At 72.7% G+C, this 55438-nt stretch carries 58 protein-coding genes and 1 pseudogene (2 of these 59 cut by a window edge); 29 read left to right on the plus strand and 30 right to left on the minus strand.

Annotated features, from left to right (window positions below; all coding sequences use genetic code 11):
• Positions 1-65, minus strand: the 5' end (the start) of a protein-coding gene (locus tag IE172_RS05500; RefSeq protein WP_190095906.1) for an inorganic phosphate transporter. Its footprint begins 1180 nt before the window's first position; only the first 65 of its 1245 coding nucleotides appear in the window; its start codon is at positions 63-65; the stop codon falls past the left edge of the window.
• Positions 66-219: 154 nt separating this feature from the next.
• Here IE172_RS05500 and IE172_RS05505 point away from each other — a divergent pair, with 154 nt between their 5' ends.
• The 3 genes from IE172_RS05505 (at position 220) to IE172_RS05515 (ending at position 3798) form a co-directional block, all read left to right on the plus strand.
• Entirely contained in the window at positions 220-933 is a 714-nt protein-coding gene (locus tag IE172_RS05505) for a class II aldolase/adducin family protein (protein WP_190095907.1), read from the plus strand.
• 165 nt (positions 934-1098) lie between these two features.
• Positions 1099-2226 (plus strand): alpha/beta hydrolase, encoded by a 1128-nt coding sequence (locus IE172_RS05510; RefSeq protein ID WP_190095908.1) that lies wholly within the window; start codon positions 1099-1101, stop codon positions 2224-2226.
• A 147-nt stretch (positions 2227-2373) separates the two neighbouring features.
• A complete protein-coding gene (locus IE172_RS05515) occupies positions 2374-3798 on the plus strand; it encodes a hypothetical protein (RefSeq protein WP_190095909.1) in 1425 nt (474 codons plus the stop codon).
• Between the two features lie 89 nt (positions 3799-3887).
• Here IE172_RS05515 and IE172_RS05520 read toward each other — a convergent pair whose 3' ends face one another.
• On the minus strand, positions 3888-4301 hold the full coding sequence (locus IE172_RS05520) for a VOC family protein (RefSeq protein WP_190095910.1): 414 nt from the start codon (positions 4299-4301) through the stop codon (positions 3888-3890).
• A 213-nt stretch (positions 4302-4514) separates the two neighbouring features.
• Between IE172_RS05520 and abc-f the strand changes: the two genes are divergently transcribed.
• The 3 genes from abc-f to IE172_RS05535 all read left to right on the plus strand — a co-directional run bounded on the left by abc-f (position 4515) and on the right by IE172_RS05535 (position 7607).
• Complete coding sequence (gene abc-f, locus IE172_RS05525) at positions 4515-6113, plus strand: ribosomal protection-like ABC-F family protein (RefSeq protein WP_190095911.1); 1599 nt, start codon at positions 4515-4517, stop codon at positions 6111-6113.
• 364 nt (positions 6114-6477) lie between these two features.
• Positions 6478-6699 carry a helix-turn-helix domain-containing protein gene (locus IE172_RS05530; protein ID WP_229885776.1) on the plus strand — a complete coding sequence of 74 codons (222 nt, stop codon included), beginning with the start codon at positions 6478-6480 and terminating at the stop codon, positions 6697-6699.
• A 104-nt stretch (positions 6700-6803) separates the two neighbouring features.
• The gene (locus IE172_RS05535; protein ID WP_190095913.1) at positions 6804-7607 is read left to right on the plus strand and encodes an enoyl-CoA hydratase/isomerase family protein; all 804 of its coding nucleotides are present in this window, start codon (positions 6804-6806) and stop codon (positions 7605-7607) included.
• Positions 7608-7714: 107 nt separating this feature from the next.
• Here the strand turns inward: IE172_RS05535 and IE172_RS05540 are convergent, their stop codons facing one another.
• Complete coding sequence (locus IE172_RS05540; RefSeq protein WP_190095914.1) at positions 7715-8446, minus strand: nucleopolyhedrovirus P10 family protein; 732 nt, start codon at positions 8444-8446, stop codon at positions 7715-7717.
• Between the two features lie 86 nt (positions 8447-8532).
• Here IE172_RS05540 and IE172_RS05545 point away from each other — a divergent pair, with 86 nt between their 5' ends.
• From IE172_RS05545 to amaP, 5 genes are read left to right on the plus strand one after another with little or no spacing between them, the layout of a single operon-like run.
• On the plus strand, positions 8533-9030 hold the full coding sequence (locus IE172_RS05545; RefSeq protein WP_190095915.1) for an Asp23/Gls24 family envelope stress response protein: 498 nt from the start codon (positions 8533-8535) through the stop codon (positions 9028-9030).
• A gap of 25 nt (positions 9031-9055) precedes the next feature.
• Positions 9056-9241 carry a hypothetical protein gene (locus IE172_RS05550; RefSeq protein WP_189555134.1) on the plus strand — a complete coding sequence of 62 codons (186 nt, stop codon included), beginning with the start codon at positions 9056-9058 and terminating at the stop codon, positions 9239-9241.
• The gene (locus IE172_RS05555; RefSeq protein ID WP_190095916.1) at positions 9238-9627 is read left to right on the plus strand and encodes a hypothetical protein; all 390 of its coding nucleotides are present in this window, start codon (positions 9238-9240) and stop codon (positions 9625-9627) included. The genes IE172_RS05550 and IE172_RS05555 overlap by 4 nt, the downstream gene beginning before the upstream one ends.
• Complete coding sequence (locus IE172_RS05560; protein WP_229885778.1) at positions 9624-10253, plus strand: DUF6286 domain-containing protein; 630 nt, start codon at positions 9624-9626, stop codon at positions 10251-10253. The genes IE172_RS05555 and IE172_RS05560 overlap by 4 nt, the downstream gene beginning before the upstream one ends.
• A gap of 2 nt (positions 10254-10255) precedes the next feature.
• On the plus strand, positions 10256-10834 hold the full coding sequence (gene amaP / locus IE172_RS05565) for an alkaline shock response membrane anchor protein AmaP (RefSeq protein ID WP_190095917.1): 579 nt from the start codon (positions 10256-10258) through the stop codon (positions 10832-10834).
• A gap of 25 nt (positions 10835-10859) precedes the next feature.
• Here amaP and IE172_RS05570 read toward each other — a convergent pair whose 3' ends face one another.
• The 12 genes from IE172_RS05570 to IE172_RS05625 all read right to left on the minus strand — a co-directional run bounded on the left by IE172_RS05570 (position 10860) and on the right by IE172_RS05625 (position 23178).
• Entirely contained in the window at positions 10860-11615 is a 756-nt protein-coding gene (locus IE172_RS05570; protein WP_190095918.1) for an SDR family oxidoreductase, read from the minus strand.
• Positions 11616-11619: 4 nt separating this feature from the next.
• Positions 11620-13401 (minus strand): glycoside hydrolase family 15 protein, encoded by a 1782-nt coding sequence (locus IE172_RS05575; protein WP_190095919.1) that lies wholly within the window; start codon positions 13399-13401, stop codon positions 11620-11622.
• A 34-nt stretch (positions 13402-13435) separates the two neighbouring features.
• Positions 13436-13801, minus strand: a complete 366-nt coding sequence (locus IE172_RS05580) for a hypothetical protein (protein ID WP_190095920.1) — start codon at positions 13799-13801, stop codon at positions 13436-13438.
• Complete coding sequence (locus tag IE172_RS05585) at positions 13798-14415, minus strand: sigma-70 family RNA polymerase sigma factor (RefSeq protein WP_190095921.1); 618 nt, start codon at positions 14413-14415, stop codon at positions 13798-13800. The genes IE172_RS05580 and IE172_RS05585 overlap by 4 nt, the downstream gene beginning before the upstream one ends.
• Positions 14412-15020: an SLC5/6 family protein gene (locus tag IE172_RS05590; RefSeq protein WP_190095922.1), complete on the minus strand. Its 609-nt coding sequence runs from the start codon at positions 15018-15020 to the stop codon at positions 14412-14414. The genes IE172_RS05585 and IE172_RS05590 overlap by 4 nt, the downstream gene beginning before the upstream one ends.
• 131 nt (positions 15021-15151) lie before the next feature.
• Complete coding sequence (locus IE172_RS05595) at positions 15152-15946, minus strand: SURF1 family cytochrome oxidase biogenesis protein (protein WP_190095923.1); 795 nt, start codon at positions 15944-15946, stop codon at positions 15152-15154.
• 51 nt (positions 15947-15997) lie between these two features.
• Complete coding sequence (locus IE172_RS05600) at positions 15998-16231, minus strand: metallothionein (RefSeq protein WP_145870071.1); 234 nt, start codon at positions 16229-16231, stop codon at positions 15998-16000.
• A 97-nt stretch (positions 16232-16328) separates the two neighbouring features.
• Positions 16329-17312 (minus strand): DEDDh family exonuclease, encoded by a 984-nt coding sequence (locus tag IE172_RS05605; RefSeq protein ID WP_190095924.1) that lies wholly within the window; start codon positions 17310-17312, stop codon positions 16329-16331.
• Between the two features lie 126 nt (positions 17313-17438).
• Positions 17439-18437, minus strand: coding sequence for a CopD family protein (locus IE172_RS05610; RefSeq protein WP_190095925.1), 999 nt, complete (start codon positions 18435-18437; stop codon positions 17439-17441).
• 130 nt (positions 18438-18567) lie between these two features.
• Positions 18568-19956, minus strand: a complete 1389-nt coding sequence (locus IE172_RS05615; protein ID WP_190095926.1) for a CoA transferase — start codon at positions 19954-19956, stop codon at positions 18568-18570.
• Positions 19957-20060: 104 nt separating this feature from the next.
• The gene (locus tag IE172_RS05620) at positions 20061-21593 is read right to left on the minus strand and encodes a S8 family serine peptidase (RefSeq protein ID WP_190095927.1); all 1533 of its coding nucleotides are present in this window, start codon (positions 21591-21593) and stop codon (positions 20061-20063) included.
• Between the two features lie 55 nt (positions 21594-21648).
• A complete protein-coding gene (locus tag IE172_RS05625) occupies positions 21649-23178 on the minus strand; it encodes a S8 family peptidase (RefSeq protein ID WP_190095928.1) in 1530 nt (509 codons plus the stop codon).
• 266 nt (positions 23179-23444) lie between these two features.
• Between IE172_RS05625 and IE172_RS05630 the strand changes: the two genes are divergently transcribed.
• From IE172_RS05630 to moaA, 3 genes are all read left to right on the plus strand, one after another.
• A complete protein-coding gene (locus IE172_RS05630; protein ID WP_190095929.1) occupies positions 23445-23801 on the plus strand; it encodes a DUF485 domain-containing protein in 357 nt (118 codons plus the stop codon).
• The gene (locus IE172_RS05635; protein ID WP_190095930.1) at positions 23798-25426 is read left to right on the plus strand and encodes a monocarboxylic acid transporter; all 1629 of its coding nucleotides are present in this window, start codon (positions 23798-23800) and stop codon (positions 25424-25426) included. The genes IE172_RS05630 and IE172_RS05635 overlap by 4 nt, the downstream gene beginning before the upstream one ends.
• A 161-nt stretch (positions 25427-25587) precedes the next feature.
• A complete protein-coding gene (gene moaA, locus IE172_RS05640; protein WP_190095931.1) occupies positions 25588-26577 on the plus strand; it encodes a GTP 3',8-cyclase MoaA in 990 nt (329 codons plus the stop codon).
• A gap of 24 nt (positions 26578-26601) precedes the next feature.
• Here moaA and IE172_RS05645 read toward each other — a convergent pair whose 3' ends face one another.
• On the minus strand, positions 26602-26823 hold the full coding sequence (locus IE172_RS05645) for a hypothetical protein (RefSeq protein ID WP_190096022.1): 222 nt from the start codon (positions 26821-26823) through the stop codon (positions 26602-26604).
• 224 nt (positions 26824-27047) lie between these two features.
• Positions 27048-27443 (minus strand): DUF3099 domain-containing protein, encoded by a 396-nt coding sequence (locus IE172_RS05650; protein WP_190095932.1) that lies wholly within the window; start codon positions 27441-27443, stop codon positions 27048-27050.
• 247 nt (positions 27444-27690) lie between these two features.
• On the opposite strand from IE172_RS05650, the gene IE172_RS05655 reads away from it, so the two are divergent.
• Positions 27691-27975, plus strand: a complete 285-nt coding sequence (locus IE172_RS05655; RefSeq protein WP_190095933.1) for a GlsB/YeaQ/YmgE family stress response membrane protein — start codon at positions 27691-27693, stop codon at positions 27973-27975.
• Positions 27976-28045: 70 nt separating this feature from the next.
• On the opposite strand, the gene tyrS is transcribed toward IE172_RS05655, so the two are convergent.
• The 3 genes from tyrS to IE172_RS05670 all read right to left on the minus strand — a co-directional run bounded on the left by tyrS (position 28046) and on the right by IE172_RS05670 (position 32295).
• A complete protein-coding gene (gene tyrS / locus IE172_RS05660; protein ID WP_190095934.1) occupies positions 28046-29314 on the minus strand; it encodes a tyrosine--tRNA ligase in 1269 nt (422 codons plus the stop codon).
• A gap of 66 nt (positions 29315-29380) precedes the next feature.
• Complete coding sequence (locus tag IE172_RS05665) at positions 29381-30775, minus strand: metallopeptidase TldD-related protein (protein ID WP_190095935.1); 1395 nt, start codon at positions 30773-30775, stop codon at positions 29381-29383.
• Positions 30772-32295 carry a TldD/PmbA family protein gene (locus tag IE172_RS05670; protein WP_190095936.1) on the minus strand — a complete coding sequence of 508 codons (1524 nt, stop codon included), beginning with the start codon at positions 32293-32295 and terminating at the stop codon, positions 30772-30774. The genes IE172_RS05665 and IE172_RS05670 overlap by 4 nt, the downstream gene beginning before the upstream one ends.
• Before the next feature lie 429 nt (positions 32296-32724).
• Here IE172_RS05670 and fabG point away from each other — a divergent pair, with 429 nt between their 5' ends.
• Both fabG and fabI read left to right on the plus strand, forming a co-directional pair.
• A complete protein-coding gene (gene fabG / locus IE172_RS05675) occupies positions 32725-33429 on the plus strand; it encodes a 3-oxoacyl-[acyl-carrier-protein] reductase (RefSeq protein ID WP_190095937.1) in 705 nt (234 codons plus the stop codon).
• Positions 33430-33435: 6 nt separating this feature from the next.
• Positions 33436-34203 carry an enoyl-ACP reductase FabI gene (fabI, locus tag IE172_RS05680; RefSeq protein ID WP_190095938.1) on the plus strand — a complete coding sequence of 256 codons (768 nt, stop codon included), beginning with the start codon at positions 33436-33438 and terminating at the stop codon, positions 34201-34203.
• Between the two features lie 99 nt (positions 34204-34302).
• Here fabI and IE172_RS05685 read toward each other — a convergent pair whose 3' ends face one another.
• The gene (locus tag IE172_RS05685; RefSeq protein ID WP_190095939.1) at positions 34303-34995 is read right to left on the minus strand and encodes a FadR/GntR family transcriptional regulator; all 693 of its coding nucleotides are present in this window, start codon (positions 34993-34995) and stop codon (positions 34303-34305) included.
• Between the two features lie 73 nt (positions 34996-35068).
• Here IE172_RS05685 and IE172_RS05690 point away from each other — a divergent pair, with 73 nt between their 5' ends.
• From IE172_RS05690 to IE172_RS05700, 4 genes are all read left to right on the plus strand, one after another.
• Positions 35069-36403: a CynX/NimT family MFS transporter gene (locus IE172_RS05690; RefSeq protein WP_190095940.1), complete on the plus strand. Its 1335-nt coding sequence runs from the start codon at positions 35069-35071 to the stop codon at positions 36401-36403.
• 234 nt (positions 36404-36637) lie between these two features.
• A complete protein-coding gene (locus IE172_RS35090) occupies positions 36638-36754 on the plus strand; it encodes an SGM_5486 family transporter-associated protein (RefSeq protein ID WP_267483346.1) in 117 nt (38 codons plus the stop codon).
• Between the two features lie 185 nt (positions 36755-36939).
• A complete protein-coding gene (locus IE172_RS05695) occupies positions 36940-37146 on the plus strand; it encodes a hypothetical protein (RefSeq protein WP_190095941.1) in 207 nt (68 codons plus the stop codon).
• 65 nt (positions 37147-37211) lie between these two features.
• Entirely contained in the window at positions 37212-37730 is a 519-nt protein-coding gene (locus IE172_RS05700; protein WP_190095942.1) for a SixA phosphatase family protein, read from the plus strand.
• Positions 37731-37791: 61 nt separating this feature from the next.
• Here the strand turns inward: IE172_RS05700 and serB are convergent, their stop codons facing one another.
• Both serB and IE172_RS05710 read right to left on the minus strand, forming a co-directional pair.
• Positions 37792-39000, minus strand: a complete 1209-nt coding sequence (gene serB, locus IE172_RS05705; protein ID WP_190095943.1) for a phosphoserine phosphatase SerB — start codon at positions 38998-39000, stop codon at positions 37792-37794.
• 750 nt (positions 39001-39750) lie between these two features.
• Positions 39751-41247 (minus strand): annotated as a pseudogene (locus IE172_RS05710) (streptophobe family protein); the annotation flags it as partial.
• A 54-nt stretch (positions 41248-41301) separates the two neighbouring features.
• Here IE172_RS05710 and IE172_RS05715 point away from each other — a divergent pair.
• Positions 41302-43827, plus strand: coding sequence for an ABC transporter ATP-binding protein/permease (locus IE172_RS05715; RefSeq protein ID WP_190095944.1), 2526 nt, complete (start codon positions 41302-41304; stop codon positions 43825-43827).
• 91 nt (positions 43828-43918) lie between these two features.
• Here IE172_RS05715 and IE172_RS05720 read toward each other — a convergent pair whose 3' ends face one another.
• The 3 genes from IE172_RS05720 to IE172_RS05730 all read right to left on the minus strand — a co-directional run bounded on the left by IE172_RS05720 (position 43919) and on the right by IE172_RS05730 (position 46754).
• Positions 43919-44674: a transglycosylase SLT domain-containing protein gene (locus IE172_RS05720; RefSeq protein ID WP_190095945.1), complete on the minus strand. Its 756-nt coding sequence runs from the start codon at positions 44672-44674 to the stop codon at positions 43919-43921.
• A gap of 341 nt (positions 44675-45015) precedes the next feature.
• Entirely contained in the window at positions 45016-46059 is a 1044-nt protein-coding gene (locus tag IE172_RS05725; protein WP_190095946.1) for an S-adenosylmethionine:tRNA ribosyltransferase-isomerase, read from the minus strand.
• Positions 46056-46754: an SDR family NAD(P)-dependent oxidoreductase gene (locus IE172_RS05730; protein WP_190095947.1), complete on the minus strand. Its 699-nt coding sequence runs from the start codon at positions 46752-46754 to the stop codon at positions 46056-46058. The genes IE172_RS05725 and IE172_RS05730 overlap by 4 nt, the downstream gene beginning before the upstream one ends.
• A gap of 248 nt (positions 46755-47002) precedes the next feature.
• Here IE172_RS05730 and IE172_RS05735 point away from each other — a divergent pair, with 248 nt between their 5' ends.
• The 3 genes from IE172_RS05735 (at position 47003) to IE172_RS05745 (ending at position 49186) form a co-directional block, all read left to right on the plus strand.
• Positions 47003-48148 carry a GAF domain-containing sensor histidine kinase gene (locus IE172_RS05735; RefSeq protein WP_190095948.1) on the plus strand — a complete coding sequence of 382 codons (1146 nt, stop codon included), beginning with the start codon at positions 47003-47005 and terminating at the stop codon, positions 48146-48148.
• On the plus strand, positions 48141-48782 hold the full coding sequence (locus IE172_RS05740; protein WP_190095949.1) for a response regulator: 642 nt from the start codon (positions 48141-48143) through the stop codon (positions 48780-48782). Before IE172_RS05735 ends, IE172_RS05740 begins: the two co-directional genes overlap by 8 nt.
• A gap of 158 nt (positions 48783-48940) precedes the next feature.
• The gene (locus IE172_RS05745) at positions 48941-49186 is read left to right on the plus strand and encodes a chaplin (protein ID WP_190095950.1); all 246 of its coding nucleotides are present in this window, start codon (positions 48941-48943) and stop codon (positions 49184-49186) included.
• Positions 49187-49467: 281 nt separating this feature from the next.
• Here IE172_RS05745 and IE172_RS05750 read toward each other — a convergent pair whose 3' ends face one another.
• Positions 49468-50256: an Rv1486c family protein gene (locus tag IE172_RS05750; protein WP_190095951.1), complete on the minus strand. Its 789-nt coding sequence runs from the start codon at positions 50254-50256 to the stop codon at positions 49468-49470.
• 163 nt (positions 50257-50419) lie between these two features.
• Between IE172_RS05750 and IE172_RS05755 the strand changes: the two genes are divergently transcribed.
• From IE172_RS05755 to IE172_RS05765, 3 genes are all read left to right on the plus strand, one after another.
• Positions 50420-51217 carry an ABC transporter ATP-binding protein gene (locus IE172_RS05755; RefSeq protein ID WP_190095952.1) on the plus strand — a complete coding sequence of 266 codons (798 nt, stop codon included), beginning with the start codon at positions 50420-50422 and terminating at the stop codon, positions 51215-51217.
• Positions 51218-51312: 95 nt separating this feature from the next.
• Positions 51313-51744 carry an NfeD family protein gene (locus IE172_RS05760; protein ID WP_190095953.1) on the plus strand — a complete coding sequence of 144 codons (432 nt, stop codon included), beginning with the start codon at positions 51313-51315 and terminating at the stop codon, positions 51742-51744.
• Positions 51745-51892: 148 nt separating this feature from the next.
• A complete protein-coding gene (locus tag IE172_RS05765) occupies positions 51893-52837 on the plus strand; it encodes an SPFH domain-containing protein (RefSeq protein ID WP_190095954.1) in 945 nt (314 codons plus the stop codon).
• Between the two features lie 89 nt (positions 52838-52926).
• Here the strand turns inward: IE172_RS05765 and IE172_RS05770 are convergent, their stop codons facing one another.
• The 3 genes from IE172_RS05770 to IE172_RS05780 all read right to left on the minus strand — a co-directional run bounded on the left by IE172_RS05770 (position 52927) and on the right by IE172_RS05780 (position 55017).
• Positions 52927-53433, minus strand: a complete 507-nt coding sequence (locus IE172_RS05770) for an HNH endonuclease (RefSeq protein WP_189595904.1) — start codon at positions 53431-53433, stop codon at positions 52927-52929.
• 220 nt (positions 53434-53653) lie between these two features.
• Positions 53654-54193 carry a YbhB/YbcL family Raf kinase inhibitor-like protein gene (locus IE172_RS05775; protein WP_190095955.1) on the minus strand — a complete coding sequence of 180 codons (540 nt, stop codon included), beginning with the start codon at positions 54191-54193 and terminating at the stop codon, positions 53654-53656.
• Positions 54194-54234: 41 nt separating this feature from the next.
• Entirely contained in the window at positions 54235-55017 is a 783-nt protein-coding gene (locus IE172_RS05780) for a sporulation protein (RefSeq protein WP_190095956.1), read from the minus strand.
• A 145-nt stretch (positions 55018-55162) separates the two neighbouring features.
• Between IE172_RS05780 and IE172_RS05785 the strand changes: the two genes are divergently transcribed.
• Positions 55163-55438 carry the 5' end (the start) of a DNA-3-methyladenine glycosylase gene (locus IE172_RS05785; RefSeq protein ID WP_190095957.1) on the plus strand. 366 nt of this gene lie beyond the right edge of the window, so only the first 276 of its 642 coding nucleotides appear in the window; its start codon is at positions 55163-55165; its stop codon lies off the right edge, out of view.

A 55438-nucleotide genomic window follows, 5' to 3' on the forward strand; every position in this document is an offset into this window, starting at 1 on the left:
TTCGTGAAATCGAACGCGAGTGCGGTTACCACCACAATCGCGAGGATCAGCGAGAAGCTTTCCATTTACCCAGGCAATCGTTCGAAGTCATTGGCTGGTCGAACGTAGGTAACCAGGGTGAACGGAAGATGAACTGGAATGGGCATCGTGGTGACCGTAAGAGGGGGTCGGGGCTCCGCCGGACAGCGCAGTGGGCAGGACGCCTGGCAGGATCGCCGCATGACGCGGCAGAGACGGGACGGGCGGGAAGCGGAGGGCACCGGCGGCCCGGGGGAGGGCCGGCGGGTGAGCGGGGAGGAGGCGGACGCCTGGCGGGAACTCGTCGGCACCGCGCGCCGCACCGTCGCCGACGGGCTGGTCGTCGGCACCTCCGGCAACGTGTCGGTGCGGGTCGGCCGGACGGTGCTGGTCACCCCGTCGGGAGTGCCGTACGACCGGCTCACGGCGGACGACGTCACGGGCGTCGACCTCACCGGCCGGCAGGTCCTCGGCACACTGGTCCCGACCAGCGAACTGCCCATGCACCTCGCCGTGTACCGCACCACCGCCGCGCGCGCCGTCGTGCACACGCACGCCGTGCACGCCACGGCCGTCTCCACGCTCGTCGACGAGCTGCCCCTGATCCACTACATGGCCGCCGCACTGGGCGGCCCCGTCCGGGTCGCCGGCTACGCCACGTACGGCACCGGCGAACTGGCCGAGAACATGCTCCGCGCCCTCGACGGCCGCACCGGCTGCCTGCTGCGCAACCACGGCACCGTCACCCACGGCGACACCCTCCCGCAGGCCTACGACCGCACGGCCCAGCTGGAATGGATGTGCCGCCTCTGGCTGACCGCCTCCTCCGTCCCCGGCCTGACCCCCACCCTCCTCAGCCGTGACCAGCTGACGGAGGTCCAGCAGCACCTGAGGCACTACGGCCAGCCCCGCTAGGGGCGCGGCCGTGCGAACGGGGGCCCGTCACCCCTCACGGCCCGCCCGCGGAACCCGGACGGCCGAGGTCACGGGAACCCGAACGACCGTTCCGGAGCTCCCCCGCGCGCCCGCCGAGCCCCCGCCCACTGGCCGGCCGCGCCCTCCGCCCCGACACTGGGAGGCGTGCGCACTGTCAGAGCGACGGCCGCTGCCGTCACCGCCGTGATAGGCGCCGGCGCCGCCGCGGTGGCCGCCGGCCGCTTCGCCAGCGACTCCGCCCTCAGGATCCCCCCGGGCGGCCCCCTGCCCACCGAGCCCCGCCTCACCGTCCACGCCACCGCCGCCGGCCAGGTCAGCCTCACCCGCGACCTCGCCGCGCTGCGCCCCGGCCGCTACGGCCTCACCGGCGAGGGGTTCCACGCGGTCGTCGGACCCGTGCTGTCCGGCACCTCCAGAACCGCCGACACCGTCGTCCGCCGGCTGGAACGCGTCACCCACGGCACCCTTGAACCCGGCGACCGCGCCTGGCTCACCCCGAACCTCCACGTCGGCGACCCGGGCACCGCCCTCGGCCTGGACCACACCGCCCTCGAGGTCCCCGGCGAACTCGGGCCCGTGCCCGTGTGGTTCCTCCCGGGCGCCCGGGACACCTGGGTGATCGCCGTCCACGGCCTCGGCACCACCAGGGAACACACCATGAACGTCATGGAGTTCCTGCACGGCCGGCGCGTACCGGTGCTCGCCCTCGCCTACCGCGGCGACCCCGGCGCACCACGCTCCCCGGACGGCCTCAACCACCTCGGCGAGACCGAGTGGCGCGATCTCGACGCCGTGCTGCACCACGCGGTCCGCTCGGGCGCCCGGCAGGTCGTCCTGCACGGCTGGTCCAGCGGCGCCACCATGGCCCTGCGCACCGCCGCCCGCTCGGAGTTGCGCGCCCGCGTCGCCGGTCTCGTCCTCGACTCGCCCGTGCTCAGCTGGGAGGCGACCCTGCGCGCCCTCGCCGCGGCCCACCGCACCCCGGGCGCGCTGCTCCCGCTCGCCGTGCGCGCCGCTCAGGGCCGCACCGGCCTCTACGGCGAGCGCAGCCCCGGCGCCGTCCACCTGGACCGGATCGGTGTCCCCACCCACATCTTCCACGGCCCCGACGACACCGTGGCCCCCTGGCGGTTCTCCCGCCGCCTCGCCGCCGCCCACCCGAACACCGTCACCCTGCACACCGTCAACGGCGCGGCCCACGGCGCGATGTGGAACGTCGACCCGGACGCCTACGAAGAGGCCCTGCGGCGCTTCCTCACCCCCCTGATGTGAAGCCGGTGCCGCAGATTCCGTTTGGTCTCGCGGAGCTGGCCTGATCCGGCCCCTCCGGCCGCGTCCCGGCGCGGGGCGCGGGCCGGCCCCGCGCCCCCGCCGTCATTCCGTTTGGGATTTCGGACCGTCACCCGCGAGACTGCATCCGTGACGTCCCGTATCCCGCGCGACTCCAGGCTTCGACTCGTCCGCCCGCGACCCCTGGCCGCCGCCCCCACAGCGATCAACCAGCGGCGCGCGCGCCGCCCCGCGCCACGCCCTCCGGAGGGCACCCCCGCACCGGCGGAGCTGGCCAGAATGGCGCGCTCCGGCCTGGCCGCGGCGGCCCGCGTCGCCCGCTGGGCCGACACCGCCCTCGGCCCCGGCGGGGACAGCGCCACCGCCGACGGAAAGGCCACCCTCTCGGACGCGACCGCCGAACGCGCGGCCCGCGCCCTGGGCCTGACGCCCGCTCAGGTCCGCGCCGACTGGGACACCGCCCGGCTGGCCGGTCTCATCGAGGTGCACGGGGACAGCGCCCGCCCCGGCTGGCGGCTGCGCGCCTGGAACCGTGACGACAGCGCGGTGCTGCGCGGCTGGGTCGCCCTGTGCGACGCCTGGTCGCTGGCCCATCCCGAGCCCGAGGAGTACGAGCCGGCCGCCGTCGCCGAGGTCGTCACGGCCATGCCGCAGGTGCTCTCCTTCCTCCAGCTGTCCGCCGGCCCCGTCCCCGTGCCGCAGCTCCTCGACCTCCTGGAGCAGCGCGTCACCGAGCTGCGCACCGAACGCTGCGAGATCGACTACGCCCCGCAGGCCGGCGCCCCGCAGGCCGACGTGCCCCGCCCCGCGCTCGCCGAGCCGGCCGCCGCCGACGCCCCGCTCGAACCGCTGCTCGACTGGGCGCTGCGCGCCCTCGCCTCCGTCGGGGCCCTCACCTACGGCGACGGACAGGCCACGCTCACCCCGCTGGGCAGCTGGGCGGTGTGGGTCAAGCTGGAGCAGATCTGCGTCGCCGCGCAGAGCCCCGCGGGAAACATCGAGCAGGGCGCCGAGGACATGCTGCGCGGCTGTGCCCGGCTGCGCCCCAACGCGGCCCGCGCCGAGTACCGGGCCTGGCTCGCCGCCCGGCCGGTCGGCAGCGCCGTCACCGAACTCGTCCGCGCCGCCCGCGGCGAGGACGCCCTGCTGCGCGGCCTCGCCTTCGAGGCGCTGCGCGTGGTCGGCGCCCCCGCCGAGCCCGAGGTCCGCGCCGTGCTCGACGAACCGACGCTGCGGCCGTACGCCCTGCTGTGGCTCGCCGAGCACGACGGCGCCGACCCCGAGGACGCCCACGAGGTGCTCACCCGCGAGGAGGCCACCTGGCTGTGGGTGGACACCGCCGCCGCCGTCGCCGACCACGGCGAGGCCCCGCTGCTGGTGCGGCACCTGGAGTCGGCGGTGCAGCCGACCGTCCCCGCGCTGCTCAACGAGGTCCGCGCGGTCGGTCACCCGCGCACCGTGCAGGTCCTGGTCGCCCTCGCCGCCGCCCATCCCGACCCGGCCCTGGCCAAGGCGGTCCGCCGGGCCGCCTTCCAGGTCCACACCGGCGGCTGAGCCCGCCGCGTCCGGCCCCCGGGCCGCGACGGCCCTGGCCGCGGCCGCCGGCCAGGGTCCCGCCACGGCGCTCCGCCCACCGCCCGCCCTCAGCCCCCGGTCTCCGGCGCGTACGTGCCGAAGCTCCAGACGTTGCCCTCGACGTCGCGGGCCATGTAGTCCCGTGAGCCGTAGTCCTGGTCCGTCGGGGGCATGAGGATCTCCGCCCCGTGGTCCACCGCGCGCCGGTGGTGGGCGTCGACGTCGTCCACCACGACGTACGCCGCCGACGGGCCCGCGCCCTTCATCGCCGTGTCGAACGCCCCGCCGCGGCCCTTCGAGCCCAGCATCACCACCCCGTTGCCCTGCACCAGCTCGGCGTGCATCACCGTGCCGTCCTCGCCCTCGTACACCGACAGCTCCCGGAAGCCGAAAGCCTCCGTGAGCTGCCGGATCGCCGCCTTCGCGTCCCCGTACAGCAACGTCGGAACGATGCTCGGACGCCCGCCGCCCGTCCCTGCCATGGCGATCACTTCCCTGTGTCTCTCGTACACCGGAATGTCCACGTGCCGCCCAGTCTGGCACCGGCCACCGGCAACGGCCCGGACGCACGCACCCGGAAAAGCGCTTGCACCGCCCCGTTAGAATGGCTCCCATGGCCATTCTCCTCGCGCATTAGACGGCGGGAACGTCCTCAGCCGCCCACCGCCAATCCACACCCGCCCTGGAGTCTGTCCGTGATCTCCGCCTCCGGCATCGAGCTGCGCGCCGGTGCCCGCGTGCTCATCGAAAGCGCCACCTTCCGCGTCGCCAAGGGCGACCGCATCGGCCTGGTCGGCCGCAACGGCGCAGGCAAGACCACCCTCACCAAGGTCCTCGCCGGCATGGGCATCCCCGCCGCCGGCACCGTCACCCGCTCCGGCGAGGTCGGCTACCTGCCGCAGGACCCCCGCACCGGCGACCTCGACGTCCTCGCCCGCGACCGCATCCTCTCCGCCCGCGGCCTCGACGTGCTGATCCGCAAGATGCGCGACAACGAGCAGCGCATCGCGAACGGCCAGGGCGCCACCCGCGAGAAGGCGCTCCGGCAGTACGAGCGCCAGGAGACGGAGTTCCTCACCAAGGGCGGGTACGCCGCCGAGGCCGAGGCCGCCACCATCGCCGCCGCGCTGAACCTGCCCGACCGGGTGCTCGGCCAGCCCCTGCACACCCTCTCCGGCGGTCAGCGCCGTCGCGTCGAGCTCGCCAGGATCCTGTTCTCCGACGCCGACACCCTGCTGCTCGACGAGCCGACCAACCACCTCGACGCCGACTCGATCGCCTGGCTGCGCGACTACCTCAAGACCTACCGCGGCGGCTTCATCGTCATCTCCCACGACGTGGACCTGGTCGAGACGGTCGTCAACAAGGTGTTCTACCTGGACGCCAACCGTGCCGCGATCGACGTCTACAACATGGGCTGGAAGCTGTACCAGCAGCAGCGCGAGGCCGACGAGAAGCGCCGCCGGCGCGAGCGGCAGAACGCCGAGAAGAAGGCCGCCGCGCTCAACGCGCAGGCCGACAAGATGCGCGCCAAGGCCACCAAGACCGTCGCCGCGCAGAACATGGCCCGCCGCGCGGAGAAGCTGCTGTCCGGCCTGGAGGAGGTCCGCCAGTCCGACAAGGTCGCCAAGCTGCGCTTCCCCGAGCCCTCGCCCTGCGGCAAGACCCCGCTGATGGCCGAGGGCCTGTCGAAGTCGTACGGCTCCCTGGAGATCTTCACCGACGTCGACCTGGCCATCGACAAGGGCTCCCGGGTCGTCATCCTCGGCCTGAACGGCGCCGGCAAGACCACGCTGCTGCGGCTGCTGGGCGGTGTCGAGCAGCCGGACACCGGCGCCGTCGTCCCGGGCCACGGCCTCAAGCTCGGCTACTACGCCCAGGAGCACGAGACCCTCGACCCCGACCGCACGGTCCTGGAGAACATGCGCTCCGCCGCGCCCGACATGGACCTCGTCGAGGTCCGCAAGGTGCTCGGCTCGTTCCTGTTCTCCGGCGACGACGTGGACAAGCCGGCCGGTGTCCTCTCCGGCGGTGAGAAGACCCGCCTCGCCCTCGCCACCCTCGTGGTGTCCTCGGCGAACGTGCTGCTGCTCGACGAGCCGACCAACAACCTCGACCCCGCCAGCCGCGAGGAGATCCTCGGCGCCCTGCGCACCTACAAGGGCGCGGTCGTCCTCGTCACCCACGACGAGGGCGCCGTGGAGGCGCTCCAGCCGGAGCGGATCATCCTGCTGCCGGACGGCGTCGAGGACCTGTGGGGCGCCGACTACGCGGACCTGGTCGCCCTCGCCTGAGGCGGCCCGCCCGTCAGCCGGGGGGTTGATCGAAGGGGTGATCCACTGCGTATGGATCATTCGGCCCATCGGTGATCCATCATTCGTGTGAGATCTCCTCATCCCGAGGTGTGTCCTGCACCCATGTCGCGGCCGAGCTCCCGGAGAACCGGGGCTCGGCCGTCGTGCGCTTCTGACCTGGCACTTCTCGGAAGAACCCGATTGGAGGTATCGGCGACAGCCATCGGAATTGTCGATTCCGTTCGTGGGGACGCACTCCCGTCGTCACAACCTTGTCTCATCGACCTTGCCGAATGGGTGGCCATGGAGGCCGGGAGGGGTGATCATGAGGAGACCAGAGCGCACTTCCCATGAGGAGGCACGGGTGGCCGAGACTCTGAAGAAGGGCAGCCGGGTGACCGGCGCCGCGCGCGACAAGCTCGCGGCAGACCTGAAGAAGAAGTACGACGCCGGTGCGAGCATCCGGGCGCTGGCCGAGGAGACCGGCCGCTCGTATGGCTTCGTGCACCGCATGCTCAGCGAGTCGGGCGTCACGCTGCGAGGGCGTGGCGGGGCGACACGGGGCAAAAAGACCCCGTCGGCCTGATCCCGGCGCCACGAGACCCGATGGTGGCCACCCGGTCGGCCGACTGACCGACCGGGTGGTTACTGTGCAGTCACTTAGACGACCGCACCCATCGGAGGCGCCCCATGGCTTCGTCCGCCCAGGACCTCGGCCCGGTACTCGACAAGGACGGCGTACGGCTCACCGTCGACGACGCGATCGCCACGGTGACGCTGACCAACCCGGCCAAGCGCAACGCGCAGAGCCCCGCTCTGTGGCGGGCGCTCACCGAGGCGGGCCGGCTGCTGCCGGGCTCCGTCCGGGTGGTGGTGCTGCGCGGTGAGGGCAAGTCCTTCTCCGCGGGGCTCGACCGGCAGATGCTCACCCCCGAGGGAATCGAGGGCGAGCCGTCGTTCGTCGATCTCGCCCGCAGCGACGACGCCGCGCTCGACGCGGCCATCGCCGAGTACCAGGAGGCGTTCACCTGGTGGCGGCGCAGCGACATCGTGTCCGTCGCCGCCGTGCAGGGACACGCCATCGGAGCCGGTTTCCAGCTCGCCCTCGCCTGTGACCTGCGTGTCGTCGCGGACGACGTGCAGTTCGCCATGCGCGAGACCAGCCTCGGGCTCGTCCCCGACCTCACCGGCACGCACCCCCTGGTCTGCCTCGTCGGGTACGCCCGCGCGCTGGAGATCTGCGCGACCGGCCGCTTCGTCACCGCCGAGGAGTCCGTGAACACCGGCCTGGCCAACCTCGCCGTGCCCGCGGCCGACCTGGACGCCACCGTCCAGGACCTCGCCGCGGCGCTGCTGGCCGCACCCCGGGACGCCGTCATCGAGACGAAGACCCTTCTGCGCGGCGCCCAGGGCCGCACCTACGACGAGCAGCGCGCCGCCGAACGGGCCGCCCAGGCCCGCCGCCTGCGCGACCTGTCCGGCCTCGGCGAATAACGAACCGGCCGGAGGACGGCCGCCCGGAGCACGGGCCGTCCGGGACGGGCGGTCCGTCCAGGACGTCGGTCCACGGCATCGCGTCCGAGGCGGTCGGTCCTGGTCGGTCAGTCCAGGTCCGTCACCAGGACCGCCACCGTCGGGTGATCCGGCAGGGCCGCCGACACGGCCTCGCGGACCGCACGGGCCACCTCCAGGGGGCGGTGGTCCGCCCGGACCGCGAGGTCCACGCGCGCGTGGCGGCGCGGGAGGGCGGCGCCACGCGGATGCTCGGACAGGTGGACCGCCCGGCCCGCCGTGCCCGCCAGCCGGGCCACCCCCGGGACGCCGAGCGCGGCCGCCGCGATCAGGCCCGTCTCCGAGCCGCCGGGGTCCGCGGGTCCGGGCGGCCCGGGCTGCTCGGTCTCGCGCGCCGGCGCGTCGGACGGTACCGGCGTGTCCGTGTCCAGCAGCTCCGTCACCCGCAGGTCCACCTCCGTCACCGCCAGCCCGATCCGTTCCGCCGCGGCCTCGGCCAGCACCGCCCGCAGCAGGGACGCCGTCGCCGGCAGGGGCTGCGCCGCCGTCGCCGCGAACTCTGCGGCCAGCCGCAACGGGCCCGGCGGCAGCGCGCTCGGCGGGGCCGGCACGACCGGCTCCGCCGCCTGCTCCGGCCGGGCGAGCCCGAGCCGCACCCCGTCCAGCCGCACGCCGGGCGCACCCCGTGCCACCGCACGCCGCAGCAGCACCGCCACCGCCCGCTCCGTGATCCACGCGCCGTCACGCGCTCCACCCAGGGGCAGGATCCTGCCCAGCTGCACCTGTCGCCGCACCGCGTGCGTCCATCCGTCCGCCGTCACTCCTCCACCCTGCCGTATTCCTGGCGCGAGATCGGGCAACCGTGCTTACGGTGGTCGAAGGAGGACGATCGAAGGGACGTACGGCGATGACCGACATGACCGGCGGAGGCTCGGTACGGGCCTCCGATCCCGAGAAGAACCCTGTGGAAGCGACCTCGCGCAAAGGTCCCGGAACCCGGCGTGGCGGTGGTGACCCCTCCACCCGTGGCCGTACCACCATCTCCGATGGCGTAGTCGAGAAGATCGCCGGGCTCGCCGCCCGGGACGTGCTCGGTGTCCACGCCATGGGAAGCGGGCTGTCGCGGACCTTCGGCGCCATGCGCGACCGGGTGCCCGGCGGCTCCAAGGCGGTGACGCGCGGTGTGAAGGCCGAGGTCGGTGAGGTGCAGACCGCGCTCGACCTGGAGATCGTCGTCGACTACGGCGTGTCCATCTCCGACGTCGCCCGGGCCGTGCGGGAGAACGTCGTCGCGGCGGTCGAGCGGATGACCGGCCTCGAGGTGGTGGAGGTGAACATCGCGGTGAGCGACGTGAAACTGCCCGAGGAGGAGGAAGAGGAGGAACAGGAGACCCGCCTCCAATGAGACCCGGTGAGTGGAGGAGCGCACCATGAACATGGCCGTGGTCGGCATGATCGCCGGCATGGCGCTGGGCTTCGCCGGTTATTTCGGCGGATTCGGGGCCTTCCTGCTGGTGGCGGCCCTCGGCGCCGTCGGGTTCGTCGTCGGACGGTTCCTCGAGGGGGACCTGGAGTTCGGCGACTTCTTCCGCCCCCGTGACGAACGGCGGCGGTGACGGCGGTGAGCACGGTCGCCGTCGGAGCCGGCGGAGAACCGGCCGCCGTCGTGGCGGGCGAGCGCGGGGCGACCACGATCGCCGACCGGGTCGTCGCGAAGATCGCCTCGCAGGCGGCCCGCGAGGCGATCGGGACGCTGCCGCCGGGCGCCGCGCCCCCGCACGCGAGCGTCATCGTGCGCCACGACGCCGCCCGGGTCCGCGTGCACGTCGAACTCGGCTACCCCGGCGACATCGGCGGCCGCTGCCGCGCGGTGCGGCGCCGTGTGGTCGAGCGGGTGCGCGACCTGGCGGACATGGCGGTCCCGGAGGTCGTCGTCCAGGTGGAACGGCTGCGTCCGGCCGCCGCCGCCCCGTTCGGCGCGGAGCAGGAGAGGGAGCGATGAGCGGACCCCACGGCGCGGTCCTCGAGAAGGACCCGCCGCCGTCACCCGACCGGGCGCACGGGGCCCGACGGGCCGACGACGGACACAAACGCTTCTGGTCGGCCCGCCGGGTCCCCGCGGGTGTGCTCGCGCTGCTGCTCCTGGCGATCACCGGGCTCTTCCTCTACGACATCGTCGCCGTGCGCGCCGGCCGGGAGGGGATGAGCTGGCGCCGGGAACTGGCCCGGCAGCTGGCCGAGCGCCCCCTGGACGACGTCTGGGTGCTGACCGGCGCGGGCGTCGCGGCCGCGCTCGGGCTCTGGCTGTTCGTGCTCGCCGTGACGCCCGGTCTGCGCTCGCTGCTGCCGATGCGCTGCACGCATCCCGACGTACGCGCGGCGCTGCACCGCGACGCCGCCGCCATGGTGCTGCGCGACCGGGCCCTGGAGGTGGCCGGTGTGCAGGCGGTACGGGTCAGGGTGAGGCGACGCCGCACCGACGTCCGCGCGGTGTCGCACTTTCGTGAACTGGACGACGTACGGGCCGATGTGACCGCTGTGCTCAAGGACGCGGCCGAGAGTCTCGGTCTGGCCCGGCCCCCCGCGCTGTCGCTGCGCGTGCGGCGGCCCGGACGGAAGGGGCGTTAGCCGTGCTCAAGGGTGTCAACCGCGTGCTGCTCGCGATCGCCGGCCTGGTGCTGATCGCCCTCGGCGGTTCCGTGCTGGCGATCGGGCTGGGCGCACCCGCGCCGTCCTGGTGGCTGCACGACGGCCGGCACGACGTGCTCCTGGACGACGCCGAGCGGACCCGGTGGCGGGACGAGGGCTGGTGGTGGCCGGTCGTCATCGCCGTGCTCGCCGTACTGGTCCTGCTCTTCCTGTGGTGGCTGCTCGCGGTGCTGCGCCGGCGGCGGCCGGCCGAGGTACTGGTCGACACCGGCGACGGCGAGGGCGCGTCGCTGCGCGGCCGGGCCCTGGAGCACGCCCTGGAAGAGGAGGCGAACCACCTGGACGGAGTCGCCCGCGCCCACGTCCAGCTCACCGGCGGCCGCACGGACCCCCGGGCCCGGGTGCTCCTCACCCTGGAACCGCACGTCGAGCCGGGAGCCGCCGTGCGGGAGCTCACCACGGGCGCCGTCGCCCACGCCCGCGACTCGACGGGCCTCGCCGCACTCCCGACGGAGGCCCGCCTGCACGCACGGAAACACCGCCCGGAACGAGTCACCTGACCCTCCCGGGCTCCGCCACCGCGCGTCAGAAGCCGTGCCGGAAGCCCCCGTCCACGGGCAGCATCACCCCGGACACATAGGACGCCGCGGGCGACAGCAGGAACGCCGCCGCCCGCCCGAACTCCTCCGGGGTCCCGTACCGGCGCATCGGGATCCGTGATTCCGACGCCTGCCGGGTGGCCTCCGGATCGGCGGACAGCGCGTCCAGCTCCCGCACCCGGTCGGTGTCGATCCGCCCCGGCAGCACCCCCACCACCCGGACCCCGCGCGGTCCCAGCTCGTCCGCCAGCGACTTGGCGAACCCGGCCAGCCCCGGCCGCAGCCCGTTCGAGATCGTCAGCCCCGGGATCGGCTCGTGCACCGAGCCCGACAGCACGAACCCGATGACACCTCCCTCACCCAGTTCCTCCGCCGCCGCCCGGGCCAGCCGCACCGCGCCGAGGAACACCGACTCGAACGCCGACTGCCACTGCTCGTCGGTGGTGTCGGCGACGAACCCCGGCGGCGGTCCGCCCACGCTGACGAGGATCCCGTCGAAACGCCCGAACCGCTCCCGCGCGGTGGCGATCAGCCGCGCCGGCGCCTCCGGGTCGGCGTTGTCGACGGCCACCCCGGCCGCGTTCGGTCCCAGTGCCGCCGCCGCCTCCGCGACCGACCGCTCGTCCCGCCCCGTGACGACCACCTTCGCACCGTCCGCGACGAGCTCCCGCGCGGAGGCGTTGCCCAGCCCGCGGGTCGCCCCGGTGACGACGTACACCCGGTCCTTCAGTCCAAGATCCATGGCCCTATCCTGCCCCCTCGCCGCCGAACAGGGCGAGGGCGGTGTTCACCAGCCCGATGTGGCTGAACGCCTGCGGGAAGTTCCCCAGCTGCCGCTCGCCCACCGGGTCGTACTCCTCCGCCAGCAGCCCCACGTCGTTGGCGAGCCCCAGCAGCCGTTCGAACAGCTCGCGCGCCTCCTTCGTCCGGCCGGTCATGTGCAGGGCGTCCGCCAGCCAGAACGAGCACACCAGGAAGGTGCCCTCCTGGCCGGGCAGCCCGTCGACGGCCGTGGCGTCCGGGGTGTAGCGGCGCACGAACCCGTCCTGTCCCAGCTCGGCGCGGACCGCCTCGATGGTGCCGAGCACCCGCGGGTCGTCGGGCGGCAGGAAGCCCACCCGGGGGATCAGCAGCAGGGCCGCGTCGAGTTCGCGCGAGCCGTAGGACTGCGTGAACGTGTTCCGCTCCGGGTCGTACCCCTTCTCGCACACCTCCCGGTGCACCTCGTCGCGCAGCTCCCGCCAGCCCTCCAGGTCCCCTTCGAGGTCCGGGTCCTCCTCCATGGCGCGCACCGCGCGGTCGGCGGCCACCCACACCATCACCTTGGAGTGGACGAAGTGGCGCCGGCCGCCGCGCACCTCCCACAGCCCCTCGTCCGGCTGCCTCCAGGCCGTGCGCAGGAACTCCAGCAGCACCGACTGCAGGGCCCACACGTCCGGCTGCGCCGACAGTCCCGAACGCCGCGCCAGCGCCAGGGAGTCGACGACCTCCCCGTACACGTCCAGCTGGAGCTGGTTCACGGCGTCGTTGCCGATGCGTACCGGTGTGGCGCCGTCGAACCCGCGCAGCCACGGCAGTTCGAACTCCGGCAGCCGCCGCTCACCCGCCAGCCCGTACATGATCTGCAGGTCCGCCGGGTCACCGGCGACCGCGCGGAGCAGCCAGTTGCGCCAGGCCTCCGCCTCCTCCTGGTACCCGGCGGCCAGCAGCGCGTTCAGCGTCAGCGTGGAGTCGCGCAGCCAGCAGAAGCGGTAGTCCCAGTTGCGCACCCCGCCCGGCTCCTCCGGCAGCGAGGTGGTGGGCGCGGCGACGACACCGCCGGTGGGCCGGTAGGTGAGCGCCTTGAGCGTGATCAGCGACCGGACGACCGCGTCCCGGTGCGGGCCGTCGTACCGGCAGTGGGCCGCCCAGGCCCGCCAGTCGTGCACGCTGTGCCGCAGCGAGGAGTACGGGTCGACCAGCGCGGGCCGCGGCTCGTGGGAGGGGTGCCAGGTCAGCACGAACGCGACCCGCTCGCCCTCCTTCACGGTGAACTCCGAGTGGGTGCCCAGGTCCTCGCCCCAGGTGGGCACCTCCGGCACGCTGCGCAGCCACGCCGAGTCCGGTCCCGCCACCGCCACCCGGTGGCCGTCCTCCCTGCGCACCCAGGGCACGACCGAGCCGTAGTCGAAGCGCAGCCGGAGCGTGCTGCGCACGGTCACCTCGCCCCGGACGCCCTGCACGATCCGCACCAGGTCGGGCGCGCGGTGGCGTTGCGGCATCAGGTCGGTGACCAGCACCGTCCCTTCGGGGGTCTCCCACTCGGTGTCCAGGACGAGGGTGTCCTCGCGGTAGGAGCGGCGGGTGCACCGGTCGGCGCCGGCCGGCGCGATTCGCCAGTGCCCGTTGTTCTCGTCCCCGAGCAGCCGGGCGAAGCAGGCCGCCGAGTCGAAGCGGGGCAGGCAGAGCCAGTCGACCGAGCCGTCCGCGCCCACCAGGGCAGCGGTCTGTTCGTCGCCGATGAGCGCGTAGTCCTCGATACGTTGCACAGGGGTGCGGGTTCCCGGCCTTCGGGTGCCGCAATCAGGGCCCGGACCGGGGGAGTGACGGGCCGTCGGCCGCCGCCGCGCCGTCGCCGGAGAAGACCGTCCCGTCATCCGACGGGGCGTGGTCGAGCACCCACAGGCCGATCAGTGTGGCCAGTGCGAAGACCACCGCGACGAGCACGGTGAGGACGAGCCGCCGCCGGCGTTCCCGGCGCGGCCACGTGCCGCGCGCCGTGCGGTAGGCGTCGGGGTCGGGCGAGACCCCGCCGGCCAGGGCCAGGAGCGCGTCGCGCAGTTCCCGCTCGGTGCGCTCCGCGCCCGGCGGCGGGGGTCGTCCGTCCCGGTCGTGGCCCGTGCGGTCCGGTCCGGTGCCACGCGACCCGGTCGCATCTCGACGCGTCATCGCCGGGCCTCCATCGCCTGGGTCAGCGCGGCGATCCCGCGCCAGGTGTGCGTCTTGACGGAGCCACGGGAGATGCCCATCGCGGCGGCGATCTCGCTCTCCTTCAGCCCGAGCCAGTGCCGCAGCACCAGCGCCTCGCGCTGCCGGGCCGGGAGCCGCTGGAGGGCGTCGACGAGCACCCGCTGGTCGTCGTGGAGCAGCGCGGTGTTCTCCGCGGAGGTCACCGTCTCGTCGGCGGGGGCCGGCGGCTCGTGCCGGCGGGCGACCTGAAGGTGGCGGATCCGCTGCCGGGTCAGGTGGCAGACCGTGGAGCGCAGCCGGGCCTCCGCCGCCACGTCCTTCAGCCGCCGCCACTTGCGGTAGATCCGGTAGTACGCCTCGGCCACCACGTTCTCCGGGTCGTCCGCGCCGAGCAGCACGGCGAGCCGGAGCATCGAGGAGTAGTGCAGCTCGAAGAGGCGGGCGACACCGGCCTCCCGTTCCAGGTCCGCCGGGGCGGTGGCGGCGGGCCCGGGCGGCGCGGCCGGGGCCGCGGCGGTGGGCGGGGGCGCCGCGGGGGCGGCGGGGGCCGGCGGCGGGGCCGTCCGGACCGGTGGATGCTCTCCGCGTCTCACCTGGGGTGCGCTCCCGTCCGCGGACGCCGCCCGCCCAGCAGGCGGGACGGCAGGTCGGTGGCGTCGGCGCCGCGCGGGACGCCGAGCCGGGCGAGGACCGCGGTGCCGGCCACCGCGACGGTCAGGTTGAGCAGCAGGGCCGCGACGCCCGCGCAGATCTCCAGTGGTCCGGCGCCGGCGCCGAGCGGCACGATCGAGGAGAACCCCTCGCGCACCACCAGGTACGTCCCGGCCGCCATGCCCGCGGCCCAGCCGGCCGGCCCAGCCCGCGGGTGCGGCCACCGCGTGTACGGGCCGACCGCCACCGCCGGGAAGATCTGCAGGATCCACACCCCGCCCAGCAGCACCGTGTACGGCACCGCGAAGAAGGCGGGCGCGCCGTTGCCGTACGCCGGACCCGGTACGGCGGTGAAGGTGTACGCGGTGTGGACCGTCCCGCCGAGCAGCAGCCAGGTCCAGCCGGCGCCGAGACCGCGGACGGCGAGCGCCCAGCCCTCCAGCGAGGGCAGCCGGTCGCTCGGCCTCAGCCGCCGCGCGGTGACGGCGAGCAGCGACGCCCCGCCGATCACGGCGAGGAACGCCGCGGTCATGGCGCCGTCGGCCATGCTTCACCGCCCCCGTCCCAGGTGGCTTCGTCCGCTACGCCGCGTCACTCTCGCACAGAGCGTCCGCGAACGGGGAGGGGAGCGCGGGTCACCGCCCGCGGTGGTGGGGGCCGGCCACGGCGCGCGGTGTGTCAGACCGCGGCCGGTTCGGCCGCCTCGGCGTCCGCCTTCCGCGCTCCCGCCGTCCGGTCCCGGACCTCGCGGCGCACCAGCACCACCCAGCCGACCGGCACGGCCGCCGCGAACAGCCACCACTGGATCGCGTACGCGTAGTTCAGTGCCGCGTTCTCGTTGCCGGGGTCGCCGAGGGACTGCGGGGTGCCGTCCTTCGGCTCGGGCGCCGTCAGCGCCACGTAGCCGCCGAGCACCCGGGCGTCGAGCCGCTCGGCCTCCAGCTCGCTGTTGATCAGCATGATCTGCCGGTCGGGGAGGCCCTCGAGGTTCTTGATGCCGCTCGCCTCGGTCGTCTCGTCGGGCATGAGCCGGCCCCTGATGGTGATCTGGCCGCGCGGCGGCGCGGGGACCTCGGGGAACGCGGTCTGGCTCGGGCCGTCCGCGGGGATCCAGCCCCGGTTGACGAGCAGCACCCCGCCGCTGTCGAGGACGAACGGGGTGAGGACGTGGAAGCCGACCTCGTCGTCGGCGTTGGTGCGGCGGCGGACGACGACCTCGTCATCCGTGTCGAAGTGCCCCTCGGCGGTCACGGTGCGGTACCGCTCGGCGCGCGTCACGGCGTGCCCCGGGGACGCCAGCCGCTCCACGGGCACCGGATCGGCGGCCAGCGCGTCGGCGACCAGCTGGTTCCGGGCGGCGCGCTCGTCGTGGCGGTCCATCTGCCAGGTGCCCAGCCAGATCATCGTGGGGATGAGGAGCAGGCCGACCAGGGTGATGATCACCCATTGGCGGGACAACAGAAAGCGGTACACCCCACGACCGTACAACTCGGCCGCGGGGTGCATTCAGGCGGGTACGTCCTTTCAGACCCGGTCGACGATCCCCGCCCTTCCCTCCGCGCGGGCGCAGTGGGCGCCGCAGTACCAGTGCCCCTCGGCCTCGACGCCCTGGCCGATGATCTGCACCCGGCAGTGCTCGCAGATCGGGGCCATGCGGTGGATCGCGCAGGAGAAGCAGTCGAAGACGTGCACCGCGCCCTGCGCGTGCACCTCGAAGGTCATTCCGTAGCTGTTGCCGCAGACTTCGCATGTCGCCATGGGGCACAGGGTGAGCCGTCGGCCCGGCGCGCGGCGAGCGGGCGGCAGGCGAGTCGCCCGCCAATCACCCGTCCGCAGGGTCGGCCGCGTACTCCGCTCAGCCCTCCGAGGCGGGTTCGACGTCCCCGAGCAGCTGTCCGAACGCCGCCTCGTCGACCACCGGGGTGCCGTACTGCCGGGCCTTGACCACCTTGGACGTGCCCGAGTCCGGGTCGTTGGTGACCAGGAGGCTGGTCAGCCGGGACAGGCTGGTCGCGACGTGCAGGCCGGCCTCGGTCGCGCGGTCCTCCAGCAGGTCCCGCTCGGTCGAGGTGTCCCCGGAGAACGCCACCCGCATGCCCTGCTTGAGTCGTTTGCCCGGTTCGTACCGGCCCGGGTTCGGGTGGGGGCAGGCGGGCCGCTTGCGGGACGGACGCCAACTGGCGGGCCGATGGCCGCCGGGGCCCGCCTGCTGTCCGATGCGGGGCCGGTCCGTCCACTCGGTCAGCGGCAGGCACTCGTGCAGCGGCAGCCGTACGCCGCCCGCCGCCGCGGCCCGCAGACTGGGCCGGAACGCCTCCGCGAGCACGCGCGCGTCGTCCAGCGCGTGGTGCGCCCGCTGCTGGACGACGCCGAAGTGCGCGGCCAGCGACTCCAGTTTGTGGTTGGGCAGCGGGAGTCGCAGCTCCTTGGAGAGGGCGATGGTGCACAGCCGCTGCTTCACCGGTGCCTCGCCGCGTGCGCGGGCGTACTCCCGGGCGATCATCTGCCAGTCGAAGACGGCGTTGTGCGCGACCAGCACCCGGCCCTCCAGCCGGGACGCGAACTCCGCGGCGATGTCCTGGAAGAGGGGCGCCCCCTCGAGCGCCTCGCTCGTCAGGCCGTGGATCCACACCGGGCCCGGGTCCCGCTCGGGGTTGACCACCGTGTACCAGTGGTCCTCGACCTCGCCGCGCGCGTCCAGCCGGTAGACGGCCGCGGAGATGATGCGGTCGTCCCGGGCCAGCCCCGTGGTCTCCACGTCGACGACCGCGTATCCCCGCGGATACGCGGCCGGCCACACGGTGGGGGAGAGGGCTGCGGCGGTGAGGTCTTCGAGCATGGTTCACGAGGATACGGGCCCCCACCGACACTGCGGTCCGTCAGGTGCCCTGTACGGGCCGCCCGTTCGAATACCGGACATCTCCGGACGCTCCCCGGGAAACCGGATGCGCCGCCGGGGCCGCGGTCACCAGCGGATCGGCACCGGAAGCGCCGTCAGTAGTCCCGACACCGCGACCACCAGGGCGAGCGCGTACACCTCCGCCCGCGCGGGGGAACTCGCGCTGAGCGGGTCGGCCGCGCGGGCCAGCCGGATCCGCGCCCACAGCGCCAGGGCGGCGACGCCGGCCATGAGGACCACCTTGGCGAGCAATACCCGCCCGTACGCGGTGTCCGTCAACTGCTCGAGGATGGTCTCCGGCGGCATCCGGCGCAGCGAACTGCCCACCCCGGTCGCGGTGAGCGCGGCGAGCAGTACGGCCGCCCAGCGCGCGTAGCGTCCCAGCAGCGCGGCGCCCGCCCGGTCCCGTTTCCAGAGCCTCATGGTGCGCAGCGCGTACAGCAGGCCGCCCACCCAGAGCGACGCGCAGGTCAGGTGGACCAGTGTCAGCCCGGAGCCGATCAGCGGGCTGTACTCGGTCGTCGGGTGCGCGCGCAGCGCCTCCGCGACGATGATCGCGGCCAGGGGCCACACCTGGGTCCCGGGGCGGGCGGAGGCGGCGCACAGCGCCGCCGCGAGGAAGCCGTTGACCTCCAGCAGGGCGAGCCTGCCGTCCCGGGAGCCGTAGAGACCGCCGACGTCGATGTCGGCGAGGCCGGAGGGGATCAGGTTGCCGGTGGCCACGACGGAGGCGAGACCGAGGGCGGCCGCGAGGCCGACGCAGTTCGCCGGGGTGGACCAGCCGCGGGGCAGCCCGCGCGGAGCGCCGGGCACGGAGCGGACCAGCCGTGTGACGAACAGCTCGCCGACGGGTATCGCCAGCGCGGCGAACAGCACCGTGCGCAGCAGGGCGATGCCGCCGGTGCCGGGAGCCTCGTCCTCCCCGGTGCCGTGCAGTGCCGGGGACGGGCCGAGGAGGGGTATCAGCGCGCCCAGCGCCACCAGCACGATGACGGCGGTGGCCCGCCCGGCACCGGGGCGCCGCGCGCCCCTGTGTGCACCGGTCACCCCGGACCTGGGTTTCATCAAAGTCACCCCAGGATCTTCACAAGATCACAAGACCAGGGCAAGTGGCGGGCGAAATGCGCACCTTGTCCCTCCGGTCCGCGCGCCCCGGCGCACCGGGGCGCGCGGACGGACGCGCCGTGCCCGCCGGTCAGGCCCAGCGTGCCGGGTCGGAACCCCAACTGCCCGGCGGACGGGCCCAGTCGCGGGGGCCGTCGGCGAACTCCACCGGGGGCAGGACGTAGCGCAGTCCGCCCAGCGGACTGTCCGTCTCCGCCAGCCACGGGCCGGGCGGCACCTCGGCGGCCCCGGGTACCCCCGGTACGTCGGCACGTCCCGTCCCTCCCTCCAGCAGCCACGCCGCCGTCCGCGCCAGGGCCACCCGTACGAGCCTGCTGCCGCCCTCGTCCGTCCGGTCGGTGAGCGCCCGCAGCACCCCGGCCGCCAGCAGGTACCCCGAGCCGTGGTCGAGCGCCTGCGCCGGCAGCGCGCCCGGCCGTCCCTGCGTCCCCTCGACGGCCGCGATCCCCGTGGCCACCTGCACCAGACTGTCGAAACCCCGCCGGCCGTCCCACGGCCCGTACGCGCCCCACGCCGACAGCTGCGCCACCACCACCCCCGGCCGCCGCCGGGCCAGCGCCCGCGGGGTCAGCCCGAACCGGTCCAGGGCGCCCGGACGGTATCCGGTGACCACCACGTCCGCCGCCGCGAGCAACTCCTCGAAGGTGCCCCGGTCCGCCTCCAGGTCCAGCCGCGCCGACCGCTTCCCGAAGCCGGTGTCGGCGTGCTGGTCGGGGAGTTCGGGCAGCCAGGGCGGGTCCACGCGCAGCACGTCCGCGCCGAGCAGGGCGAGCGTGCGGGTGGCGACCGGGCCCGCGACGACCCGGGTGAGGTCCAGCACCCGCAGCCCTGCGGCGGGCAGCAGCGGATGCCGCCCCACCGGGGGCAGCACCCGCGCCGGGGACGCGTCCAGGCGCGCGAACTCCACCAGGGGGCGGGACCGCAGCGCCGCGGCCTGCTCGTGCTCCGCCCACTCCCCGGGCGTGCGCAGCGCGACGGCCAGACCCCCCGCCGCGTACACCGTCTCCTCGACCTCACGCGCGGAGCGCTCCGCGAGCGCCGCCGCCAGCGCCCCGGGGCCCGGCTCCGGGTCCTGCGCCAGACCCAGCGCGGCGATCAGCCGGGCCCGGTGATGGGGATAGTTGGCGTGGGTGCGCACCCACCCGTCCGCCGTCCGCCAGAACCGCGACAGCGGGGCGAAGTTCTCCGGGGCGCGCCCGCCCACCAGCAGGTGACGCTCGCTGACGAACGCCGTCGCCACCGCCCCGTCGTCCACCCGCACCCGCGGCACCCCGCCACCGCCCGCGCGCCGCGCCCCGAGCTCGGCGGCGGCCAGCGCGCACGCGCCCACACAGGCACGCGCCGCTTCCCGTACGGGCAGACGCGCCGGCAGCGCCCCGGGCCGTTCGACGGCGGACACGCGGGAGAGGAGAGCGGGATCGCCGCCCAGGGCGGACCAGACGAACGCGGTATCGATCATGACGGAAGTGTGCGGCATCGGCTCCGGCGCGACGAGGGGCCCGGCAGACGGCCGAGGGGCCGGGCGCATCCGCCCGGCCCCTCGCCGTCACACCTCCCGCCGGACTACCGCGTCACCGCGTCCAGCGCGTCGGCCATGCCCCAGCCGTAGAAACCGTTGCGGTTCTTCGGACCCTCGCACACCGCGTCGACCTTGCCGTCGCCGTTGATGTCGTACGGGTCCGTGCACGCCGTGGCGTCGGCCTGCGCGTACAGCAGGGCCTTCACCATCGCCGGCGGAGCGTACGGATGCGTCGACTTGATCAGCGCGGCGACACCCGCGACGTGCGGGGACGCCATCGACGTACCCGCCATGTAACCCCACCGGCCGCCGGGCAGCGTGCCCAGGATGAGGCCGCTGGTGGCGGGCGGGGCCGGGGTCTGATAGGCCGTCGAGTCGCCGCCGGGCGCGGCGATGTCGATGACACCCCGCCCGTAGTTGGAGAACGACGACTTCAGACCCTTGGCGCCGGTCGACGCCACCGTCACGACACCCGGCAGCTGCGTCGGGATGTCGAGGCACTCGGAGGGGTCGATCACCCGCTCCGAGGGGGTGCCGTCGTTCGGCGAGACCGGGTCGGTGATCTCGTCGGCCGCGAGGTCGTAGTTCTCGTTGCCGGCCGCCGCCACGTTGACCGCGCCCTTGCGCTCCGCGTACCGCGTGGCCCGGGTGACGGCCTCGAGGAGCGCCTTCTGGTCCGGGTCGTCCGCGCAGTTGAAGTACCAGGGGTCGGTGTAATAGCTGTTGTTGGTGACGTCGACCCCGTGCTCGGCCGCCCACATGAAGCCGCACACCACGGCCTCGGTGTAGAAGTAGCCGTCCGGGTTCGACACCTTGATGCCGGAGACCTTCACACCGGGCGCCACACCGGTCATGCCGACGCCGTTCTTGGCGGCGGCGATCTCACCGGCGACGTGCGTGCCGTGCGGGCTCTCCTGCGCGCCCGGACGCCAGGCGCCCTCGCTCGTGTCCGGCTTGCCCGTCACGCAGTTGACCGACGCGGCCCGGTCGAAGTTCGGCGCGATGTCCGGGTGGGTGTCGTCCACACCGGTGTCGATGACCGCGACGGTGACCTTCGGGCTGCCCAGCGACTTCTCGTGCGCCTTGTCCGCCTTGATGGCGGGCAGGTCCCACTGCAGGCCCTGGAGCGGGTCCTCGCCGGCCGCGGCCTCCGCCTGCGCCTCGGCCACCTCGGAGGCGCTGAGCACCTTCGGGGTGACCGTGTCCTGGGTGGCCGCCGACGGCAGCGGCGCGTTGCGGGTGGCACCGGCCGACTCCACGCCGCGCACCGACCGGATGGTCTTCGCGAAATCGGCGTTCGAGGAGTGGACGACGACGACGCCGATCTTCTCGTACGTCGCCACGATCGTGCCGCCGGCCCGGGTGATCGCCTTCTTCACGTGCGCCGGCGCGCCGTGCCCGCCCCGGACGTTGACCACGTAGCTGAGCGGGGTCGCGTCGGCGGCGGACGCGGCCGGCCGGTCCTGCGCCGGGGCGGCGGTGGCCGCGGTACCGGGCAGCAGCGCGAGCGCGGTCGCCATGGCCATCCCGGCCGGGACGACGAGCGCCCGGCGGTGGCGCGGATGAGACGCTGTCATGAAGTCTCCAGTTCGTTCACTGTTGCGGGCGGACGGGACGCGCCGGGGCGCGCGCTCACTTGACGGCGCGCAGCGCGTCGACGATGCCGAAGCCGTAGAAACCGTTGACCCGGTCGCCGCCCTCGCATGTCGCGTCCTGCACGCCGTCACCGTCCTGGTCGTACGACTCCGGGCAGCCCGGGTTGTTCGCCTGGGCCTTCAGCAGCGCCTGCAGCGCGGCCGGAGAGGCCCACGGGTGCTTGGACTTCAGCAGCGCGGCGACACCGGCCGCGTGCGGCGAGGCCATCGACGTGCCCTGGAGGAAGGCGTACTGGCCGTTCGGCATGGTGGACAGGATGCGGCCGTCCTTCGACGGCGTGTCCGGCAGCTGGTAACGGCGGTCGCCGCCCGGCGCGGCGACGTCCACGACACGGTGGCCGTACGTGGAGTAGTACGACTTGAGGTTCTGCACGCCCGTCGCGCTGACCGTCACCACGCCCGGCAGCTGCGTCGGCAGGTCGTAGCACTCGCTCGGGTCGATGGTGCGCTCGACCGGCGTGGTGTCGTTCGGGCTGGACGCGTCGTCGATGGCGTCCGAGGCCAGGTCGTGGTTGGAGTTGCCGGCCGACGCGAGGTGCAGGGTGCCCTTCTTCTGCGCGTACAGCTGGGCCCGGTTGACCGCGTCGACGATCGCCCTCTGGTCCGGGTCGTCCATGCAGTTGTACAGCCACGGGTCCACGTAGTAGCTGTTGTTGGTGATCTCCACACCGTGGTCGGCGGCGAACACGAACGCGCAGACGACGTTCTCCGGGTAGAACAGGCCGTTGTCCGGGTCGCTGACCTTGATGCCGGCCACCTTCACGCCGGGCGCGACACCGGCGACACCGATGCCGTTGCGGGCGGCGGCGATCTCACCGGCCACGTGGGTGCCGTGGTAGTCGTCGTCCGTGTAGGGCCGCCAGGCGCCCTCGCTGGTGTCCGCCTTGCCGCCCACGCAGTTGGCCGACTGGGAGGCGGAGAAGTTCGGCGCCAGGTCCGGGTGGGTGTCGTCGACGCCGGTGTCGATCACGGCGACGGTCACCTTGCTGCTGCCGGGGTTTATCTTCGCGGCCTTGTCGGCACCGATCGCCCGCAGGTCCCACTGGTCGGCCTCGAGCGGCTCGCTGCCGGGGGTCTTCGCGGAGGCGGCCGTCGTCCGCGCGGCCTCGGCGGCCGTCACGTAGTCGGCGGCGCCGACGTCCGTGGTCCCGGCGGGGGCCAGCGGCGCGGTACGGGTGGCACCGGCCGACTGCACGCCGCGCGCCTTGCGGATCTCCTTGCCGAAGTCCGGGTTCGCCGAGTGCACGACGATCACGCCGATCTTCTCGTACGTGACCACGACGGTCCCGCCGGCGGCGGCGATCGCCCGCTTCACCGAGGCGATCGTGTGGCGGTCCGCCTTGGTGTTGACGACGTACGCCAGGGCGGGCGCGTCCGTCGCCTGCTCGGCCGACACCGCCTGCGGGGCCGCCGAGGCCGCCGCCGGCAGGAAGCCGAGCGAGGCGGTCAGCGACAGCACGACGGGCACGGCGAGGGCGAGCCGGCGTCTGGAACGCAGATGAGCCATGGGATCTCCACAACATCCGAAAACGAAACCGGCCCGGAACACGGGTGGTGATCGGGCAGGTACATGACGGGGTGGTGCAGGGTGAAGTTATCCCGCGCGCTCGCTGGCCAGCAATCATTTGCGGGACACGGCTTCGCAAAACGGCCCGGGGAAAAGAAGTGCCGAGCAGTTGAACCGCCCCTCGCGTGGCGCCGTGCCCTTGGGCAGGAAGCGCGAGGACACTCGCCTTCCGTCCCCGCCCGAACAACCCACCGCGAGGAGACTCCGTGGCCGCCGAAGCACCGCCCCCCTCGACAGAACAACACAAACTCCCCTCACCCGAGGAGTTCACCGAGGTGCAGGAGAGCGCTGAGTTCGGTGAACTGCGCCGCTCCCACCGCTCCTTCGCCTTCCCGCTGACCATCGCCTTCATCGTCTGGTACCTGCTCTACGTGCTGCTCTCCAACTACGCGGGCGGCTTCATGGGCAACAAGCTGTTCGGCAACATCAACGTCGCCTTCGTCTTCGGCGTACTGCAGTTCGTCACCACCTTCCTCATCGCCTGGTGGTACTCCCGGCACGCCGCGGCCAAGCTCGACCCCAAGGCCGAGGCCATCAAGACCCGTATGGAGGGCGGCGCATGAGCCCCGCGATCACCCATGTCACCCTCGCCGCGAACGAGGCGAGCGAACACCGCGCGCTGATCATCACCCTGTTCGCGCTGTTCGTCGTGGCGACCCTCGGCATCACCGTCTGGGCGGGCCGGCAGACCAAGGACGCCGCCGACTTCTACGCGGGCGGACGGCAGTTCAGCGCCTTCCAGAACGGACTCGCCGTCTCCGGCGACTACATGTCCGCCGCTTCCTTCCTCGGCATCGCGGGCGCCATCGCCCTCTTCGGCTACGACGGCTTCCTGTACTCCATCGGCTTCCTGGTCGCCTGGCTGGTCGCGCTCCTCCTGGTCGCCGAACCGCTGCGCAACTCCGGCCGCTACACGATGGGCGACGTCCTCGCCTACCGCATGCGCCAGCGCCCGGTGCGCACCGCCGCCGGAACCTCCACCATCGTCGTGTCGATCTTCTACCTGCTGGCCCAGATGGCCGGCGCGGGCGTCCTCGTCTCGCTGCTGCTCGGCATCACCTCCGACGCGGGCAAGATCCTCATCGTCGCCCTCGTCGGCGTCCTGATGATCGTGTACGTCTCCATCGGCGGCATGAAGGGCACCACCTGGGTCCAGATGGTCAAGGCCGTGCTGCTCATCGGCGGCACGCTCCTCATCACCTTCCTGGTGCTGCTGAAGTTCAACTTCAACATCTCCGACCTGCTGGGCAGCGCCGCCGCGAACAGCGGCAAGGGCGACGCCTTCCTCGAGCCCGGCCTCCAGTACGGCGCCGACGGCACCACCAAGCTGGACTTCATCTCCCTCGGCATCGCCCTGGTGCTCGGCACCGCCGGCCTGCCGCACATCCTGATCCGCTTCTACACGGTGCCCAACGCCAAGGCCGCCCGTAAGTCCGTGAACTGGGCCATCGGCATCATCGGCGGCTTCTACCTGATGACCATCGCCCTCGGCTTCGGCGCCGCCGCGCTGATCTCCCAGGACGAGATCATCGCCTCCAACCCGTCCGGCAACACGGCGGCCCCGCTGCTCGCCCTGCACCTGGGCGGCATCGACTCGGCCTGGGGCGCGATCCTGCTCGCCACGATCTCGGCGGTCGCCTTCGCGACGATCCTCGCGGTGGTCGCGGGGCTCACCCTCGCCTCGTCGTCCTCCTTCGCGCACGACATCTACGCCAACGTCATCCGCAAGGGGAAGGCGACCGAGAAGGAGGAGATGCGGGCGGCCCGCTGGGCGACCGTCCTCATCGGCATCGTCTCCATCGCGCTCGGCGCCCTCGCCCGCGACCTGAACGTGGCCGGCCTGGTCGCCCTGGCCTTCGCGGTCGCCGCGTCCGCCAACCTGCCGACCATCCTCTACAGCCTGTTCTGGAAGCGGTTCACCACCCAGGGCGCCCTGTGGTCGATCTACGGCGGCCTCATCGTCGCCGTCGGCCTGGTGCTGTTCTCGCCGGTCGTCTCCGGCGACCCCAAGGCGATGTTCCCGGACGTCGACTTCGCCTGGTTCCCGCTGAAGAACCCCGGCATCATCTCCATCCCGTTCGGCTTCCTGATGGGCTGGCTCGGCACCGTCCTGTCCAAGGAGGAGCCGGACGCCAAGAAGTACGCGGAGCTGGAGGTCCGGTCCCTCACCGGCACCGGCGCCCACTGAGGAATCACCCTTCGCGCGGCGGCCGCGTCGCGGGCCCGGACGGGCCCCGCGACGCGGCCGCCGCGCGTCCGGTCCCCTCGGGTCGCTGTGGTTGTCGGCGGTGTCACGTAGGCTCGCAGTAGCGGGACGGGAGTGATACGCGTCGAGGGAGGGGGCCCTACATGCTCATCGACACCTACGGCCGAGTGGCCACCGACCTGAGGGTCTCGCTGACCGACCGGTGCAACCTGCGCTGCACCTACTGCATGCCCGAGGAGGGCCTGCAGTGGCTGGCCAAGCCGGACCTGCTCACCGACGACGAGATCGTCCGCCTCATCGACGTCGCCGTCACCGCGCTGGGCATCGAGGAGGTCCGCTTCACCGGCGGCGAGCCGCTCCTGCGGCCCGGCCTGGTCGGCATCGTCGAGCGCGTCGCCGCCCTGGAACCCCGCCCGCAGATGTCCCTCACCACCAACGGCATCGGCCTGCGGCGCACCGCGGACGCCCTGAAGGCGGCGGGCCTGGACCGGGTCAACGTCTCCCTCGACACGCTCCGGCCCGACGTCTTCAAGACCCTCACCCGGCGCGACCGCCACAAGGACGTCCTGGACGGCCTGTACGCGGCCCGCGAGGCCGGCCTGACCCCCGTGAAGGTCAACTCGGTCCTGATGCCGGGACTCAACGACGACGAGGCGCCCGACCTCCTCGCCTGGGCCGTGGAACACGACTACGAGCTGCGCTTCATCGAGCAGATGCCCCTGGACGCCCAGCACGGCTGGAAGCGCGACGGAATGATCACCGCCGGGGACATCCTCGCCTCGCTGCGCACCCGCTTCGAACTGACCCCGGAGGGTGAGCAGGCGCGCGGCTCCGCACCGGCCGAGCGCTGGCTGGTCGACGGCGGACCGCACCGCGTCGGCGTCATCGCCTCCGTCACCCGCCCGTTCTGCGCCGCCTGCGACCGCACCCGGCTCACCGCCGACGGCCAGGTGCGCACCTGCCTCTTCGCGACCGAGGAGACCGATCTGAGGGCCGCGCTGCGCTCCGGCGCCGGCGACGAGGAGATCGCCCGCATCTGGAAGCGCGCCATGTGGGGCAAGAAGGCCGGCGCGGGCCTGGACGACCCGTCCTTCGTCCAGCCGGACCGGCCGATGTCCGCGATCGGGGGCTGACCGTCCGTCGCGGAGGGGTCTGCCTCAGACCCCCCGCGCCTCCCACTCCTCGAACCGGACGACGTCCTTCAGGAATCCCCGGACCCCGAGGAACTGCGACAGGTGCTCCCGATGCTCCTCGCAGGCGAGCCACGTCTTCCGCCGCTCGGGCGTGTGCACCTTGGGGTTGTTCCAGGCGAGCACCCACACGGCGGCGGCACGGCAGCTCTTGGCGGAACAGATCGGCGTCTCGGGATCAGGGACCATCACACGCCGACCCTAACCCGGAGGGAAAAGGCGACGCCGAGCAGCCACGGGGGGAGCTGCCCGGCGTCGGTCCGTCGCTCCGACGGGGGATGCGGAGCGCGTACGAAGTATGTCACGGGTCACCCCGCCCCCGGCACCGGAAGCACATGATTGATCTGAGGTTTTCTTGAGCTTGGCGGGTAAGTGTCTTCCGCTCGCCGCCCTCTCCCGTCACACCACGATCTTCAGGACCGCTCGGTCCGCTCCGATCGTTCGCCCGGCACCGGCCCCGACGTCACATCTTCCGCATCGGGTTCCGCCGCACCGTCATTCGTCCGCGACGGCGCGATCATCGGTTTCATCGGCGTCGTCACGAAGGTCGACGGCAGTGACGGCGCGTTCTCGCGCCCGGCGTTGGCGATCACCACCGCGACGTACGGAAGGACCGCGCCGAGCACCAGCGCCACGATCGCGACATGCCGCTCCACGTTCCACAGCGTCGCCGCGAGGATGACCGAGATCGTGCGGACCGCCATCGAGATCACGTACCGGCGCTGGCGGGCGCGCACATCCTCCTGCAGGCCCGTCCGCGCGCCGGTGATCCGGAACACCTCGACGCCGCCGCCATGCTGCTTCCGCATCACATTCCACCATCCGCCCGCAGAGGACTCTCCCCGCCCTGACCGTCCCGTGCCCCGGTCGGGGAACGCGGGCCCGGACAGGTCCACGGTACGCCGCCCCCGTCCGGGCCACGAGCCCGGGTCGGGTGCCCGCCCCGGCCGCACGGGCTGCGCCGGAGCACGTACGGGCCGCCCGACATGCGGCGTACCGCCTCTCGGCCGAGACTGGTCAGCAATGCTCGCGTCACGCCGTACGAGGAGGCATCCAATGGGCTGGTTGTGGGCGATCATCGTCGGTTTCGTGCTCGGTCTGATCGCCAAGGCGGTGATCCCCGGCAAGCAGCACCTCCCGCTCTGGCTGGCCACCGTCTGCGGCATGGTCGGCGCCGTCGCGGGCAACGCCCTGGCCCGGGGCTTCGGCGTGGAGGCGACGAGTGGCATCGACTGGAGCCGGCACATCTTCCAGCTGATCGCGGCGATCGTGATCGTCTTCTTCGTGGACATGCTCTACACCACGATGAAGCGCAACAGGGAGCGGAGCGAGCGGGCCTGACCCCGCCCCGTACGACGTCGAGGGGCGGCCCCCGGCGCACGCCGGGAACCGCCCCTCGCGAGCCCCGGGCTCAGCCGGCCTTGACCTCCACCGCCGCCAGGTTCTTCTTGCCCCGGCGCAGCACCAGCCAGCGTCCGTGCAGCAGGTCCTCGGTGGCGGGAACGGCGTCCTCCGCGGTGACCTTGACGTTGTTCACGTAGGCACCGCCCTCCTTCACCGTGCGCCGCGCGGCCGACTTGCTCGGCACCAGACCCACCTCGGCGAACAGGTCGACCACCGCCGAGAGCTCGGCCACCTCGACGTGCGGCACCTCGGAGAGCGCCGCCGCCAGCGTACGGTCGTCCAGCTCACCCAGCTCGCCCTGCCCGAACAGGGCCTTCGACGCGGCGATCACGGCGGCGGTCTGGTCGGCGCCGTGCACCAGCGTCGTCAGCTCCTCCGCCAGCGCGCGCTGCGCGGCCCGGGCCTGCGGACGCTCCCGCGTCTGCTCCTCCAGCTCCTCCAGCTCCTCACGGGACCGGAAGGACAGGATCCGCAGGTAACCCGAGATGTCCCGGTCGTCCGTGTTCAGCCAGAACTGGTAGAACGCGTACGGCGTCGTCATCTCCGGGTCGAGCCAGACGGCACCGCTCTCGGTCTTGCCGAACTTGGTGCCGTCCGCCTTCGTCATCAGCGGCGTGGCGTAGGCGTGGACGGCGGCCTCCGGCTCCAGCCGGTGGATGAGGTCCAGGCCGGCTGTGAGGTTGCCCCACTGGTCGCTGCCGCCCTGCTGCATCGTGCAGCCGTGGCGCCGGTACAGCTGGAGGAAGTCCATCGCCTGCAGCAGCTGGTAGCTGAACTCCGTGTAGCTGATGCCCTCGGAGGACTCCAGACGCCGGGCGACCGACTCCTTCGTCAGCATCTTGTTGACGCGGAAGTGCTTGCCGATGTCCCGCAGGAACTCGATCGCGGAGAGGTTCTGCGTCCAGTCGAGGTTGTTGACCATCGTGGCCGCGTTCTCGCCCTCGAAGGCCAGGAAGGGCTCGATCTGGCCGCGCAGCCGCTCGACCCAGCCCGCGACGGTCTCCGGCGGGTTCAGCGTGCGCTCGGCGGTCGGACGCGGGTCACCGATCTGGCCCGTGGCCCCGCCGACCAGCGCCAGCGGCCGGTGACCGGCCTGCTGGAGCCGGCGCAGCGTGAGGACCTGCACCAGATGCCCCACGTGCAGCGACGGAGCCGTCGGGTCGAAACCGCAATAGAACGTGACGGGACCGTCCGCGAGCGCCTTGCGCAAAGCGTCCTCGTCGGTGGACTGGGCGAACAGCCCGCGCCACTTCAGCTCGTCGACGATGTCCGTCACGGTTCTCGTGTCTCCTCGGTGGTCCACGGCCGGTCGGGTGACGGCCGCATGCGAATGCCTACGAGGTTATACGCCCTGGCTGACAGAGCTCATATTGAAATCGGGGACGCGCAGCGCCGGCATCGCGGCCCTGGTGAACCAGTCGCTCCACTCCCTGGGCAGCGTCTTCTCCGTACGGCCCGCCTCCGCCGCCCGGCCGAGCAGGTCCACCGGCGACTCGTTGAACCGGAAGTTGTTGACCTCGCCGGTGACCTCGCCGTCCTCGACCAGGTACACCCCGTCCCGGGTCAGCCCCGTCAGCAGCAGCGTCGCCGGATCGAGCTCGCGGATGTACCACAGGCAGGTCAGCAGCAGCCCCCGCCCGGTGGCCGCGACCATCTCCTCCAGCGAGCGGTCCTCGCCCCCGTCCAGGATCAGGTTGTCGATCCCGGGCGCGGTCGGCAGCCCGGTCAGGCCCGCGCCGTGCCTGCTGGTCGTCAGCCGGTTCAGCTCGCCCCGGCGCACCCACTCCGTCGCCGTCAGTGGCAGCCCGTTGTCGAACACCGACTGGTCGCCGCCCGAGGAGTGCGCGATCACGAACGGCGCCGACTCCAGACCCGGCTCGTGCGGGTCGCTGCGCAGGGTCAGCGGCAGCTCGGTCAGCCGCTCGCCGACCCGGGTGCCGCCGCCCGGCTTGGAGAACACCGTGCGCCCCTCCGCCGCGTCCCGCCCCGAGGCCGACCACAGCTGGTAGATCAGCAGGTCGGCCACCGCGGACGGCGGCAGCAGCGTCTCGTACCGGCCCGCCGGCAGCTCCAGCCGCCGCTCGGCCCAGCCCAGCCGTACGGCCAGCTCGGCGTCGAGCGCCGTCGGGTCGACGTCCTTGAAGTCCCGCGTGGAGCGCCCCGCCCACGCCGACCGCGTACGGTCCGGCGACTTGGCGTTCACCTCCAGCGTGCCGTTGGGCTGGTCGTGCCGCAGCCGCAGCCCCGCCGAGGTGCCCACGTAGCTGGAGACCAGCTCGTGGTTGGCGAAGCCGTACAGCTCCCGGCCGCCGGCCCGGGCGCGGGCGAACGCCTCGCCCAGCGCCGGGGCGAAGTCCGCGAACACGGCGGAGGAGGTCTCCGCGGGCGCCTCGGTGAACTCGGGGGACGGGGCCACCCCGGTGACCAGCGGCTGCGCGTCCTCGGCCGGACCGGCGCCCCGCGCGGCGGCCTCGGCGGCCCGCACCAGGGGCTCCAGCTCGTCGACGGTGACCGCCGACCGGGACACCACCCCGGAGGCCGTGCCCTGCGCGCCGTCCACCGTGGCGATCACGGTGAGCGTGCGCCCGCGCGTGACGCCGTTCGTGGTGAGCGCGTTGCCCGCCCAGCGCAGATTGGCGGTCGACCGCTCGTCGGCGATCACGACACAGCCGTCGGCCCGGGACAGTTCGAGCGCGCGCTCGACGACCTCGTGCGGCTTGTTGGTTCGCGCGCTCATCGCCCGGCCTCCTGCGTCGTGTTCAGAATGTTGACTCCCTTGAACAGGGCGGACGGGCAGCCGTGCGACACCGCCGCGACCTGCCCCGGCTGGGCCTTGCCGCAGTTGAAGGCACCGCCCAGGACGTACGTCCCCGGGCCGCCGACCGCCGCCATGGAGCCCCAGAAGTCCGTCGTCGTGGCCTGGTAGGCGACGTCCCGCAGCTGCCCCGCCAGCCGGCCGTTCTCGATCCGGTAGAACCGCTGCCCGGTGAACTGGAAGTTGTACCGCTGCATGTCGATCGACCACGACCGGTCTCCGACCACGTAGATGCCCCGGTCCACGCCCCCGATCAGGTCCTCCGTCGACATCCCCGCCGGATCGGGCCGCAGCGACACGTTCGCCATGCGCTGCACCGGCACATGACCGGGGGAGTCCGCGAACGCGCACCCGTTGGACCGCTCGAAGCCGGTCAGCTTCGCGATCCGCCGGTCCAGCTGGTAGCCGACCAGTGTGCCGTCCCTCACCAGGTCCCAGGACTGCGCCTCGACACCCTCGTCGTCGTAGCCGACGGTCGCCAGCCCGTGCTCGGCGGTGCGGTCCCCGGTGACGTTCATCAGCTCGGAGCCGTACCTCAGCCTGCCCAGCTGGTCGAAGGTGGCGAACGACGTCCCCGCGTACGCCGCCTCGTAGCCGAGCGCCCGGTCCAGCTCGGTGGCGTGGCCGATGGACTCGTGGATGGTCAGCCACAGGTTGGACGGATCCACCACCAGGTCGTACAGCCCCGCCTCGACGCTCGGCGCCCGCATCTTCTCGGCGAGCAGCTCCGGGATCCGCGCCAGCTCGTCGTCCCAGTCCCAGCCGGTGCCCGTCAAATATTCCCAGCCGCGGCCGACGGGCGGCGCGATCGTGCGCATGGAGTCGAACTCACCGCTGGAGTCGTCCACGGACACGGCCGTGAGGACCGGGTGCAGCCGCACCCGCTGCTGCGTCGTCACGGTCCCGGCGGTGTCCGCGTAGAACTTGTTCTCGTGCACGGTCAGCAGCGAGGCGTCGACATGGTCCACCCCGTTCGCCCCCAGCAGCCGCGCGCTCCAGTCGGCCAGCAGCCCGGCCTTCTCCCCGTCGGGCACGGTGAACGGGTCGATCTCGTACGAGGACACCCACGTCTTCTCGGAGTGCACCGGCTCGGCGGCCAGCTCCACCCTCTCGTCCGACCCGGCCGCCCGGATCACCTGCGCGGACAGCTTCGCCATCGCCACGGCCTGCGAGGCGACCTTCGCGGCGGCGTCGAGGGTCAGGTCCACCCCGGACGCGAACCCCCACGTCCCGCCGTGCACCACGCGCACCGCGTACCCGAGGTCGGTGGTGTCGGACGACCCGGCGGGCTTGGCGTCCCTCAGCCGCCAGGACGCGCTGCGCACCCGCTCCAGGCGGAAGTCCGCGTGCTCCGCCCCGAGAGCCCGCGCACGGGCGAGGGCGGCGTCGGCGAGGGCGCGCAGGGGGAGTGCCAGAAATGACTGATCGATGTCATGGGGCACGGGTAGGGGATCCCTTCGGGGCTTGCCTGTAGTGGCCATCGTCAGGCAGTGAACCACGTCGCCGGTGCCGGGCTCCCCCGAAATGCCTGACCGCGGGAGCGGCGAACCACGCGCGAAAGGGGCGGGGTTGGGGCGGGGGCGTGGCCGGCGCACCCTCCCGCGGCACGACCCGGGCGCCCTGGTGACCCGCGACGGCGGGACGCTGCGGACCGCGCGCGCCGAAGGGCTCCCGGCCCACGCGCCCGGTATGCCGGACCGTACCGGGGCCTGAACTGTAGGAACCCGACAGGAGGCCGCGAGCGCCACTGTCGGTGCCCCAATGTCCCGGGGCGGGCGCGGACCGATAGGTTTTCGGGTAGGCCGCCCGTCATCGCCGCCCGTCGTCCGGGCATCGGGCGGGTATGGAACCGCTATCGAAAGGGTGATCCGTTGAGCCGCTCGGTTCTCGTCACCGGAGGCAACCGGGGCATCGGCCTCGCCATCGCCCGCGCGTTCGCCGACGCCGGCGACAAGGTCGCCATCACGTACCGCTCGGGCGAGCCGCCGGCCGGCTTCCTCGCCGTCAGATGCGACATCACCGACACCGAGCAGGTGGAGCAGGCCTACAAGGAGATCGAGGAGACCCACGGTCCCGTCGAGGTCCTGGTCGCCAACGCCGGCGTCACCAGGGACCAGCTGCTGATGCGGATGTCCGAGGAGGACTTCACCTCGGTCGTCGAGACCAACCTCACCGGCACCTTCCGGGTCGTCAAGCGCGCCAACCGCGGCATGCTGCGCGCCAAGAAGGGCCGCGTCGTCCTGATCTCCTCCGTGGTCGGCCTGCTCGGCTCCGCGGGGCAGGCGAACTACGCCGCCTCCAAGGCCGGCCTGGTCGGCTTCGCCCGCTCCCTCGCCCGTGAGCTGGGTTCGCGGAACATCACCTTCAACGTCGTCGCCCCCGGATTCGTCGACACCGACATGACCCGGGAGCTCTCCGAGGAGCAGCAGACGAGGATCCTGGCGCAGGTGCCGCTCGCCCGGTACGCGCAGCCCGAGGAGATCGCCGCGGCCGTGCGGTTCCTGGCCTCGGACGACGCCTCGTACATCACTGGAGCCGTCATTCCCGTTGACGGCGGACTGGGAATGGGTCACTGAAACACCATGAGCGGAATTCTCGAGGGCAAGCGCGTCCTGATCACCGGTGTGCTGACGGAGGCGTCCATTGCCTTCCACACCGCCAAGCTGGCCCAGGAGCAGGGCGCCCAGGTCATCCTGACCGCGTTCCCGCGGCCCACCCTGACCGAGCGCATCGCCAAGAAGCTGCCCGAGCCGGCCAAGGTCATCGAGCTCGACGTCACCAACGAGGAGCACCTGGGCCGGCTGGCCGACGTGGTCGGTGAGGAGCTCGGCGGCCTCGACGGCGTCGTCCACTCCATCGGCTTCGCGCCGCAGGACGCGCTCGGCGGCAACTTCCTCAACACGCCGTTCGAGTCGGTCGCCACGGCCATGCACGTCTCGGCGTTCTCCCTGAAGTCGCTGACCATGGCCTGCCTGCCGCTGATGCAGAACGGCGGCTCGGTCGTCGGCCTCACCTTCGACGCGCAGTTCGCCTGGCCGCAGTACGACTGGATGGGCCCGGCCAAGGCCGCCCTGGAGGCCACCAGCCGCTACATGGCGCGCGACCTGGGCAAGCAGAACGTCCGCTGCAACCTGATCTCCGCGGGCCCGCTCGGCTCCATGGCCGCCAAGTCCATCCCGGGCTTCAGCGAGCTGGCCTCCGTGTGGGACACCCGTGCGCCGCTGGAGTGGGACCTGAAGGACCCGGAGCCGGCCGGCCGCGGTGTCGTCGCCCTGCTGAGCGACTGGTTCCCGAAGACCACGGGCGAGATCGTCCACGTGGACGGCGGTCTGCACGCCATCGGCGCCTGACCGTACGCCGCACCAGGGCCCGCGTCCCCGCAGGGGCGCGGGCCCTGCGCACGGGCCCGGTCAGCCCGTCGGAGGGCGGGCCCTGCGCACGGGCCCCGGTCAGGCCTCGGAGGGCGGACCGAACCGCCCCGGACGGCACACGAACGGATAGGCGGCGGCCTCCTCGGCCGCCGTCGCCGCGTCACCCGCGCGGATCGCTTCCACCAGCCGCCCGTGGTCCATGTGCGCCCCCGGCGACATGTCCCCGCCCACGTCGCCGCGCAGCCAGTCCCGCAGCACCTCGCTCAGATCCGCGTACACGGCGGTCATCACGTCGTTGTGCGAGGCGGCCACGACCGCCAGGTGGAACGTGGCGTCCGCCGCCACGAACGCCTCCGCGTCCCCCGACTCCCATGCCTCCTCCCGGCGCAGCAGCAGGGTGTCGATCTGCTTGAGGTCCTTCTCCGTGCGCCGCTGGGCGGCCAGCCGCGCCGCGGACGACTCCAGCGTCGAACGCAGTTCGCCGATGTGCCGGGGGTCGGCGTCGGCGAAACGGCGGTGCATCACGCCGGCCAGCTCACTCGTGGCCACCACGTACGTGCCCGAACCCTGGCGAATGTCCAGCAGCCCGTTGTGCGCCAGCGCGCGGACGGCCTCGCGGACGGTGTTGCGGGCCACCCCGAGCTGCTCGACCAGCTCCGGCTCGGTGGGGATGCGCGTACCGACCGGCCACTCGCCCGACGTGATCTGCGCCCGCAGGGCGGCGATGACCTGCTCGGACAGCGCCGAGCGGCGCGGATGACTCAGAGGCATGACACACCTTCGCACGACCGGGGCGCCGGCCGGTGCCCTTTCCGCCATGGACAACCAATCATCCCATGATTCTATGATGGTGCTTATGGCTCGCGAGGAAACCCGGACGCTCACGTCCACGACCGCACGTACGCCGGGCACGTCCGCAGTCCACAGCCCTTCCGGGGGCGCGCCGCCGCGCACCTGGCGGACACGGCTGCTCGTCGTCGGCATCGTGCTGGCCGCGGTGAACCTCCGCCCCGCCATCACCAGCGCCGGCGCGCTGCTGGAGGAGGTCCGTGACGGCCTCGGCATGAGCGGCACCGTGGCCGGACTGCTCACCTCCGTGCCCCCGCTCTGCTTCGCCGTCTTCGGTGTCACCGCGCCCCGCCTGGCCCGCCGCTTCGGCGCCGGAGCGGTGGTCTGCGCCGGCATGGCCGCCATCGGCACCGGCCTGCTGATCCGTCCGTACGTGGGCGGCACCGCGGCCTTCCTGGCCACCACCGCCCTCGCGCTGATGGGCATCGCCGTCAGCAACGTCCTGATGCCGGTCATCGTCAAGCGCTGGTTCCCCGACCGGGTCGGGTCCATGACCGGCCTGTACTCCATGGCCCTGGCCCTGGGCACCGCCACGGCGGCCGCGGTGACCGTGCCGGTGACCGACGCCCTGGGCGGGGACTGGCGGTCCGGCCTCGCCGTGTGGGCGGGCCTGGCGGCCGCCGCCGTACTGCCGTGGCTCGCCTTCGCACGGGAACGGGGCACGACACCGGCCGGGCGCCCACCCGCGCCGGACGGGCAGGAGCCCACGCATGACGTGCCGGCCCCCGCCGAGGCGCCCGCGCTGCGCATCACCCGCAGCCGTACCGCCTGGGCGCTGGCGGTCTTCTTCGGGCTCCAGGCGACCGCCGCCTACATCACCATGGGCTGGATGGCCCAGATCTACCGGGACGCGGGCGTCCCCGCGGGCACGGCGGGCCTGCTCCTCGCGGCCACCATGGTGATGGGCGTGCCGCTGGCCTTCGTCATACCGCGCCTGGCCGCCCGGCTTCCCCACCAGGGGCCGATCGTGGTCGCGCTCGGGGTGAGCGGCCTCGCCGGATACGCGGGCCTGTACTTCGCGCCGGCCGCCGGAGCCTGGCTCTGGGCCGTGCTGCTGGGCATCGCCAACTGCGCCTTTCCGCTGGCGCTCACCATGGTGGGCATGCGGGCCAGGACCAGCGGGGGAGTGGCCCAGCTGTCCGCCTTCGCGCAGAGCACCGGCTACCTGATCTCCATCCCCGGCCCGCTGCTGGTGGGCGTGCTCTACCAGCACAGCGGAGGCTGGGGCCTCCCGCTCGCCCTGATGGCCGGCCTGATGATCCCCCAAACAGTCATCGGCGTCCTCGCCGGCCGCAACCGCACGGTGGAGGACGAAGCAACGCCCGCGTGACCCACCCCCCCAGGGGCGCGGGGAACTGCGCAAGGGGGGTCTGGGGGCGCAGCCCCCAGGGACGGGACGGGAAGGGGCGGCGGGGGCGAAAAAGCACCACGACCGGCCCCGACCTCAGCCCCGGCCCCGCCGCCCCACCCGTCCCGGCCCCGCCGCCCCGCCCGTGCCGCCGCGCGGAGTCCGCCACGCCCCCCGAAGCAGATCCCGGGCGGCCGAGGTGCGAGACTGACCCACATGCCAGTCCTCGACCCGAATCCCCAGAACGGCCAGCGCAAGCTGCTGCTCGTCTTCGCCACGTTCTTCGCCATCTTCATCGTCATCGGCGTGATCGCGACCATCCTCGCGCCGTGACGGCCCCCTGCGCCCCGCCCGACGGCGCCGGCGACGGCCATGGTGGTGCTGGCACCCCTATCCCCTAGGGGGCCAGGCTCAGGGTCAAGTGGGTGGGTCACCGGATGGGTTGGGGCCCGCACGATCCGTACCTTCGAGATGTGGCCGCGACGGCGGGTCACGGACACCCGAAGAGCGGAGGCTTCATGTCGGCGCACACGCACACCCGGCCCCATCCGGCCCCCCGGGGCGGCGCCGACACCCGGCTGCCCTGGTGGGCCCTGGCCCTGCCCGCCCTCGCCTTCGTGGCACTGCTCAGCCTGATCCTCAACCCCTCCGACGCCCACGCGGCCGCCGGTGAGCCCACGATCGCCCACCTCGTCGAGCGCGCCCGGCAGCTCATAGCCCGCTGAACACCTGTGGAGGCGCCGGTCAACTCCCTGCGCCCCGTGGCCTGTTTCGTGCGAAGCTGGGCTACATGAGCGTCGCAGAACCCCGCAGGATTGTCCTTTTCCGGCATGCGAAAGCCGACTGGCCCCCGGTGTCCGACCATGAGCGACCCCTCGCGGAGCGTGGCCGCACGGACGCCGCAGTCGCCGGACGCAAGCTCGCCGACACCGGAATCGCCTTCGATCTGGCCCTGTGCTCCACCTCGGTCCGGACCCGGGAGACCTGGAAACTCGCGGTCCACGAGTTCCCGCAGCGGCCGAAAACCGTCTACGAGGAGCGGATCTACGAGGCCTCGCCCGGTGAGCTGATCGCCCTGCTCAACGAGACTCCCGACGACGCGCAGAACGTCCTCCTGGTCGGCCACAACCCGGGCATCCAGGGACTCGCCGACATCCTGGCGGGCGAGTCCGAGGGAGACGCCCGCGCGCGCATGAGCCGCCTCGGTTACCCCGCCGCCGCCTTCGCCGTCCTGTCCTTCAACGGCTCGTGGAAGTCCCTCGAGCCCGGCGTCGGCACCCTGGCCGACTACTGGGCGCCGACCGAGTGACACCCGGCGTGACAGGGCCCGGCACCCGGCGTCCGCCGCTGCCGGGCCCCTGCCCCGCGTCTCAGTCCAGTTCCAGCGTGTCGGCGGCCTCGACCTCTTCCCGCGTGACGCCCAGCAGGTAGAGGACCGTGTCCAGGAAGGGCACGTTCACCGCCGTGTGCGCGGCCTCGCGCACCACCGGCTTGGCGTTGAACGCGACACCGAGCCCCGCCGCGTTCAGCATGTCCAGGTCGTTCGCCCCGTCACCGATCGCGACCGTCTGCGACAGCGGCACACCCGCCTCCGCGGCGAACCGGCGCAGCAGCCGGGCCTTGCCCGCCCGGTCCACGATCTCGCCGGTCACCCGGCCGGTCAGCTTCCCGTCGACGATCTCCAAGGTGTTGGCCTGGGCGAAGTCCAGTCCCAGCCGCTCCTTCAGATCATCGGTGACCTGGGTGAAGCCACCCGAGACCACGCCCACCTGATAGCCCAGGCGCTTCAGCGTACGGATCAGCGTGCGGGCGCCCGGCGTCAGCCGCACCTCGCTGCGCACCTTGTCCACCACGGAGGCGTCCAGCCCTTCCAGCAGCGCCACGCGTGCGTGCAGCGACTGCTCGAAGTCCAGCTCCCCGCGCATGGCGGCCGCCGTCACCTCGGCGACCCGGTCCTCGCAGCCGGCGTGGGCGGCGAAGAGCTCGATCACCTCGTCCTGGATCAGGGTGGAGTCCACGTCCATGACGACGAGGCGCTGCGCCCGCCGGTACAGCCCCGCCCCGACCACGGCGATGTCGACGCCGAGCCTGGCGGCGTCGGTCACCAGCGCCGTGCGCAGAGGCTCCGTCTCCACGCCGGACACCGCGAACTCCACCGCCGTCACCGGATACTTGGCCAGCCGGAAGATGCGGTCGATGTTGCCGCCGGCCCTCGTGATCCGTGCGGCGATCGTCGCCGTCGCCTCCGAGGTGAGGGGGTGGCCCAGCACGGTGACCAGGGACCGGCCGAGTCCGCGCGGGCGGTTGTCGCCCCTGCCGGAGATGATCTCCGCCTGCATCTTCATCGACTCCGCCCAGCTGTGGACGGTGGCCCGCAGATCGCCTTCCAGGCCCTCGGGCGGCTGGCTCACGAGCGCGCAGAGCACGATGCGGCCACGGGTGACGACCTGCTCGATGTCGACCACGTCGACCGAGTAGGCGGCGAGAGTGTCGAAGAGGCCGGCCGTGATGCCCGGCCTGTCCTTGCCGAAGATCTTGACAAGGAGGGTGGGAACGTCGGAGGTCTGCGATGCGCTCATGGTCCCCCCACCGTATCCGGCACCCAGTGCCCCCCGCCTCCGAGGTCCGCCACCCGGACAACCACCCCGGCCCACCGTGTGATCCGCCCCAGGGGCATTTCCAGCCCCTCCGGCGTTTGAGGAGCGGGGGCCCGGGGGCAGCGCCCCCGGAGGACGGGAACGGGAAGGGGCGGCGGGGGCGAAAAAAGGTCCCCCCGGCAACCGCTCGCACCCGCAACTCACCGCCCGCCCTCCGGCCCACGCGGCCCCGGCGGAGACGGCGGAGGAGGAGGCGGCGGAGGGGGCGGAGGCGGCCCCTCGTCCGGCCACAGCGACGCCCGCTCCCCACCACCCCTCCGCCCCTCCCCACCCCGAGGACCACACCCCCGCCCGACCGGCCCGACGGGCCCGATCACGGTCGGCGCCTCCGAGACATCGCCCCCACCGCCACCCCCGGCCGGCGGCACCCGCAGATACGGATTGGTGTCCGGATTCGGCGGCCGGAACGCAACCCCCGGCACATACGGCCCCGCCCCCCCCCCCCGCCGGCGGCACCCGCAGATACGGATTGGTGTCCGGATTCGGCGGCCGGAACGCAACCCCCGGCACATACGGCCCCGCCCGCCCCACCTCCTCCCACCCCTCCCCGACCGCCCCCACCGCCCTGTCACCCCGTGCCGGAACCGCCGCCCGTCCTCCCGCCGCTCCGCTCGCCCGCGCCAGCAGCGCACCCGCCGCCCCCGCCCCCGCCCCCCACGCCGCCCCCAGCAGCAGCGCCGTGCCGAGCCGCCCGCGCAGCTCGATGCCCGCGTCGTAGGCGTCGAAGCCCAGTACGGACAGGGAGGCGTCCGCGGACACCACCGTGAGCAGGGCCAGCAGCGGCAGCGTCACCGCCGCGACGACGCCCAGCCGCACCGCACACCTCCCCACGAAACCAGCGGCCCCCGCCGACTCCGCCACCCCCGCGGCCCCCACCGAGTCCGCCGGCACCGGCGTCCGCACCGCCGTCAGCACCCCCGCCAGCAGCATCATCAGCGCGGCGGCCACCCCGAGCAGCCACACCCGCCCGTCGAGCTCGGCCAGCCGTCCCAGCGTGACCGGCCGGTCCGGGCCCGCCCGCAGAAGGTCGTCCACGGGATGGGGCAGCACCCCGAGCAGTGGACCGCTCGCCCGCCCCTCCCACGGCACGAAGAGGCCGACGGGTATCCCGAGCCACACCCCGTTCGGCGCCGCCAGCAGCGCCGCCCCCGCTATCCGCCGCGGATGGTCGTCGCCGGCCGCCGCGTATCCGGCCCCCGCGTATCCCGCCGCCACCGCCAGCAGCAGCACCGTGACGAGGGCGGACACCGCCGGCCGTACCGCCCGGTGCACGGGTTCCCAGCCACCCGGCAGCGGCGTACGGCGGGAAGCCAGCAGCGCCACCAGCAGCACACCGGCCGACCAGCCCAGACCACCGAGCAGCGTCGGCACCGTGTCGACGGTGAACCCGACCGCCGCCGAGGCGTCGACGAGATCACCGACGCGGTCCGGCAGCAGCCCTCCGACGTCACCCAGCCCCGGGATCTCGACCTCGCCGCCGCCCATGCCCGGCAGACCGTCCAGCCCCAGCGAGCCCAAGTCGACGGTGACGACGTCGTGACCTGCCCGCACCAGGCCGCCCGTCATCGCCACGAACAACGCGACCACCGCACCCGCGCGGGCGAGGAGTTCGGCGGGGGAGACGACAACTCCCGCCGCCCGCAGGGAGCGCAGGAAGAAGTACGACAACAGCAGCGCACCCACGAGGCTCACGCCCAGTGGCGTGAAGTCGACGGCCGTGCCGACCTCCGCGCCCGACACCCCGTGGGCGGACACGTCACCGGACGGTGTGACCGCACCACCCGCCCCCAGCGCCACCACGGCCGCGGTCATCGGCCCCAGCGAACCGGCCGCGTCCGCGTCCAGCAGACGCAGCCCGAGCGCCGCCGTCCCCGCCATCCCGATCAGTGCCCAGCTCACCGCCGCGATCGCGGACACCAGCACGTCGGCCCATGGCACGCGCCGGCCCGACCACGCGGCGCCGACGCCCGTGGCAGTACTCATGGCAGACCCCCCGATCCGCGGCGCGGCAACAACACCGCGCATGTCCCCCTCGCGTGGTTTACCACTTTCCGAACCGATTTCAACCCCGTCGGCGCACCCCCGTCGATGCGTTGGTGCGCGCTCGTGACAAGCCCGGCTTTCGGTCACGGGGACGAGCCTGAAATAGTTCCCCCCGATGTTCGACATCCCTAGACTCCCTGCGATGGGGGAAACTCGGGGGACAACTCAGTGGGGCATGGAGTGCCGGAACTCGTACTGGAATCAAACGGACGGACCTGGACGCTCGATCCGTCCAGGGCCTACACCCTCGGACGTGATCCGCAGGGGGACGTCGTGCTGGACGACGCCAGGGTCTCCTGGCGTCACGCCACGATCAGCTTCAACGGGCGCAGTTGGGTCATCGAGGACCACGGCAGCACCAACGGCACCTTCGTGCAGGGGCAACGGATCCACCATCTGGAGTTCGGCTCCGACACGGTGCTGAACCTGGGCAACGCGACCGACGGGCCGCGCGTGACCCTCACCGGCGCCGGCGCCGGCGCGCCGCAGGCCCGGCCGCAGCAGCCGTACGCCGCCCAGGGCGCGAACGCCGGCTGGGCCCAGCAGGCGCCGCAGCAGCAGCAGCCGCCGGCCCAGCACTCCGGCTGGCAGCCGCAGCAGCAGGCGGCACCGCAGCAGCCCGCGCCGCACATCCCGCAGCAGCAGGGCCCCGGTGGTGGCGCGGGGGCGCCGCCGGTGTACGGCGACCGCAGTCCCACCACGTTCCACCAGTTCTCCCTCGGGCGCGTGATGCGCATCGGCCGTGCGCTGGAGAACGACCTCGTCGTCTCCGACCTCCAGGTCTCCCGCAACCACGCCGAGTTCCACTCCACGCCCGACGGCCGCATGGAGATCCGCGACCTCGGCTCGCACAACGGCACCTACGTCAACGGTCTGCCGATCGCCAAGGGCGGCTCGCAACTGCTCGGCCCCACCGACATCGTGGGCGTCGGTCACTCGACGTTCCGGATCGTCGGTGACCGGCTCGAGGAGTTCGTCGACACCGGTGAGGTGTCCTTCTCCGCCCGCCACCTGACCGTCACGGTCGACGGCGGCAAGCAGATCCTCAAGGACGTCTCCTTCGGGGTCCCCGAGAAGTCCCTGATCGCGGTCATCGGCCCGTCCGGTTCCGGCAAGTCCACCCTGCTCAAGGCGCTCACCGGCTACCGGCCCGCCGACCGGGGCGAGGTCCTCTACGACAACCGCAACCTCTACAAGCAGTTCGCCGAGCTGCGCCAGCGCATCGGTCTGGTCCCGCAGGACGACATCCTGCACAAGGAGCTGACCGTCAAGAAGGCCCTGAAGTACGCGGCCAAGCTCCGCTTCCCCGCCGACACCACGGCCGCCGAGCGCGACGCCCGCATCGACGAGGTGCTGCGCGAGCTCAAGCTGGACATCCACAAGGACAAGAAGGTCACCTCCCTGTCGGGCGGCCAGCGCAAGCGCGTCTCGGTGGCGCTGGAGCTGCTCACCAAGCCGTCGCTGATCTTCCTGGACGAGCCGACGTCCGGCCTCGACCCGGGCATGGACCGCGACGTCATGCAGCTGCTGCGCGGCCTCGCCGACGACGGCCGTACCGTCCTCGTCGTCACCCACTCGGTGGCCGAGCTGGCGATCTGCGACAAGCTGCTGGTGATGGCGCCGGGCGGTTCGGTCGCCTACTTCGGCCCGCCCGAGGAGGCCCTGAACTTCTTCGGCTACGACACCTGGGCCGATGTCTTCTCCGCCTTCGAGAACTACCGCGACTACGACTGGGCGGGCCGCTGGAAGGGCTCGCAGCACTACCAGATGTACGCGGCGGACATCGACGCGGTCGCGCCGCAGTCCGTACAGGTTCCGGCGATGCAGGCCATGAAGCCGCCGAAGCCGCAGGGCTGGATGTCGCAGTTCGTCACCCTGGTGCGGCGCTACGTCTCGGTGATCGTCTCCGACAAGGGCTTCCTCGCCCTGATGGTGATCCTGCCGGCCGTCCTCGGCGCGGTCAGTCTGCTCATCGACGCGGACAAGGGCCTGCTGCCCAACCCGCCGAACCCGCAGAGCGGCCGCATCATCCCGAACGGCACGGCGACCACGGTCCTGCTGATACTCGCCGTGGGTGCCTGTTTCGCGGGTGCGGCGAACTCCGTGCGCGAGCTGATCAAGGAACGGGTCATCTACGAGCGGGAGCGTGCCACCGGCCTGTCCCGTTCGGCGTACCTGATGTCGAAGGTGTTCGTGCTCGGCATGATCACCGTGCTGCAGGGCCTGCTCGTCGGTGTGATCGGATTCTCCAGCCGGGAGATCCCGGAGGAGGGCCTGGTCTTCGGCGGCTTCACGCTGCTGGAGCTCTCCGTGCCGATCATGGCGCTCGGCTTCACCTCGATGATGTTCGGCCTGATCATCTCCTCGCTGGTGAAGACCGCCGAGAAGACCATGCCGCTGCTGGTGATGTTCGCGATCATCCAGGTCGTCTTCACCGGCTGCCTGTTCACGCTGCACGGCTCGATCGGCGTCAACCAGTTCTCGTTCCTGATGCCGTCGCGCTGGGCGGTCGCCGCCTCGGGCGCCACGCTGGACTTCAACCGGATCAGCCCGCCGGAGACGGCGGGCGACACCGACCCGCTGTGGGAGCACACGGTCGGCGCCTGGGCGATGGACATGGGCGCGCTGATCGTCCTCGGCGTGATCTGCGGCTTCTTCGTGGCCCGCTTCCTGCGCCGCCACGAGCCCGAGGTCATGCGCAAGTGACCCGCGCCGTACGACCCCGAAGGGCGGCACCCCGTCAGGAGGGTGCCGCCCTTCGGCGTCTGTGCTCGCGTCGCAGAGGTCCGCGCCGACCTCAGTACGCGCTGTCGACGTTGTCCATGGTGCCGTACCGGTCGGCCGCGTAGTTGCAGGCGGCGGTGATGTTGGCGACCGGGTCGTAGATGTTCTTCGAGGTGCCCGGGACGTGGTAGGCCTCGAACGTCGGCGGGATCACCTGGAGCAGGCCCTTGGAGGGGATGCCGTTGCGGGCGTTGATGTCCCAGAGGTTGATCGCCTTGGGGTTGCCGGAGGACTCCCGCATGATGTTGCGGTGGATGCCCTCGTAGGAGCCGGGGATGCCGTGCTTCTTCATGATGGACAGGGACTCGCGGATCCAGCCGTCCAGGTGGTTGCCGTAGCTCTTGGGGGCCGACGTGTTCGCCTCGGCGCGCTCGGCGGAGCGGGAAGCGGCCTCCTTGGCCTGGCGGGCCCGCTCGGCCTCGGCCTTCGCGGCAGCGGCGGCGGCCTTCTTCTGCGCGGCGGCCTCGGCCTTCTGCGCCGCTGCCTCGGCCGCGGCCTCCTTCTTCGCCGCGATCTGCTCGACCTTGACGCTGGAGGAGGCGAGCCGGTCGGTGACGTCCGCCTTGACGCCCTGGATCGGCTCCGTGCTGTACGAGACGTTCGCCGCGGGAGCGGAGGCGGCCTCGCTCGTGGTGGTCGTGGACGCGTTGCTCGGGACGGCCGAGAACCCGATGGCGGCGGCACCGAGGGCGGCGACGCCCGCGACGGCCAGCTTGTGGTGACGGGTCAGCGCACGACTGTGACCACGGGTGAGGAAGTTCTTCGACATGCGGGAGGACCTCTTCGAATAGCGCGGAGGTCGCTCAACGTCCGGCGGGGACATGGTGCTTCCGGCACGAACGCCGCGGATCGGAACCCACGGCGCTGAGCGACGCAGCCATTCTTAGCGGCCGCAAAATCGCTGGGCAAAGGTGTGACGTACGAAGCCGGGTAGTGGATCAGGGAGGGGCGAATCGGGGCAGATTGGGCAGTACGCCCCGCTCACGTGGACGGTATGTCTCTCCTAGGGCGCTTCGTACGTGATGTGCGCCCTATGCCCGGCCTCACATCCGCCACCCCCGCCTCTCACCCCTGGTTGCTGGCGCAATGCGCTGCGTGAGGTGGCCCCGGTCACCCCGGCAGGACCAGATGCGCATCCCCGAACTCGTGCCACAGGTAGCGCCCGCGCAGCGCCTCCGCGTACCCCCGGCCGACCGCCTCCCGCCCGGCGACCGCCTCCAGCATCAGCAGGTGCGAGGCGGCCGGCTCGTGCAGCCCCGTCAGCAGCCCGTCCACCACCCGCACCCCCCGCTGCGGGGTCACCACCAGATCGGTCCACCCCGCCCGGGCGCGCACCACCCCGTCCGCCCCGGCCGCCGACTCCACCGCCCGTACGGCCGTCGTCCCCACCCCGATCACCCGGCCGCCCCCCGCCCGCACCGCGCCGATCAGCCGCGCCGACGCCTCCGGCACCACGTACCGCTCCGGATACGGCGGCTCGTGCGCCTCCGCCGACGCCACCCCCGTGTGCAGCGTCACCGGGGCGAACCCCACCCCGCGGCTCACCAGCTCCGTCACCAGCCGCGCGGTGAACGGACGCCCCGCACTCGGCATCTCCGCACTCCCCAGCCCGTCCGGCGACGGCAGCGCGAACACCGTCTGGTACGCCGACAACGGCTGATCCCGCTCCGTGTACGCGTACCGGACGGCCCGCCCGTGCTCCCGCAGCACCCCGAGCACGTCCCGCGACACCCGCGCCCACCACAGCCGGTCGCCCCGCGCGCTCAGCGGCTCCTCCAGCACCAGCCGCGCACCCCCGGCCAGCCGCACCCCTGTACCCGCGGACGCGCCCGCGCGCGCACGCGTGGTGCCGCGCCCGTCGGGCTCCCGCAGTTCCACCGCCCAGCGGCCGTCGTCACCCCGCGTGGAGAAGTGCACCACCACACCCGCGCCCCCGAGCCACCCGTCGACGGCCGCCGCCAGCGTCGGCGACGTGTTCACCACCAGCAGGTCCCCGGCCCGCAGCAGCCGCGGCAGCTCCACGAAGGCGTGGTGCGACACCTCCGTACCCCGCGACACCAGCAGCCGCACCGCGTCCCGGTCCAGCCCCGGCCCCCGCTGCTCCACCGGCACCCGCGCCGACAACTCCTCCGGCACCTCCACGACCACCGTCATCGCCGCTCCTCCAGCAGCGCCGGAGCCCCGTAGCGACCGCTCGCCGGCCGCCCGTCCAGCAACGCCAGGAACGCCGGCACCACCTCGGCCGGATCGGGCCGGTGACCGTCGTCGTCCGGCACGGCCGCCGCGTACAGCTCCGTCGCCATGTCACCGGGATCGACCGCCCACACCCGCAGTCCCGGCTCCTCCACCGCCAGCACCGCCGCCAACCGGTCCAGGGCCGCCTTGGACGCCCCGTACCCGCCCCACGTCGGGTACGCCTCGGCGGCGGCGTCCGAGCTGACCACGAGCACCGCCCCGGCGGGCGCCGCCCGCAGCAGCGGCAGCGCCTCCTGCACCAGCCCCAGCGCCGCCACCAGGTTCACCTCCAGCGCCCGCCGCAGGCCCTCCAGCGGCAGCTCCTCCAGCGGCACCAGCGGCTCGGCGCCCAGCGCGCTGGCGTTGTGCACCAGCAGATCCACCCCGCCCAGCCGCCACGCCGCTGCCACCAGCTCCGCACGGTGCCCCGCGTCCGTGACGTCCCCGGGCAGCGCGGTCACCCGCGTGCCGTGCGCCGACACCAGCCCCGCCGTCTCTGCCAGCGGAACCGGCCCCCGCGCGTCCAGCACCAGATCCCAGCCACGCTCGGCCAGCGCCCGCGCGAGCGCCGCCCCGAGTCCCTTCGAAGCCCCCGTGATGATCGCAACCGGCATGACAACCGTCCCCTCGTCGTCGGCGACGCCCGATCGGCGTGCCCCCAACGTAGGGACCCGCCGGCCGCCGCCGCCTCGGCCCCGGGACGCAGGGACCCGGGTCCGTTCGCCCTACACCGCCGTCCCCGGGTCCGCGGCCCTACGCCGGCGGCCGCGCACACCGGACCGCGGACCTAGGACCAACGCCCCGCCGCCGCCCGCCGCCCGCCCGATCCGCGCCGCCGGCCCCCACCGGTACCGTGAGGAGCATGAGCCACGGCCCCCGGTCCGGCCTCGCCGCGGTGAGCGCCGCGTTGCTGGCCATGAGCAGGCACCTCGAGGTCCGCGACGTCCTCAAGACGATCGTCGCCTCGGCCCGCGAACTCCTCGACGCCCAGTACGCCGCCCTCGGCGTGCCCGACGACCACGGCGGCTTCGCCCAGTTCGTGGTCGACGGCGTCAGCGACGAGCAGTGGAAGGCCATCGGGCCCCTCCCGCGCCAGCACGGCATCCTCGCCGCGATGATCGGCGAGGCCACCCCGCAGCGCCTCGCCGACGTGCGCCGCGATCCCCGCTTCGAGGGCTGGCCCAGCGCCCACCCCGATCTCGTCGACTTCCTGGGCCTGCCCATCCGCGACGGCGACGAGGTCATCGGCGCCCTGTTCCTCGCCAACAAGAACTGCGACAGGACCGACGGGACCTGCGGCTTCACCGAGGACGACGAGGAACTGCTCGCCATCCTCGCCCAGCACGCCGCGATCGCCCTCACCAACGCCCGGCTCTACGAACGCAGCCGCGAACTGACCATCGCCGAGGAACGCTCCCGCCTCGCCCACGAGCTCCACGACGCCGTCAGCCAGAAACTCTTCTCCCTGCGGCTCACCGCCCAGGCCGCCGCCCGCCTCGTCGACCGCGACCCCTCCCGCGCCAAGGGCGAACTCCAGCAGGTGGCCGTCCTCGCCGCCGAGGCCGTCGAGGAACTGCGCGCCGCGGTCGTCGAACTGCGCCCCGCGGCACTCGACGAGGACGGCCTGGTCGCCACGCTGCGCACACAGGTCCAGGTCCTGGACCGTGCCCACACCGCGCGTGTCACCTTTACCGGCCACGGCGTACGCGCCCTGCCCGCGGCCCAGGAGGAGGCGCTGCTGCGGGTGGCCCAGGAGGCGCTGCACAACGCCCTGCGGCACTCCGGCGGCGACCGCGTCGACGTCACCCTGGAGCGCAGGGGAGGCGGGGCGGTCCTGCGGGTCAGCGACGACGGCAGCGGCTTCGAGACGCCCGTCGTGCGCCGCGCGGGCCGCCATCTGGGCCTGGTCTCCATGCGGGACCGGGCGAGCGGGGTCGGCGGCAGGCTGACCGTGGAATCGGCGCCCGGCAAGGGCACCACGATCGAGATGGAGGTTCCCGGTGGCTGACGCGATCAAGGTGCTGCTGGTCGACGATCACCAGGTGGTACGCCGGGGCCTGCGCACCTTCCTGGAGGTGCAGGACGACATCGAGGTCGTCGGCGAGGCCGCGGACGGCGCGGAAGGGGTCGCCCTGGCGGGGGAACTGCACCCCGACGTCATCCTCATGGACGTCAAGATGCCCGGCATGGACGGCGTCGACGCCCTGCGCAGGCTCCGCGAACTGGGACATCCGGCGCGCGTGCTGATCGTCACGAGCTTCACCGAACAGCGCACCGTGGTCCCCGCGCTGCGCGCGGGCGCCGCCGGCTACGTGTACAAGGACGTCGATCCCGACGCGCTCGCCGGAGCGATCCGCTCCGTGCACGCCGGGCACGTGCTGCTCCAGGCGGAGGTGGCCGGCGCGCTGCTCGCCCAGGAGGAGACCGGCTCGGGTCAGGGACGCGCGGGCTCGCTCACGGAGCGGGAGCGGGAAGTGCTCGGGCTCATAGCGGACGGCCGCGCCAACCGGGAGATCGCCCGCGCCCTGGTCCTCTCGGAGAAGACCGTGAAGACCCATGTGTCGAACATCCTGATGAAACTCGATCTGGCGGACCGGACCCAGGCCGCCCTGTGGGCCGTACGCCACGGCCTCAGCGGCTGACCCGGGACGCCTCCGGCCCGGCGGAAGGTTCCCCTCCGGTCCGAGATTCATACCGTAGTGGGAATGCCCCCCGGATGGCCGTATCCCTCGGCGGTGCCGGCCGTTCTCCAGTGCACGCTGCGGCGCCTGTCGCAGCGATCGCTAGGAGGGCTCGGAAAGTGAAGAACCTGAAGAAGGCAGCGGCCGTGACGATGGTGGCCGGTGGTCTGCTCGCCGCCGGCACCGGCATGGCCTCCGCCACCGACGGCAGCCACGCCCACGGCAAGGCCGTCGGCTCCCCGGGCGTCGTCTCCGGCAACGTCATCCAGGTCCCGGTCGACGTCCCGGTCAACGTCTCCGGCAACAGCGTCAACGTCATCGGCCTGCTGAACCCGGCCTTCGGCAACACCGCCGTCAACCACTGACGCCCACCCCAGAGCCCCGGCCGCCCGCCCCCACCGAGGCGCCGGGGCTCCCCCCTGCCCCCACGCCCAGTCGACCGGCGCACCCCGACGCGCCCTCCACGCTCCGCTCTCCGCTCTCCGCGGGCAGTCGTGCCGCAGGGCGGCACGGGTGGGCGCGACGGCACCCCGCCGGCGCCGGGCTGCGCAACCTCCCCCCGGCCCGCACCCGCGCCAGGGCCACCCCCGAGCACCGGGCTGCTACAGCCCCCGGCCCACCAGCCCCGGCACCACGCCAACCCCCCTCACCCGAACCCCCGCTCCTCCACAACGGAGTTGTACGCCGCTACCCGCGCCCGCCGAGCCGTCCGCTCCACCGGCCGCAACGCCTCCGCCCGCCCCGCCATTTCCGACGCACTCACCGCACCCCCGTGCCCGCCACGCCCCGCCAGCGACACCAACGCCCCCACCCGCTCCGCCAGCTCCAGCACCCGCACCGCCCGCGGCGGATACCCCGGCGCCAGCACATCCCGCCCCCGCGACGCCATCGCCCGCGCCCGGTACGCGTCGATCGCCGCCTCCGCCACCGGCCCCGACCCGGCCACGTCCAGCCGCGTCAAAACCTCCGTCGCCTCCCGCAACGCCTCGGCCAGCTCCCGCTCCGCCTCCCCGAGCGACGGCACGTCCGCAGGCGGCGCCTCCCGTACCGGCAGACAGTGCCAGACCACCTCGACGCGCACATCACCGGGCGGCCCCGCCTCGTGCACCTCCGGCACCAGCCCCAGCGCGGCCCCGGAACAGACCACCGCCTCCTCCGCCTCCAGCGCACGCGCGTTGAACTCCGCCGGCCCGCTCAGCCCCAGCGGATGCCCCGGCACCGGCAACGCCACCCGCAGCCCGCTCACGCCGAGCGCCCGCAGCCGCCCCAGCGCCAGCGTGAGCCCCACCGGCGCGGCCTCGCCCGGCAGCCCCACCACCCGGTGCACCGCGTCCTCCCCGACGACCGCGACCGCGGCGTCATCCGGCGGGACAAGTCCGGCAAGCAGGGCGTTTCCCCAAGCGGCGAGACGCCCGGAGCGTGGTTCCGAAAGCATGCGTACACCCTAGACAGAGCCCAAGAGCCGGACCGGAGGAATGTCCGGGTCGACCGGTGGCGTAGATTTCATGAAGGGCTGCGCCCACGGGTGCGGCGGACCGACCCACAAGGCGTACGCGACAGCCGAGACCGGCCACACTGCAAGGGGAGACAACGCGCTCATGAGCGATGTTCTGGAGCTTCAGGACGTATCCGTGGTCCGTGAGGGCCGGGCTCTGGTGGACCAGGTCTCCTGGTCGGTCAAGGAGGGCGAGCGCTGGGTCATCCTCGGCCCGAACGGCGCCGGCAAGACCACCCTCCTCAACCTCGCCTCCAGTTACCTCTACCCCAGCACGGGAACCGCCACCATCCTCGGCGAGACCCTCGGCAAGCCCGGCACCGACGTCTTCGAGCTGCGCCCCCGCATCGGCATGGCCGGCATCGCCATGGCCGACAAGCTCCCCAAGAAGCAGACCGTCCTGCAGACCGTGCTCACCGCCGCCTACGGCATGACCGCCGGCTGGCAGGAGGAGTACGAGGACATCGACGAGCAGCGCGCCCGCGCCTTCCTCGACCGCCTCGGCATGTCCGACTACCTGGACCGCAAGTTCGGCACCCTCTCCGAGGGCGAGCGCAAGCGCACCCTCATCGCCCGCGCCCTGATGACCGACCCCGAGCTGCTCCTCCTCGACGAGCCCGCCGCCGGCCTCGACCTCGGCGGCCGCGAGGACCTCGTACGCCGCCTCGGCCGCCTCGCCCGCGACCCGATCGCCCCCTCCATGATCATGGTCACGCACCACGTGGAGGAGATCGCCCCCGGTTTCACCCACGTCCTGATGATCCGTCAGGGCAAGGTCCTCGCCGCCGGCCCGCTGGAGCTCGAACTCACCTCCCGCAACCTCTCCCTCTGCTTCGGCCTCCCGCTCGTCGTCGAACAGGTCGGCGACCGCTGGACCGCCCAGGGCCTGCCGATGGCCTGAACCGCACCACCGGACGCAACATCCCGAGCCGCACGGCGCGTTCAAACTGATCGGCGCCCTGTCGGCGACCGGGCGCCCGGTCCTACCATGGCCCGGTGGACATCGACGCATGGCTGTGGTGGCTGATCGGCGCGACGGCACTCGGCATCGGGCTCGTGATCACCGCGATGCCCGAACTCGGCTTGCTCGCGGTGGGCGCCGTCACCGCGGCACTGGTCTCCGGAGTCTTCGGCGGGGGCGCCGTCGCCCAGGTCGTGGTCTTCGCCGTCGTCTCGACGGCACTCATCGCCGTCGTACGCCCCATCGCCAGGAGACACCGCACCCAGCGGCCCGAACTCGCCACCGGCGTCGACGCCCTGAAGGGAAAACAGGCCGTCGTACTGGAACGCGTCGACGGATCGGGCGGCCGGATCAAGCTCGCGGGCGAGGTCTGGTCGGCACGCGCCCTCGACGCCGGCCGCGCCTACGACGTGGGCCAGGAAGTGGACGTCGTCGACATCGAGGGAGCCACGGCGATCGTCATGTGACCCCATCACGACACAACTGCGGCGAACAATCCCCCAGTTGCACCGACGGTCTGACAGACTCGACCAGCAAGATCTTCAACAGCGAGATCTTCCCAGGCACAACAGCTGCCCTAGGCGCCGAGGTCAAGAAGGGTTCGGGGAACCGACGATGGAACCGATCATCATCGTCCTGATCATCCTGGTGGTGTTGGTCTTCATCGCCCTGATCAAGACGATCCAAGTCATCCCACAGGCCAGCGCCGCCATCGTCGAGCGCTTCGGCCGCTACACGCGGACACTGAACGCGGGCCTCAACATCGTCGTCCCGTTCATCGACACCATCCGCAACCGCATCGACCTGCGCGAACAGGTCGTCCCGTTCCCGCCGCAGCCGGTCATCACCCAGGACAACCTGGTCGTCAACATCGACACCGTCATCTACTACCAGGTCACCGACGCCCGCGCCGCCACCTACGAGGTCGCCAGCTACATCCAGGCCATCGAGCAGCTCACCGTCACCACCCTGCGCAACATCATCGGCGGCATGGACCTGGAGCGCACCCTCACCTCCCGCGAGGAGATCAACGCGGCCCTGCGCGGCGTCCTCGACGAGGCCACCGGCAAGTGGGGCATCCGCGTCAACCGTGTCGAGCTCAAGGCCATCGAGCCGCCCACCTCCATCCAGGACTCGATGGAGAAGCAGATGCGCGCCGACCGCGACAAGCGCGCCGCCATCCTCCAGGCCGAAGGTGTCCGCCAGTCCGAGATCCTGCGCGCCGAGGGCGAGAAGCAGTCCCAGATCCTGCGCGCCGAGGGCGAGGCCAAGGCAGCCGCCCTGCGCGCCGAGGGCGAGGCCCAGGCGGTCCGTACGGTCTTCGAGGCCATCCACGCCGGCGACCCGGACCAGAAGCTGCTCTCCTACCAGTACCTCCAGATGCTCCCGAAGATCGCCGAGGGAGACGCCAACAAGCTCTGGATCGTCCCCAGCGAGATCGGCGACGCACTCAAGGGCCTCTCCGGCGCGATGGGCAACTTCGGCGCCATGGGCGGCAACAACACCCCCGCCCCCAACGTCCCCGCCCAGGAACGCCGCGAGAAGCCCTCCATCGACTAGGGCAACCCCTCAGGGGCGCGGGAAACCGCGCGACGAGCCACGACGCACCCGCGGTCGGGCCGGCGCCCGCGCCCCTGAGACGCAGCCGTTCACGCCGCGTCCAGCGCCAGCCACTCCGGCAACGCCTCGAACTCCTCCGCGCCCAGCGCCAGCAGCATCGCGTCGGCCGGCGTCGGCTCGAACGGCTCCCGCAGCAACGGCATACCGGCCTGCTCGGGCGTCCGGTTCGCCTTCCGGTGATTGTCCTCCGCGCAGGACGCCACCGTGTTCAGCCACGTGTCCTGCCCACCGCGCGACCTCGGCACCACGTGGTCCACGGTCGTCGCCCGACGGCCGCAGTACGCGCACCGGTGCCGGTCCCGGACCAGCACACCCCGCCTCGACCACGGCGCTTGTCTTCGGAACGGCACCCTCACGTACTGGCAGAGCCTGATCACCCGGGGCGCCGGTATGTCGACCGCCGCTCCACGCATCCGCAGTTCGGGGTGGGCCTGCTCGACGACGGCCTTGTCCTGAAGCACCAGAACGACGGCTCGGTTCAACGTCACCGTCGACAACGGCTCGAAGCTCGCGTTCAGCACCAGCGTGTCCCGCATACCAGCCCACCTCCCGTGTGCACCGGCCCACCCCTCGGCGGGCTGGGATCAACTCTGGCCGGGCACGCCGGGATGGACAACGCAATATCCGCTGCTCCCGCGGGAGGCACCGCCCCCCCCCCCCGCGACCCCCCCCGAAAACAAAAATGCCCGCCCCTGATCAATTCCAAGACCAGGGGCGGGCAAACGTTCCATGAACGCCCGGAGCGGTACGGAGGGCTCAGGACTCCGCGGGCACCTCGTACTCACCGATCAGATGGGCACGCGCGAGCGTGTGGAAACGCAGGTTGAAACCCACCGCGGCCGGAGAGGCGTCCGAGTCCGGACCCAGCTTCTCCTGGTCCACGGCGTACACCGTGAACACATACCGGTGCGGCCCGTCCCCGGGCGGCGGCGCGGCGCCACCGAACTCCTTGCCGCCGTAGTCGTTGCGCACCTGTACGGCGCCCTCGGGCAGCCCCTCGAACGAACCACTGCCCGCACCCGCCGGCAATTCCGTCACCGAGGCCGGAATGTCGAACACCACCCAGTGCCAGAACCCGCTGCCCGTCGGGGCGTCCGGGTCGAAGCACGTCACGGCGAAGCTCCTGGCCTCCGACGGGAAGCCCTCCCAGCGCAGGTGCGGTGAGGTGTTGCCGGCCGCGTGAACCTGAGCGTCCTTGAGCGTCGCGCCTTCCGTCACATCGTCACTGGTCACCGTGAACGACGGCACCGGCGGATGGAAGTCGTGGGGGAGCGGCCGCCGCTTGAGCTCGGTCACCTCGGTACCTCCTGATCGTCTGCGTTCGGTCGGAACCGAGCCTAGAACCAGTTGCGCCTGCTGCCGACCTCCGACAGCCACTGGTTGAGGTACGCCGCCCAGTCGGTCCCCTGGTAGTCGTTCAGCCCCACCTTGAAGGAACGGAAGGTGTCGCTGCCCTCGCTGAACAGGCCGGGCTTCTTGTCCATCTCCAGCACGACGTCCATGGCCTGGTCGTCCGCCACGAAGCTCAGCTCGACCTGGTGCAGCCCCCGGTACTGCTGCGGCGGGAAGAACTCGATCTCCTGGTAGAACGGCAGCTTCTGCCGGGTGCCACGGATGTGCCCGCGCTCCATGTCCGCGCTCTTGAAGCGGAAGCCCAGCTGGATGAACGCGTCCAGGATCGCCTTCTGCGCCGGCAGCGGGTGCACGTTGACCGGGTCCAGGTCACTGGAGTCCACGGCCCGGGCGATCGCCAGCTCCGTGCTCACCCCGATGTTCATCCCGCGCAGCGGCTGACCGTCGATCATCGTGATCGGCGTCTCCCACGGAATCTCCAGCCCGAACTGCACCGCGTGCACCGCGCCCGCCTGGAGTTCGAAGGCGCCGCCGAGCTGCGACTTCGTGAACTCGATGTCCTGCTTGTACTCCTGGTCGCCGCTCTCCACCTCGACCTTGGCCTGCAGCCCCACCGACAGACCCTCGATCTGCTGGTTCACGGACCCGCCCTGGATCCGCACCTCGCCCTGGACGACCCCGCCCGGAACGACGTTGACCTCGTGCAGCACCGTCTCGACCGAGGCCCCGCCGGCTCCCAGACTCGCCAGCAGCTTCTTGAACGCCATGTCTCTCCCTCTGTCGTCCTGCCATCGCTTGTGTGCAAGGACCGCTGATCCCTAACAACGCGATCCGGCCGTGGCCGGTTCCGTCGGTCCTCACCCCGGCAAGAGCGGCGTCCGTTCAACACCCTCTCCAGTACCCTCGGACGGCATGATCGCGACCCCCGACCGTACGCCCCTGCCCAGAAACTTCTTCGACCGACCCGTCCTCGAGGTCGCCCCCGACCTCCTCGGCCGGATCCTGGTCCGCAGCACCCCGGACGGTCCGATCGCCCTCCGCCTGACCGAAGTCGAGGCCTACGACGGCCAGAACGACCCGGGCTCCCACGCCTTCCGCGGTCGCACGGCACGCAACGAGGTCATGTTCGGCGCGCCCGGTCACGTATACGTCTACTTCACCTATGGCATGTGGTTCTGCATGAACCTG

The organism is Streptomyces griseoflavus (assembly GCF_014649995.1).
Lineage (GTDB): Bacteria > Actinomycetota > Actinomycetes > Streptomycetales > Streptomycetaceae > Streptomyces > Streptomyces griseoflavus.

What these genes read in the sequence shown, in the direction of transcription:
- IE172_RS05725 (WP_190095946.1), bottom strand. Translation starts at nt 46,059, where the DNA reads ATGACGGTGGTCGTGGAGGTGCCGGAGGAGTTGTCGGCGCGGGTGCCG.
- IE172_RS05600 (WP_145870071.1), bottom strand. Translation starts at nt 16,231, where the DNA reads ATGGCGACATGCGAAGTCTGCGGCAACAGCTACGGAATGACCTTCGAG.
- IE172_RS35090 (WP_267483346.1), top strand. Translation starts at nt 36,638, where the DNA reads ATGCCAGTCCTCGACCCGAATCCCCAGAACGGCCAGCGCAAGCTGCTG.
- IE172_RS05755 (WP_190095952.1), top strand. Translation starts at nt 50,420, where the DNA reads ATGAGCGATGTTCTGGAGCTTCAGGACGTATCCGTGGTCCGTGAGGGC.
- moaA (WP_190095931.1), top strand. Translation starts at nt 25,588, where the DNA reads ATGCTCATCGACACCTACGGCCGAGTGGCCACCGACCTGAGGGTCTCG.
- serB (WP_190095943.1), bottom strand. Translation starts at nt 39,000, where the DNA reads ATGAGCGCATCGCAGACCTCCGACGTTCCCACCCTCCTTGTCAAGATC.
- IE172_RS05625 (WP_190095928.1), bottom strand. Translation starts at nt 23,178, where the DNA reads ATGGCTCATCTGCGTTCCAGACGCCGGCTCGCCCTCGCCGTGCCCGTC.
- IE172_RS05580 (WP_190095920.1), bottom strand. Translation starts at nt 13,801, where the DNA reads ATGACGCGTCGAGATGCGACCGGGTCGCGTGGCACCGGACCGGACCGC.
- IE172_RS05645 (WP_190096022.1), bottom strand. Translation starts at nt 26,823, where the DNA reads ATGGTCCCTGATCCCGAGACGCCGATCTGTTCCGCCAAGAGCTGCCGT.
- IE172_RS05545 (WP_190095915.1), top strand. Translation starts at nt 8,533, where the DNA reads ATGACCGACATGACCGGCGGAGGCTCGGTACGGGCCTCCGATCCCGAG.
- fabI (WP_190095938.1), top strand. Translation starts at nt 33,436, where the DNA reads ATGAGCGGAATTCTCGAGGGCAAGCGCGTCCTGATCACCGGTGTGCTG.
- IE172_RS05590 (WP_190095922.1), bottom strand. Translation starts at nt 15,020, where the DNA reads ATGGCCGACGGCGCCATGACCGCGGCGTTCCTCGCCGTGATCGGCGGG.
- IE172_RS05690 (WP_190095940.1), top strand. Translation starts at nt 35,069, where the DNA reads ATGATGGTGCTTATGGCTCGCGAGGAAACCCGGACGCTCACGTCCACG.
- IE172_RS05635 (WP_190095930.1), top strand. Translation starts at nt 23,798, where the DNA reads ATGAGCCCCGCGATCACCCATGTCACCCTCGCCGCGAACGAGGCGAGC.
- IE172_RS05605 (WP_190095924.1), bottom strand. Translation starts at nt 17,312, where the DNA reads ATGCTCGAAGACCTCACCGCCGCAGCCCTCTCCCCCACCGTGTGGCCG.
- IE172_RS05610 (WP_190095925.1), bottom strand. Translation starts at nt 18,437, where the DNA reads ATGAAACCCAGGTCCGGGGTGACCGGTGCACACAGGGGCGCGCGGCGC.
- IE172_RS05650 (WP_190095932.1), bottom strand. Translation starts at nt 27,443, where the DNA reads ATGCGGAAGCAGCATGGCGGCGGCGTCGAGGTGTTCCGGATCACCGGC.
- IE172_RS05615 (WP_190095926.1), bottom strand. Translation starts at nt 19,956, where the DNA reads ATGATCGATACCGCGTTCGTCTGGTCCGCCCTGGGCGGCGATCCCGCT.
- IE172_RS05730 (WP_190095947.1), bottom strand. Translation starts at nt 46,754, where the DNA reads ATGCCGGTTGCGATCATCACGGGGGCTTCGAAGGGACTCGGGGCGGCG.
- IE172_RS05750 (WP_190095951.1), bottom strand. Translation starts at nt 50,256, where the DNA reads ATGCTTTCGGAACCACGCTCCGGGCGTCTCGCCGCTTGGGGAAACGCC.
- IE172_RS05720 (WP_190095945.1), bottom strand. Translation starts at nt 44,674, where the DNA reads ATGTCGAAGAACTTCCTCACCCGTGGTCACAGTCGTGCGCTGACCCGT.
- IE172_RS05520 (WP_190095910.1), bottom strand. Translation starts at nt 4,301, where the DNA reads ATGGCAGGGACGGGCGGCGGGCGTCCGAGCATCGTTCCGACGTTGCTG.
- IE172_RS05535 (WP_190095913.1), top strand. Translation starts at nt 6,804, where the DNA reads ATGGCTTCGTCCGCCCAGGACCTCGGCCCGGTACTCGACAAGGACGGC.
- IE172_RS05505 (WP_190095907.1), top strand. Translation starts at nt 220, where the DNA reads ATGACGCGGCAGAGACGGGACGGGCGGGAAGCGGAGGGCACCGGCGGC.
- IE172_RS05780 (WP_190095956.1), bottom strand. Translation starts at nt 55,017, where the DNA reads ATGGCGTTCAAGAAGCTGCTGGCGAGTCTGGGAGCCGGCGGGGCCTCG.
- IE172_RS05665 (WP_190095935.1), bottom strand. Translation starts at nt 30,775, where the DNA reads ATGAGCGCGCGAACCAACAAGCCGCACGAGGTCGTCGAGCGCGCGCTC.
- IE172_RS05695 (WP_190095941.1), top strand. Translation starts at nt 36,940, where the DNA reads ATGTCGGCGCACACGCACACCCGGCCCCATCCGGCCCCCCGGGGCGGC.
- IE172_RS05620 (WP_190095927.1), bottom strand. Translation starts at nt 21,593, where the DNA reads ATGACAGCGTCTCATCCGCGCCACCGCCGGGCGCTCGTCGTCCCGGCC.
- IE172_RS05700 (WP_190095942.1), top strand. Translation starts at nt 37,212, where the DNA reads ATGAGCGTCGCAGAACCCCGCAGGATTGTCCTTTTCCGGCATGCGAAA.
- IE172_RS05685 (WP_190095939.1), bottom strand. Translation starts at nt 34,995, where the DNA reads ATGCCTCTGAGTCATCCGCGCCGCTCGGCGCTGTCCGAGCAGGTCATC.
- IE172_RS05655 (WP_190095933.1), top strand. Translation starts at nt 27,691, where the DNA reads ATGGGCTGGTTGTGGGCGATCATCGTCGGTTTCGTGCTCGGTCTGATC.
- IE172_RS05765 (WP_190095954.1), top strand. Translation starts at nt 51,893, where the DNA reads ATGGAACCGATCATCATCGTCCTGATCATCCTGGTGGTGTTGGTCTTC.
- IE172_RS05550 (WP_189555134.1), top strand. Translation starts at nt 9,056, where the DNA reads ATGAACATGGCCGTGGTCGGCATGATCGCCGGCATGGCGCTGGGCTTC.
- IE172_RS05770 (WP_189595904.1), bottom strand. Translation starts at nt 53,433, where the DNA reads ATGCGGGACACGCTGGTGCTGAACGCGAGCTTCGAGCCGTTGTCGACG.
- IE172_RS05735 (WP_190095948.1), top strand. Translation starts at nt 47,003, where the DNA reads ATGAGCCACGGCCCCCGGTCCGGCCTCGCCGCGGTGAGCGCCGCGTTG.
- IE172_RS05560 (WP_229885778.1), top strand. Translation starts at nt 9,624, where the DNA reads ATGAGCGGACCCCACGGCGCGGTCCTCGAGAAGGACCCGCCGCCGTCA.
- IE172_RS05570 (WP_190095918.1), bottom strand. Translation starts at nt 11,615, where the DNA reads ATGGATCTTGGACTGAAGGACCGGGTGTACGTCGTCACCGGGGCGACC.